Raw genomic sequence first — 57,671 nt, 5'->3', positions numbered from 1 at the left:
TTTGGCTGCTTACAGGCTGTCAGCAGCCAGCAGGGCAGGATACTTCTGCAAGAGTTGAGCTTGGGCCGCGCCCGGCTTATTTGGTTGCGCAGCTACCTGAAGGCGAGTTGAAGCAACAGTTGCAGCAATGTCAGGGACCACTGCAGCCACATGATTTTTCCATTGGTCATCGTGGTGCGCCACTGATGTTTCCGGAGCACACCGAGGCCTCCTACCGGGCCGCGGCGCAGATGGGCGCGGGGATTTTAGAATGCGATGTGACCTTTACCCGTGATCGTCAATTGGTCTGTCGCCATGCTCAATGCGACTTGCATCAGACCACCGATATTCTGTTGCGACCGGAGTTGGCAGGGCGATGTAGCCAACCTTTTCAACCAGCGGATGCGGCTAGCGGCCGGCCAGCCTCGGCTCGTTGCTGTACCAGCGATATTGATTTAGATGAGTATCTAAGCCTGTGCGGCAAAATGGATGGAGTCAATCCTGCGGCCACTTCAGTTCAGCAGTATGTCCAAGGCACACCCGACTGGCGTACGGATTTGTATGCGGGCTCTTGCCCGGCCGTGCTGTCGCATCAGCAAAGCATCGCCTTATTTCAACAGCTGGGCCGCAAAATGACACCCGAGCTCAAAACGGCTGAAGTGTCGATGCCGTTTCAGGGCCGGTTCAGTCAGCAGCAGTATGCCCAGCAACTGGTGGATGAGTACAAAGCCGCTGGCGTGCCGCCAGAACAGGTGTTTTTGCAGTCGTTCGACTGGCAGGACATTCTGTACTGGCTGCAGGCCGAGCCAGATTATGCCAAACAGGCAGTCTGGCTGGATGGTCGCTACGAGGATCCGGCGTTTGATCCCATGCAGCCAGGCAGTTGGTCGCCAAGTATGGACGAGTTGAAAGCTGCTGGCCTGAACATTATTGCTCCACCGCTTTGGGTGCTGGTTACCAGCGAAGAGGGGGCGATCCGGCCATCTGCCTACGCCAAAGCGGCGCAGCAAGCCGGGCTTAATATCATCAGCTGGACGCTAGAGCGCTCGGGTCGGTTGGACGACGGTGGCGGCTGGTACTATCAGAGCATTACCGACCTAACTACAGATGACAGCGTTGCGCTGCAGCTACTGCATGTGCTGGCTCAGGAGGTCGGAGTAATGGGTGTGTTTTCCGATTGGCCAGCTACCACCACTCTGTACGCCAACTGCATGCTGCCATAACGAACAATTAGATGGCTGGATGTCCTTTTTCTTACCCGATCCATTGCCTGTTAGCAGTGGATCCGCTATCGTATTTACCCCATAGAGTTGCAGTTAGGTTGGTCTGACAGCAGCGGGTGCAGCACATCGAGGCAAATACCATGCGGCATGAAATCTGGAAGCAATTGAAACAGGAAGCATTTGAGCTGGTTACCAAAGAACCATTGCTCGCCAGCCATGTCTATTCCAGTGTGCTGAACCATGATTGCCTTGGTTCGGCGCTGAGTTTTATTGTCGCCAATAAACTATCCGATGCGGTGGTGTCAGCTTTCACCATTCGTGAGTTGTTTGATCAGGCTTTTGTTAATTGCGATGAAATGCTGACTCATGTCGCCCATGATATCAAAGCGGTGCTCGACCGCGATCCGGCGGCGGATACCTACCTCAATGTATTGCTGCATCTGAAAGGGTTTCATGCCATCCAAACTCACCGGCTGGCGCATTGTTTATGGCGACAAAATCGTAAGGAGCTAGCCCGCTTTCTGCAAAGCCGCTGTTCGGAGGTGTTCGGGGTGGATATTCACCCGGCCTGTCGTATCGGCCATGGCCTGATGTTTGATCACGCTACCGGCATTGTGGTGGGTGAAACTGCTGAAATAGGCGATAATGTGTCGATTCTGCAGGGAGTTACCCTTGGGGGCACCGGCAATCAGCAGGGCGACCGCCATCCGAAAATTCGCTCCGGTGTGATGATTGGTGCTGGTGCTAAAATTCTTGGCAACATCGAAATCGGCGAAGGCGCCCGCATTGGTGCCGGCTCAGTAGTACTGAGCGCGATACCGGCACATACCACCGCCGTTGGTGTGCCTGCTAAAATCGTTGGCAGCAGCTGCGAGTGTCCAGCCGAGTCGATGGATCAAAACTTTTTGCAAAGCTCGGCTTCTAATGAAGCGGCTTGCAGTCAACTGAAGTAGCTGATTGTTCGATGCGACTACAGCTGTACCGAATCCCCTTCATTTAAAATAAGCAGTGGTACCTGGCTATCTAGCTGCTGCTGCATATGCAGCAAGCGCAAGAGTGGTGAATGCGAACTGTGATCGCCCATTTGCCAGCTGGCATTGCCATACCCCCAGGGGATCATTACTTTGCAGCCAAGATCATCGGCGGCAACCAGTGCATCTTCTGGCGTGGTATGCACATAGCGGTACCATTCAGTGTGCTCGTCATGATGGTAGGAGGCCACCGGTATCAAGCAGATATCGATATCACCATATCGTTGCTGAATATCGCTAAAATGCGGTGAATAGCCGGTATCACCGGCAAAAAACAGGGTATTGCCCTGATGTTCAATCAGCCAGCCGGCCCATTTTGCTTTATTGTCATCGTTGAACAGCATGCGGCTGTTAAAGTGATGTGCTGGTACCATATGCACAGTCAGTTCACCCAGTTCACTGCTGCTGTACCAGGCCTTTTCCAGCACCTGATAACCGCCTTTAGGCATGTAATCGGCCATACCCACTGGCACATAGTACCTTGCTTCGGTGCCAATTTGTCGGATGGTAGCATGGCTGAAATGATCGTAGTGCAGATGGGAATACAGCACGGCATCGCTGGCAGCTAGTTGTTCCTGAGGTAAGCCTGCCGGCACGGGGCGGCGCAAGCCAATCAGATGCGCAGCCCAGCTGACCGGCCGGTCGAACTGGCCCATCACAGGGTCAAACAGCAATTGCTGACCATCCGGGCTTTTGATAAGAAAACTAGCATGGCCAACCCAGTGCACCAGAAAGCCAGAAGTAAGCTCGGGAGGGGTTTGATCACCGATAAACTGACAATCCTGGCCATGACTTTTGCACGCTACCTCTGGGTGGGGTGGGTAGCAGTCGTCCTCACAGGTGACCGGATAATCCTGTTTACCACGATACAGGTTGCGGTACATGCCTTGCTGTTTGCCCTCTGGTACTTGTTCAATAACGTCTTGCTCAGTGATTAACTGCTGCACTGCATTGGGTGAGCTGCAGGCCTGAAGCAGCCATAAGCTGGTTAGTACTACTGCAGCCGTAGCCATGGTCATTTTCATCAAAGTTCCTTTTTGCATGGGGCTATACTCATTTTATCAGCACCGATTGCTGATTTTTAAGGTGTTAAGTCGAGCATAACAGAGTAATAAAGTAGATGACTGGCTATTTTTGTAACAACTCTTGTGCTGCTGCTTCAAGATTGAGGCAGTAAATACCGCGCATGAAACCTCAGATGGTCTTCGATAAAGCTGGCGATAAAGTAGTAGCTGTGGTCATACCCTGGTTGAATGCGTAATTTGATCGCTGAGCCACTTGCTTCACTGGCCGCTTGTAAGGCTTCTGGTTTCAGCTGTTCAGCCAGGAATTGATCGGCATCACCCTGATCCACCAGTATGGGTAAGGTGGTTTTGTGCTGGGCTAACAACACCGAGGCATCGTAGAGCTGCCAATGGCTTTCATCTTCGCCCAGATAGCCGGTGAGGGCCTTACGACCCCAAGGGCAGTTAATGGGATTGCTAATGGGGGAAAAGGCTGAGACCGAGGTATAGCTGCCTGTTTCGCGCAGCGCCATGACTAGCGCTCCATGACCACCCATCGAGTGGCCAGAAATAGCTTTATGGGTTGATAACGGCAGTTCTGCTTCCACCAAAGCTGGCAGCTCTTTGCTGATGTAATCGTACATCTGGTAGTGCGTGGCAAAAGGCGCTTCGGTGGCGTTGACATAAAACCCGGCGCCCAAGCCAAAGTCGTACGCACCCTCAGGGTCGTCTGGTACCTTATCGCCGCGCGGGCTGGTATCCGGGATCACCAGCGCAATGCCCAGTTCTGCGGCCAAGCGCTGGGCGCCTGCTTTGGCCGAGAAGTTCTCATCGGTGCAGGTCAAGCCGGAGAGCCAGTAAAGTGCCGGGACATCTTGCTGTGTCGCCAGTGGCGGTAGATACACGGAGAATTGCATCCGGCACTGCAGCGTTTTTGAGTCATGCTCAAAACGCATCTGGCGACCACCAAACAGCCGTTGGTCATTGATTTTTTCTAAGGCGGGCATGTTTGGTCCTCTTAAAAGTGGATCACGGTGCGGATCGATTTGCCTTCATGCATCAAGTCAAAGGCATCATTGATCTGCTCCAATGGCATGGTATGAGTGATAAAGGTATCCAGTTCAAACTCACCCGCCAGGTAGCGCTCAACATAATCGGGCAACTCTGAACGACCTTTGACACCACCAAAGGCAGTACCGCGCCAGACCCGACCCGTCACCAATTGGAATGGCCGGGTGGATATTTCCTGACCAGCACCAGCGACCCCGATGATCACCGATTCGCCCCAGCCCTTGTGGCAGCACTCCAGTGCTGAGCGCATCACATGCACATTACCGATGCACTCAAAGGAGAAATCCACGCCGCCATCGGTCATCTCAACAATGACCTCTTGAATAGGTTGTTCATAATCTTTTGGGTTGACTACATCGGTGGCGCCCAGTTGTTTGGCGATTTCAAACTTACTTTCGTTAATATCAATGGCAATAATACGGCTGGCACCAGCCATCACCGCACCAATAATGGCGGATAAGCCGATGCCACCGAGACCAAACACGGCTACGGTATCGCCGGCCTGTACTTTAGCGGTATTCATAACGGCGCCCATGCCGGTGGTGACGCCACAACCGAGCAAGCAGACTTTTTCCAGTGGTGCGCTCTTGTTGATTTTGGCCAGTGAAATCTCTGGCAGCACGGTGTACTCAGAAAAAGTGGAAGTGCCCATGTAGTGATAAATCGGCTTGCCATCCTTGGAGAAACGGCTGGTGCCATCTGGCATTAAACCTTTGCCCTGTGTGGCTCGAATGGCCTGACATAAATTGGTTTTGCCAGATAAACAGAATTTGCATTTGCCGCATTCCGGCGTGTACAGCGGGATGACATGATCGCCCACTTCAACCGAGGTGACTCCTTCGCCAATAGCTTCGACAATGCCACCGCCTTCGTGACCTAAAATCGCCGGGAAGATACCTTCCGGGTCATCGCCCGACAGGGTATAAGCATCGGTATGACACACACCGGTGGCAACGATACGAACCAAAACTTCGCCTTGTTGTGGTGGCATTAAATCGACTTCTTCAATCGACAGTGGTTGGCCTGGTCCCCAAGCAACCGCGGCACGGGTTTTAATGGATTGCATAACGGTGATTCCTGTAGTTGGTCGATGATTTGGTTTTTATTTTTATGATTAAGCGTAGCCCATTGTAATTATTTCTGGATTAGAGATAATCTAGTTAAACAGTAAATCAGTTTTGCATATATGCAAAAATAGGTAAAAGCAGGCATGAAAGAGTGGCAGGGGATCAGTGAGTTTGTCGCGGTAGCAGAACAGCATAGCTTTACCGAGGCAGCGAGGCAGCTGGATTGCTCGGTGGCACAGGTCAGCCGTAATGTGGCGGCGCTGGAACAGCGGCTCGGGCTTAAGCTGTTGTTCCGCTCGACTCGCTCCGTCACGCTCACCAAAGAAGGGGAGCTGTATTTACAGCATTGTCGTCACTTGGTGCATAGTTTAGGGGAGGCCAATCAGGCGGTGACTGAGTTGAGTAGCTCGCCGCGAGGGCGATTGCGCATTACCGCACCTGTGTATTACGGTGAGCATCGCATTGCGCCTTTGTTGCATCAGTTTTTACTGCAATACCCCGAATTGGAATTGCAGTTTCAGCTGAGTAATCAGCGGCTGGATTTAATTCAGGGCAGCTTTGATTTGGCGATACGGCTTGGTCAATTGGAAGATTCCAGCTTAATGGCACGACGGTTGGCCGATCGCCGCTTGTTTTTGGTAGCCGCACCCAGCTATCTGGCTGAGCATGGACGGCCACAGCAATTGGCTGATTTGAATCAGCATCAGTGTTTACCAGGTACCTTGGATCATTGGCGGTTTCAAGAGCAAGGGAAAGCGGTCACTGTTCGTCCGCGTGGCCGGGTGCAATGCAACAGTGGTTTAGCGCTACTGGATGCGGCTCAACGAGGGCTAGGGCTGGTTCAGCTACCCGATTACTACGTGCAGCAACCGTTGGCTCAGGGCGATTTAGTTGAACTGTTAACAGACTATCGACCACAGGCGGAGGGGATCTGGGCACTGTATCCGAAGAACCGTCACCTGACAGCGAAAGTGCAGCTGGTGATTGATTACATACAGCAACAGCTGTCAGATTAAGCCTTGCTGGCCATAGAGCTGACTCGAGATTTTGCTATGCGCTTAGTGGTTATCCGGGCGGTCAGGCAAAGCAGGTTGAGACTGAAAAAAGCTTTCTTGTTGCCACTGCGGTTGCTCTGCGGTGTTGGCCAGTTCCGAAATCAAATGCAGCAGCACCTTACTGAGTCTGGCACCTTCATCGTAATAGATACCGCCAAACGCTGCGGTTAAGTCGGTAATGGAGTCGCTTGGTTGATGATAATGCTGGCTCAGATAGCGTTGCCAGATGCTACTGCCGTCAATGGCTGGGTCGCTTGAGGTTTGGCCTACCATCAGAAAAAGTGCGGGGATACCTTGCTCAACAAAGCGATAGTGATCCGAGCGGGTAAACAGGGCCTGCTCCGGCAAAGGATCCGGGCCGATCACTAACCTTTCATTGGCGGCAGCTCTGGCCACCGCTGCACCTAAAGTGGAATGCCCGGCGCCAAAGGCTAAGATATCCGCCAATGGAAACAGTAGCAATGGTGTATCAATATTGATGGTCGCGATGATCTGCTCCAGCGGTACCGCAGGGTGCTGGACAAAGTACTCGGCTCCGAGTAAACCGCGCTCTTCGGCGGTGGGAAACAAAAACAGCACCGAGCGAGCGGGTGCAGGCCCGGCCGCCAGTACCCGGGCAGTTTCCAGTAAAATCGCTACACCGGCAGCGTTATCAAGGGCGCCATTGTTGATGACGGGCTGTTGTGGATAACGCAGATCGCGGCTGAGGCCTATATGATCGGTGTGAGCGGTCAGCACCAGGTATTCATGACGTAATGTCGGATCACTGCCGGGCAGGACTGCCACCACATTAGGGCTTTCGATAGCCTGATGCTGGCTTCGCTTCTGCAAAGTGGCAGAAACGCCTAGCTCAAAGCCTGCTGGCAGTTGCTGCTGTTCAACTTGTGAAAATACCTCGGCAACCGGCGTGGCGGCCTGTTGAAAAAACGGAGCAGCTGCATCGTGATGCAGGTAAGCTTCGGCCTGAAAGCCATGACTATGGAGATTACTACCGGGCTGCTGTTGGTCGGTTAACCAGCTCATCACGGGTGCCAGACTAAAGTGTTGCAAGAATAATTGATAGGGCTGCACCTTTTGCTGTTTAGGGGTATACAAATAAATAACACCGACGGCACCACGATCTTTGGCTTGCTGCAGCCGTTGCAGCCGAAGATGGGCGATTTCATCGGCTGGCAGATGCTCAGGCAGGCCGGTCAGCATCATCACCAGCTTGCCATTGACATCCAGCCCGTCATAATCATTCAAGCCAAAATGCTCCGAGACCAAGCCGTAACCAACAAAAACCACGGGAGCAGTCACAGCCGATTGCTCTGTCCATAGATCAGGCAGCATAAAATAATCATTGGGTGCTTTTAGCTCATGGTCGCCATCGGCCAGGTGCAGCACAAGACGCTGACTGTCTTGCTGGAGGCGGGATTTTCGGATAGGAACAGGTTGCCAAAAATCGGGATAGTCGGTCAGTGGCTGCAGGCCAAAAATTTGCAATTGACTGGCGACATAACGGGCAGCCACCTGATGGCCATGGCTACCGGTTTCCCTTCCTTGCAGCAGATCATCCGCCAGAAAGTGCAAATGGCCGGCGACCCGAGCTGGTTCAGCCTCAGTCTGAGTGGCCAACGCCGACAGGTGAGTGCCACTGACAACGAGGCAACTGCAAAAAATAACAAGACGAAGAAATAAATGCATGCCGTTAATAGTTAATTAAAAATTAACTATACCGTGATAAGGCGGTCACTGGCAACCTGAGTCGTTCAAAGAGAAAAAGCGCAGTACGTTAAAGGCAACTGCGCTGTGTTCACAACACGTAGCGGCATGGTTCGCAGTGTTATTCTGCTCCATTTCCCGGCCGCATTACTCGGCGGCAGACCGAGGCACTTGCTGGGTATGTGGCTGACCAATCACATCATGGAAGTAACTACTTTCCAGCCAGTAAGGTCGCTGTGGATCCGTCGCCAACTCCAGCGTAATGTTGAAGTTGATTTGGGTGAAAATAGCACCGAAATCATAGCGAATGGCACCATACTCCCGGGTTAAATCAGCAATGGAATCCGTCGGTTTGTGGTAATGCTTACTAAAGAAGCTACCCCAGATAGCGGCTGCATCTTGCTCCGGATCTTGCGATTGAAAGCCCGTCATTAAAAAGACCGCCGGAATGCCCTGACGCACTAAGGTGTAATGATCGGAGCGGGTGAAAATTGCCTGCTCTGGCATTGGGTCCGGGCTAAGCATTATGCCTTCTTTGCTGGCTGCCCGCTCTACCACGCTGCCAAGCGATGAATGATTGGCGCCAAAAGCAATCAGATCGGCAAAGGGATACAACAGTACCGGCATATCCATATTAACATTGGCAACTAATTGCTCAATCGGCCGGGTTGGGTTCTGAGCATAATAATCTGCACCCAATAAGCCTTTTTCTTCCGCGGTAACCACTAAAAACAGAATGGATCGTTTGGGTGGCTCTGCCAGCTCAGTCAGCATGCGGGCAGTTTCGAGCAAAATAGCGACGCCAGCGGCATTGTCCATCGCGCCGTTGTTGATGCGATTATCACTGCGAACATCTTGAATGATGCCAATGTGATCGGAGTGAGCAGTCAGCACCACGTATTCATCGCGTAGTACCGGATCGGAACCAGGTAGAACAGCGACCACATTCGGGCTGGTAATGCTCTCATGCGTCGATTGGCGGTTTAAGGTTGCACTGATATTCAGGTCGAAACCTTGTGGTAATTCGTTTGCTTCAAGTTGGTCGAAAATAGTAGCTAACGATGTTTCTGCATCTGCAAATAATTCGGTAGCGGCTTCATGGTGTACATAAGCACCGCCGCGTAATTGACGCTGCACACCACCAGGTTGGCCGTCTGCATCCAGCCAGCGCATGGATGGGGTATTCAGGTACAAAATACTGTTAGCATAAGGGCGAACCGCTTCTTGTTTCGGTGTGTGCACCGTAATGATACCAACTGCACCTTGCTCGGCGGCAAAACGGCTGCGTTCACGGCCGAGGTGAGCGGCTTCCTCACTGGGAATACTGTCTGGTAAGCCAGTAAGCATCACGACGATTTTCCCGTCCACATCGAGGCCAGCATAATCATTCAGGCCAAATTCTTCGGAGATCAGGCCATAACCGACAAAAATCAGCGGCGCGGTAACGGTAGATTCCGTCTCCACCGGATCCGAGCCAGTAAAAAAGGCTTTCGGGTACGCAAGACTGGTATCACCTGCTCCGGTATGCAGGGTCAGGCTGGCGCTGTTGGGCACCAACCGGCTGCTGCGTAGCGGTACCTGCTGAAAATAAGAACCATCGTCACCGGCAGGCTGCAAGCCAAGTGCTTGCAATTGAGTGGCGATATACAAAGAAGCAATCTCATGGCCTCGGCTGCCAGTATCACGGCCTTCCAACTCATCGGAAGCCAAAAATAACATATGACCTTCGATGGCGGCTGCATTGGCGGTTGGCAGCTGTGAGGCAGTATGGTTTGTTGGTAAACTGCTGCAGCCGATTAGTGTGATGGCGGCAACTGCTAATAGGGCTAAAAACTTCATTGTCGGGGCACCTGATTGTTTTTTAGGGCATAAACTGTGGCAGTTATAAAGAATATCACTGGGCTTCACCAGCGATAAACGTTCAATGAACAGACGATTACGGTTGATGGCGCGGACTACGCTGAATGCCTCTGAGCAATTGCTGATAATCGGTAATGGCTGGGAACTGATCAATCAACCGACTAACTTGCTGGCTATCCGGGTTGGCAATGGCCAATAGATGGCGAATGCCAAAATCCTGTGCAGCTTGCAAGATGGGCAGGCTGTCATCAACAAACAAGGTGCGCTCCGGGTCAAAGCCGAGTCGGTCTTGTAGCTTTTGCCACAAAGCCCAGCTTTCTTTAGTTACGCCAAACTCGTGCGTAGAGATCAGGTTTTCGATGTATTTAGCCAAATCCGTGCGCTCTATTTTTAGCGATAAACTTTCCGGGTGGGCATTGGTAACCAACACAATATCACGGCCACTTTGCTTCAGTGCCGTTAAAAAAGCCGGTACATCATCGCGCATGCGAATTTTATCCATTACTTCGCGTTTTAGCTCGGTAATGGGCAATTGCAGGCGTTTGCCCCAGTAATCTAAGCAGTACCATTCCAGTTTGCCATGCAGCAGATGGTATTCTGCCATCAACTCCGCTTTGGTATCGGCCAGAGTACGCCCTGAAATTTCGGCCCAGCGTTGTGGCAAATGCTCCTGCCAGAAGTAGTTGTCAAAGTGCAGATCCAGCAGAGTGCCATCCATATCCAGCAGCACGGTATCAATTTGATCCCAGTCGAGCATCGTTTTTTCCTGTCATTCGTTTTATGATGGTGAGCGTCGCTATTGTAGCAGAGGGAGTCTCATGGCTGAATCAAAGCTTGAAAAACAAAAACCCGATATTCTGGAGCAAGAAATTGTCGCTCAAAGCCGATTGTTTAAGATTGAGCAACTACAACTTCGCTTCAGCAATGGCGAAGAGCGTACCTACGAGCGCATGCGTGGCAGTGGCCGCGGTGCCGTGATGGTGGTGGCCTGCCCGGACCCGGAGCATTTTTATCTGGTACGTGAATATTGCGCCGGTACTCATGATTACCAACTGGGCTTTCCGAAAGGTCTGATTGATCCGGGCGAAGATGCGCTGATGGCTGCTAACCGTGAGTTGAAAGAAGAAATTGGTTTTGGCGCCCGTCGTTTTATCACTCTGAAGTCGCTTGCTCTGGCACCCGGCTATTTTAATGCTACAATGCATATAGTGTTGGCGCTTGATTTGTATGAAGAACATTTAACAGGCGACGAGCCAGAGCCGTTGGAATTAACACGTTGGCCACGACACCGTATCACCGAGTTATTGCAACAAGCTGACTTTACCGAAGCAAGAAGCGTGGCGGCCCTGTTTTTGGCTGATGCCTATTTGGCAAGGAATCCTGATGTTTTTGAGCTCACTGCTTGAACCGATTAAAACTGCAGCCCGCGAAGCGGGCGATACGTTGTGGCGGCTTTATCAGAGTGGGGATTATCAGGAAAAAACCAAAGCCGATGAAAGCCCTGTCACCACGGCCGATATAGCTGCTAATGATATTATCATGCAGCATCTTGGGCTGATCACGCCTGATATCCCGATTATCTCCGAAGAAGTGCAGTTACTGCCACTCGCTCAGCGACAACACTGGCCACGCTATTGGTTGATTGATCCGATGGATGGCACTCAAGAGTTTGTTGCCCGTAGTGGTGACTTTGCGGTGAGTATTGCTTTGGTAGAGCATGGCTGGCCAGCTCTTGGCGTGATTTATTGGCCAAAAGAGCAGGTGTTGTATTACGCCACTCGTGGTCATGGTGCTTTTAAACAACGTGGTTCAAAAATACGTCGCATTCAGGTACATCAGCATCATATCGACGCGCCACTTCGGGTTGCTGTCAGTCGACGGCAACCACGCGAACGCATCGAGCAGTTGTTACCCCCAGGTCAGCAAGTGGAATACATTGCGCTTGGCAGTTGCTCGTTAAAGAGTTGTCTGGTCGCAGAAGGGGGAGCGGATTGTTATGTTCGTCTTGGCCCTACCGGTGAATGGGATACCGGTGCGGTGCATATTATTGTGGAAGAGGCCGGTGGCAAAATTCTCGATAGCAGCTTTGCTCCGCTGAGTTACAATCAGCGTGAAAGTCTGGCCAATCCTGACTTTGTTGTTATGGGGCAAGCTGATTTGCCCTGGCCAAAACTGATCCAACCACAGTAAGTTTTCAAACTCAGCCACAAAAAGTAACTGCATAACACTGAATAAATATGCGATAAATCAGCATAGGCCGCGGCATGCCTTGATATGGCAGCATTTCTACGCGATCAAAACCTATCTTTTCCAGCTCAAAAACGGTATTATGCTCGGGTGTTTTTTAGGCAGCGGAGCTGTCAGACACATCATAAAATGAATTTTAAGTCCGCCTAGAGACTGCACCCTTATCTACAGTACCCTTAGGAGCCTACATCATGTCCGATCTGGATCTGAGCCAATATGGCATCACAGATGTCACGGAAGTCGTTTATAACCCCAGTTATGATCAGTTATTTGCCGAAGAAACCCGGGCAGATCTCGAAGGTTATGAGCAGGGAAAAGTTACTAGTCTGGGCGCTGTCGCTGTGGATACTGGTATTTTTACTGGCCGTTCACCGAAAGACAAGTACATCGTCCGCGATGACACCACGCGCGATACCTTGTGGTGGGCTGATCAGGGTAAAAATGACAACAAAGCAATCACACCAGAAGTATGGGCCGATTTAAAAGGCTTAGTGACGACGCAGTTGTCTGGCAAACGTTTGTTTGTGGTCGATACCTATTGCGGTGCCAATGCTGATACTCGCCTTGCTGTGCGCTTTATCACCGAAGTTGCCTGGCAGGCCCACTTCGTGAAAAACATGTTTATTCGGCCAACGGATGACGAGCTGAAAACTTACCAGCCTGATTTCGTCGTGATGAATGGTGCCAAATGCACCAATCCAGACTGGCAGAAGCATGGCCTGAACTCAGAGAACTTCGTCGCCTTTAACCTGACTGAGCGTATCCAGCTGATTGGTGGAACCTGGTACGGCGGCGAAATGAAGAAAGGCATGTTCTCCATGATGAACTACTACCTGCCATTGCAGGGCATTGCGTCTATGCATTGTTCTGCCAATGTTGGATCAGCAGGTGATGTAGCGGTATTCTTTGGTTTATCTGGTACCGGTAAAACCACCTTATCAACCGATCCGAAGCGTCAGTTGATAGGTGATGATGAACACGGCTGGGATGACGATGGTATCTTCAATTTTGAAGGGGGCTGTTACGCCAAAACCATCAATCTGTCGAAAGAAAACGAGCCTGATATTTTCAATGCCATTCGTCGCGATGCGTTGCTGGAGAACGTCACGGTACGACCAGATAACACCATCGACTTTGATGATGGTTCGAAAACGGAGAATACCCGGGTATCTTACCCTATTCACCACATCGACAATATCGTCAAGCCAGTGTCCAAAGCGGGCCATGCAAAAAAAGTGATTTTCTTAACGGCGGATGCTTTTGGTGTACTACCTCCGGTTGCAAAGCTCACCAAAGAACAAACCAAGTATCACTTCCTGTCTGGCTTTACCGCCAAATTAGCCGGAACTGAGCGTGGTATTACTGAGCCAACGCCAACCTTCTCCAGCTGCTTTGGTGCTGCTTTCTTATCATTGCACCCAACCAAGTATGCAGAAGTACTGGTAAAACGGATGGAAGCAGCTGGTGCTGAAGCCTATCTGGTGAACACTGGCTGGAACGGTTCTGGCAAGCGTATTTCCATTAAAGCGACCCGCGCTATCATTGATGCCATTTTAGATGGCAGCATTGAAAACGCAGAGTTTGTGCAGTTGCCGTATTTCAATATGGCGGTACCGACGCATTTACATGATGTTGAAGATGGTATTCTGGACCCACGCAACACTTATGCTGATGCAGCCGAGTGGGATGCAAAGGCAAAAGATCTGGCCAAGCGCTTTATCAACAACTTCGAGAAGTTTACTGACAACGACGAAGGCAAAGCCCTGGTCGCAGCCGGCCCTCAGTTGTAATGCATTAAATGCAATCCCGTCTAAAAAACGCAGCCACCATGGCTGCGTTTTTTTATGGTTAAAGTGATAGGGCATTAATCATAGAGCATAAAAAAGCCAGCCTGAGCGGCTGGCTTGATGCGGTTACTTAATCGCAGATCAATCGATTTGTGTTTTCAAACCACGACGGATCAACAGTGCTTCTGTAGTCGGCTCCTGGCCACGGAACTGAATGTACGACTCCATGGTAGGACGGGTGTTGCCCACTTCCAGAATATTCTTACGGTAATGATCGCCGTTTTCACGGGTCAGGCCACCTTGGCTTTGCACGTAGGCAAAGGCATCAGCTGCCAAAATCTCACTCCACATATACGCATAGTAGCCAGCCGAATAACCACCACCAATGGAGTGGTTAAAGAAGGTTGACTTATAGCGTGGCGGTACGGCAGACATATCGACACCATGCTTCGCCAATGCAGCGGCTTCAAAAGTCTCTACATCCTGAGCCGGTTGATCACCACTAAGCATATGCCATTCCATATCGAGGAAAGAAGCTGCAATGTATTCCAGCGTATCAAAGCCTTGGTTGAAGCTACGTGATTGCATGATTTTTTCCAGCAGCTCATCGGGGATAGCCTCACCGGTTTCGTAATGCTTCGCATAGTTCGCCAGTACTTCAGGGTACGCAGCCCAGTCTTCTTCAAAGGTTGAAGGGAACTCGACGAAATCGCGTGATACCGATGTACCTGCCAGCGTAGGGAAGTTCACGTTCGAGAACATACCGTGAATACCATGGCCCAATTCGTGGAAGATGGTGGTGGTATGATCATAGCTGATTAAGGTCGGCTCGCCGTCTGGTGCTTTTGGAATGTTCATCACATTCACTACCACCGGTTTTTTGTCCAGCAGGTGTGATTGGCTGACGAATGCACTCATCCAGGCTCCACCACGTTTGCCTTCACGGGCAAAGTAATCGGCATAGAAAATAGCGAGGCTGGTACCATCGTGATCAAACACCTCATAGGCTTCGACATCTTCATGGTACACCGGCAGATCTGGCCGTGGTTCAAAGCGGATACCGTACAGGCGATTCATGGTATAGAACACGCCATCATGTAGCACACGATTGAATTCAAAGTACTGTTTGACTTCACTTTCATCCAAATCGTATTTTTCCTGGCGTACCAATTCGGCGTAGTATTCCCAATCCCAAGGCTGCACATCGAAGTCGCCACCATGACGGCGGATCATCTCTTGAATATCGGCTTGCTCTTGCTCCGTGTTGGCAACAACGGCTGGGACCATGCTGCTTAGCATGTTCAATACATTTTCTGGCGTTTCAGCCATGGTATTTTCCAGCTGATAGGTGGCCCAATCCGGGTAACCTAACAAGTTGGCGCGCTCGGCACGAATTTGTGCCAGCCGGGAGACGATAGGCCGGTTATCCAACTCACCTGAAGTACCACGGAAGGCTGATGCCTCCCAAACGCGTTGGCGTAACTCGCGGTTATTCAACGAGGTTAAGATTGGCTGGCGAGTGGTATTGGTGATGCTGAGCAAATACTTGCCTTCGTGGCCAGCTGCTTGCGCAGCATTGGCTGCAGCACGGATTTGGCTGTCGGATAAACCATCCAGCTCTTCTACGTCATCTACCACGACTGCAATGGCGCTAGTGATAGCCAGCTGATTTTGCGAGAATTGCGTGGTCAGGTTGGAGTGCTCTTCATTCAGCGCACGTATTTTCACCTGCTGCTCTTCGGTCAAGGTTGCGCCAGAGCGTACAAAGCGATCGTAGTAGATATCCAGCAAACGGGCAGATTCGCTGTCTAAACCGAGCGAGTCACGCTGGTTGTAAATGGCTTCGACCCGGGCAAAAAGTTCTGGATTTAGGTTAATATTATCGGAGTGAGCAGACAATTTCGGCGATAATTCACGCTGGATCTCGCGGCGCTTTTCGTTGCTATCGGTACCGGATAAGTTAAAAAAGACCCGGGACACCCGTGTTAGCAATTCACCACTTTTTTCCATGGCGACCACGGTGTTTTCAAAGGTGGCAGGCTCAGGGTTGTTGGCAATGGCTTCAATCTCAGCCATATGCTGCTTCATGCCTTCTTCAAAGGCAGGAATAAAATGCTCATCATCAATTAAACCGAAATCAGGTGCTTCATACTGCAAGGCACTTGACTGGAAAAATGGGTTTTCAGCGACGACATCTACCATGGCTTCAACGGCGGTATCGGCAGATAAATCTTGTGGCGAGCTTGGCTGCTCAGAACAAGCGGATAGAGCAAGGGCAGCTCCTATCGCTGTTGCGATTAAGGTCTTACGCATAAAAAGTCTCCTTCGGGACGAAGTGTGGCAGTGCACGTTGTGCCGCTGCATCATTATTGTTTTCGATGGTCTACCTGCATACTGAAACCACGCGAACCGGCAGGTAATCCCACCGAGTATGCCAAAAAAAAGGGCAAAGATCTCTAGTTTGCCATTAAATGGTTACTACTCAGGTCGAGTGGTTGTATTCCGTGCTTTCCAGCGGTTCCACCCGAGGAAATGCAAAGAAGAAGCAGCTGCCGATGGGGTGTCGCTTTTGATAACCAATCTCGCCATCCATTTGCTCCACCAGTGCCCGACAGATAGCGAGACCAAGGCCCGTCCCTTGCTGTTGTTTTCTATCTGAACTATCCGCTTGCGCAAATTTCTGGAATAGCTGATTTTGAAAGTGCTCCGGCACTCCAATACCATCATCCAGCACTTCGACCCGAGCTTGCGACTGGTCCACACTCAACTGCAGTACGACTTCACTCTCTTTCGGTGCGAACTTAATGGCATTGGAGATAAGGTTGGTCAGTACTTGTTGTAAGCGAGCGGGATCAATATACACCCGGACATTCTGTGCCAGACAAACCAATTTCAAGGAAATCTGTGCCGATTGCGCCAAAGGCTGGTTCGCGGCGATGGCACTTTGCAACACATCATCCAGCCGTACTTGTTGAAACTCAAAGCTGACTTTTCCAGCTTCTAATTTCTCAATATCCAGCAAATCATTGATAAGTCGGGTGAGCGCAGCACAGTTGTTGTAGGCGGTTTGCAGCAGTTGTTTGACCTGCGGGGTAACCGCGCCCAGTACTCCACCCAGTACCAGGCCGATACTGCCATTGATGGATGTTAATGGCGTGCGCAGCTCATGACTTACGGTAGAGACAAACTCCGACTTCAAGCGATCAACCTTGTGTTGCTCGGTCATATCCCGCAGCAGAATGACGTGCTTTTTCAGTTGATTAAAATCGACCTCAGAGCGAGAAATCGAGAGCGGGAAAGCCTGATCAAAGTGATCACGGCCTTGCGTGATCACGGCTTTGTGAGCCGATGTTGTTGCCGCTAATAAAGCATCTTGCTCGGTTGGATCATATAGCAGCGAGCACCAATGCACGCCTTGCAATTGCGACATATCCAAGCCAAAAATATCGGATGCAGCTTGATTGATTTGCTCGATATGACCAGAAGCATCAGTAGTGACAATGGCATCAGCGACGTTATCCATCACGGTAGTAAGGTATTGCTGTTGTAACTTCAGTTGATGCGTAGAATTTTGCAATTGTCGGCGAGAAAACGTCAGCCAGCCGAGTAACGCTAAAAGCAAAAGCGATACCGAGTAGCCCATGACGCGGATCTCAAGCGCCCTTGTACGTAAAGGGTCGGTAGAGCGAATAGCCAACTGCCACTCCGCCCCTCGGATAGACAGCGTCAGCAGCAAGCTGTCGTCATAAAACAGCCAGGTCGGACCAAAAAAACCGGCGCTGAACTGGCCATCGTCTAACTTGGTTCGAAGGGCGGCATCAATGCCATAGCGATCAGCGATCAGCTGAAGCTCCTGCCACAAGGTGTTGGGATCAACCACAATACTGACAATACCCCAGTAATCGTCCTGAATAAAAACAGGGACGCGGTGAATAAAACCAACACCGCCTTGCATCAACTGCACAGGCCCAACCAAACGACCCTGACGATTATCAATAATAGCTTTAACTGCAGGCCACTGCTCGGGAATATCCGGATAATACAACCCAATCGCACCTTCATTGCCTTCAATGGGATGGACATAGCTCAACACATTGCCCGGTGCTATACCTATATTCCGAATGTAAAGACCTTGCTTGACAAGCTCCGGCAGTAGCAAATCAAACTCTTCTGCAGTGACATCGCCACTTTTTGCTTGAATATAGGCGGATAAACCAAAATTAAGGTGCAGCGCCCGGTTTAATTCCGTTTCCAGAAAAGAGCGAATATGGCCGGCATTCGCTACCTGTTGCTCCAACTGCTGGCCACGCGCATAGGCGATATCCTGACGAACCAATTGCTCGGTAAGCAATGTAGATAGCAGTATACAGCCCAATAACAAGGCTACTTGCCAATAAGAAAGCAGTTTCATGTTTTTCTGCATGCAGGCTCCCAAGCGGTAGTACTGAATAGCATAACGGCTTGAACTGTCGGTGCAAAGTAAAAGGCTATTTTATAATGCAAAATGGGCTAAACAGGCTAAAAACACTGTTCGCACGAAAAATGCACAGTCAGGCAATAGACTTAGCTGCCAACCCTGTCTATAATGCGCTGCTTGTGACCCAGTGTTGCAAAAGCACCCGTAGCTCAGCTGGATAGAGCGCTGCCCTCCGGAGGTAAAAGTCGGACGGAAAAACGGTGTTGAGAGTTGAAGTCAAAATTTAGAATATGCGCCCGTAGCTCAGCTGGATAGAGCGCCGCCCTCCGGAGGCGGAGGTCAGAGGTTCGAATCCTCTCGGGCGCGCCATCAAAGACTTTCAGCGCATTCCCCCTTCAAATCCCATTACTTTTCTTTTCATGAGTTGAAGTCATCTTCAAAGCACTGATGACCTTTGCCCAAATTCGCTAAAACTCGCCGAAAAATGGTCTGTGACATATACGTGGCAAATCTGTGGCAGAGTTTTCAGGTTGGGTTTTTGAGATTCGATTTTTTGACCTTTACCCTCCATTTCCGTCGTAACGCTTTGCGCTGGCTAATATTTGCTCAAACCTAAATAATCTTGTAGTGTCGTGGAGTAGATAAAGCGTTTTCAGGGAGTTAGATGAGCGCGATTTCAGGAAGCCTAGTCTTGGCTTCTATTCATGGAATGGCTTTTCGCAAACTCCCCTATTTTAGACTGTTAAAGTGCGTGCTCGGTGATTTGGGATAGTGTGCATGCGTCGCAATACCAATGCTAGACGAAAAGGGGCCTTAAAGTGCAGGAACGTTTAAGAGAAGCATTAGAAAGCATTAATCTGACTTTTGGCGAACCCGGATCAGAATCTGTTTCCGCCGAAATATGCAGATGGTATGAACAGGCAGATAGAAATGAGCCAAAGCAATTTCTCACTGAAAATTACCTAGTTATCGCAAAATCAAAGTCGGCTGAAATTCTAAGCCTTTCTATTACCGAGCGCATGCCCGGCCCACTTCTTGCCGTTGTTAAACCTGACCCAGAGTTTTTTAAAGTAGAGTTTCCAGTCGATAGCTCGGATTAATTATTCGTATAACGAGTTACTGGATCGGGAAAGATAACTCGCATGCGCTCAGTATTTCCGGTGAGTACAGAGTTAGCAAGAGGAAACATTGTATGACCGAAACTCTTGAAAAAAAGATAAATCGATTCATCGAATTTAATAAAGCCATGATCACTGCCGCAGTGTCGACAAACAACCTCGAAAACCAAGGGGTCCATGCAAAAATCCTCCTCTGCTCAATCATTGACTCCTTAGCAAAAAGCCGCTTTCCAGATAAGAAAACCAACGGGACTCGCTTCCAGCAGACTGTAAAGACCTCTGCAAACTGGTTGGATTGTGACCGGATTAGCCTGCTCCACTTAAAGCGCGCGATTGAGATCGAACAACAAAATGATGTGCAATTCGCAGATCTAAATACTTGGGCAGAGGATGTTATAAGCCGTAATTTTGCAACAAGCGAGAGCGATCTTTCAGCACGAATTGATATCGCAAAAGATCCGATGCCTGAAGATGTTTTAGCTCTGTGGCCTCATGATGAGATGAATCAGCCAATCAAGCTAGGCGGAAGCTCTTGGGATAAGCTTACGCACAAAAATCTGCTTTGGCAGTATAGAAACTCCCTAATGCATGAGTATCGCATCCCGGGGAGAGCTTTGGAGTATAACGTAAAAACGAGTATTCCGTTCTATCAGCAGATATCACAAATTGATGAAGGTTGCCTAAGTACGGGACTTATATTCACAAATAGTTGGGAGCTGCTTTATCCGACTGGTTTCTTCCAAATTGTTGCCGAGAACACGCTGGAAGGTGTTGCTGCCTATCATAAATCAGCCCAAACATGCCCGTTTGCCGCATACTCCGACGGAAGCTTCTGGATTCCCAAGTTCAACGATAAATACGAATAATAAGTGCACGAGGCACTCTGAATATGACAAAAGAAGCAACACGACCAAATTATCTGGATATTTCCAGCCACTTTCTACATGACGCGATAGATTTTGAAGTTCGATACAAGCATTGCATCAACAGTGAAGGACCTCTTTTCTATACTCCCCGATCCAGAAGGGCTAAGTGCTTTATCGATTTACGCATGGGCATCGAAGCGATTCTAAAGTCTTTTATCAGCTACCATGAACATCAAGATAGAAAAGGAAAAAGAATTATTAATTGGATAGAGAAGTTTGGTCACAAAATCGAAAAAATGATTGCGAAAGCGAAGCCACATCTGCCGCAGGATTGGATTGAACAATATGAGGTTCCCTTGCTGAAGCTTGATAATTTGCCCGTAGGACTTCGGTACAGACTTGACGCGTGGGATTTTAGGGGCAATAAAGAAGAGCTCTATTACGACACAATAGGTAGTGATGTCTGGTTAGGTGAAATTCACTCGGCCCTGATCGAACTGACCAAATTAATCAATTCATTACTTAAAAAACATGATCGAATATTAGGTGGAAACGAGTTACTGGCAGAGATGGAAGAAGTTTGGTTCGAGAAATACACTTAATAAGTTAACCAAACACGCCCTTTATCGACGAACGTTATCAAATTAAAACTCGTTTATATTAATGAAGCAGATCTACAAAATCACCTATCCTACGGGCAAGATATACATTGGAAAGGATAGCGTTGGCAGCTACCGCTACTTTGGCAGCCCAGACATGCAGGTTATCAATGATGATTTTGCCATGCTTCCCAAGTCGGTCCGTCAAGACTAGACGATTCGCAAGCAAATCCTTTGGGAGTCAGAGGATTGTTCCGAAGCGGAGTTGTCGGCAAAAGAGGTTGAATTTATCCGCCAGTTCCGCTCGAATGCTCCCGAGGTTGGATACAACCGTTGGCCGAAATTCAATAGCCAGGCTCTTGATTTAACAATCGAGGAAAGTCCGATGAAAGAACATTCAGTCCAAGTAACCCGAGTGGTTTCAGATATTACCTGCGATATTTGCGGGCAGAGCGTGGTGAACGAGGCTCAGAAAAACAACATGGCGAACCTTGATAGCTTTGCCGAGTATGCTCGCCTAGTTGCTGAATTTGGTTATGGCTCGAAGCGTGACGGTGAAAAGTTTCAGTTTGATTTCTGTGAAGGCTGCTTTGAAGATTTGCTCAGCAAAATTAATAAGCTCAAGGCGGTAAAGAAAGCTAAATAACGAACTATCCCTGCGAACTGCCCAGCTGATTGATCATTTCCCTCAGCCGCTGTTTCTTCGATATCGCTGCAATGTCGTTCGTAGGAATCAGCTCTAGGACTTCAAGTAGGAGCTGTTTAAGCTGCTCATCCCTCACCCGTTCACTCAAACACTCTACTTTTGCATAGGGCTTTAACGCAAGTACTGGTATATGTCGTACGCCACTGTCGTTCTTTATCGATGGCAATTTACCCGAGGCGACGTAACGCTGTGACCTTTCTCCCATAATAACACCATACCCTCAATAAGATTTCAGGGATATAAACCCTCCTAAAGCAACTATTCACGCGATTTAACCAGCTATAGTTGCGATCATTTAGGTACACGCCCTGACGTTCCTTGATGCTTATATGCATCTATGAAGCAAGGCCTATATCTACTTGAAGTACTGTATTCATTAATCTCTGTCGAGTGCTGATCTACATGCACCAACCCCTGCGTAACCAGAAACGATAAAGCCTTCCTAATATCGTTGCGTGCCACTCCTGTATATGTAGAAATTTTCTCATAGCTGACTGACGCTGCGTTTGAATGATTGTTTCGCAATGCAAGAATTAACAGGTAAATTTTTAACGCATTCAGCTCGACCTTCGAGCGGAGCTTGAAGTTTTGAAATACAGATAATTCGCTCATGCTTCTGCTATAAAGCCGCTTTGCAGGCAGCTTCGCCCAGCCTGAGAACTCGCCATAATTTTTGACCACGTAAACATTTCGGTTCCCGTTTTGCAGAACTAAAATCAACTCGAGACTCTTTAAAACTTGAATACCTCCAGATATTTTAGCTTTGCTGAGACCAGTGATTGCTAGTAAGGCATCATAAGTAATACTGCAGCGTCCGACCTCATCGAACTGTGTAGTAATCTCATCGTTGGCATGGTGTACAAAAATCAGATATAGCATTAAAGCTGCAATGTAATCCGATTTTTCTTCCCCTTGCCATTTCAAGCTCCGCAATTTCGTTCCTTCACCATCCTTTATCCAATCGCTCGGCATCTTGACCCATTGCTTCATGGTCTTCTGTTCCCCTTTGTCTGACTCGTTACAACTTTTAGTACTACGTAAAGTGCAAGTGCAGCCACTGCTAGCCCAAAAGTTGTAGTGATAAAAATTAGGAAGGTTACATCTAGTTCAACCAAAATTTTTAAAGCGTTAGTAATTTCATTCATCATTCGAGTCCTCTTTGCTTCTCTGAATGCTAAAATTTTAACGCTTGCTGAATATTCTTTCTAGAAACAGTATTTTTAAGTATACAAATTAAAATACTAATATTGATTATTAATCAATAGATTATATGTCATTTATTGAGTTCATATAATATGCCAACTTAGTTCATAAAGGTACTAGTTAGTTCTCGCTTTTGCCCTAAGGTAGACAGAGTAGATGAGTCTTGCTCAGTCATCACAGACGTCGTAAATCTTGAGTTGGTCCAAGCGTACAAAACGATACTTGAGAGCTAAGCACACTAGGAGGCCAGCTGTTCCTTAATTCATATCAATGTCGCTCTTCGGTTCTTTCTCTGAGTGCTTGTTTCTGCGCTAAAGCCGCAATACTTGTCGAAGGTAGCAATGCAAGAATTTCAAGCAAGATCCCCGTCAGACCATCTTTCTTACCGTTTGATGTGGTTTTTGCATAAGTTTTCAAATCTCCCACTGATATCTGTCGTACGCCACTGTCGCCCTTTATCGATGGCAATTTACTTGTGGCGTCGTAGCACTGAATGGTTCGATGCGACAAACCGGTGTAAGCGCTGGCTTGTGAAATTGTTAGGTATTTTTCATTTGTCATGATCTGTCGTATGACATGGCGTACGTAAAGGTCGTACGCCATGTCTGCCCTTTAAAATTCGTAACGGCTGAATATCCAGTCGTGTAGGTCGCGTTGGAGCAACGGAACGAATACAGTAATGCAAAGATCTTCTGGAGATAGTTCGCGCTCGTCAATGATACGCTCGATCCAATGGACCATGGCTTCGAAGTTATTCTTCTCGTTCCCATGTCCCAGTGCCAGAACTAATGAATTGTCGCTGTTAATACTGAAGCCAAGCATTAATGTATTAGCCATACGGTGAATCTTGAGCTTATATAATTCTTTACGATAAAATTTATCCATGGTGTTCACCTTATACATTTGAGAATTCAGCGTTAAGCAGGCGAGCAAAAGCAGAGCCGTCTTGACGTGTTAGGTTGGGTACATAACGCGAGTAAACGCGGAAAAGCATCTCGGTTGTGCTGTGTCCCATCTGTCTTGCTATCCATTCTGGGCTTTCTCCTGCAGCAAGCCAGAGCGTGGCGGCCGTGTGCCGCGTTTGATATGGCCGACGTTTAGGAAGCTCTAAAAAACGCAATAGTGGGTACCACACGCGCTTGGTGACGTTATTATGCGACAGCGGCGTACCTGCTGAGCTGCAAAACACGAATGGTTGATCACCCGTTACATTTTGCTGTGCTTGAAGTGCTTCCATTGTGAGGTCGTTCATATCGATAGCTCTGTATGAACTGTCGTTTTTGGTCTCTTGAATAATGCCTCGAACTAACGCCCGTTTAACAATGACCTGGCGGCGATTAAAATCGACTGCGTCCCACTGCAGTCCATCCACTTCTGCCGTGCGCATACCAGTAAAGAAGCGGACTGTGTAATAGCTTTTAAAGTCTGGGCGCACCGATTGCAAGATCAGCCGCACTTCATCAATGCTGAATGGCTCTACGTCAGAGCGCGGCACTTTCAGTGATTTAATTCCCTCATAAGGTGAGCTAAAATTGAATCGGTTGGCTGCCTCATGCAGAATCATGCGCAATGGTGTCATGATGTGGTTTATCCGCGACGATGATAATGGCTTATTGCTTCGAGTGATCACTTTGGCGAGGGATGCTCGAAACTTTAAGATGTCCGCTTTGCTGATGCAGCCAACTTCCTTTTCTCCGAAATGCGGTAATAAATGCATACGAAGCGTGGATTGCACCTTTTCTTGATGTGATGGGCGCCACTGAATTTGCATTTCGCTAAACCAAGTTTGGGAAAAACCAGAAAACAGCGGTGTTTCGAGCTGACGCCCATGCAACTGCTGTGATTTAAACTTCTCTGCACGCGGGCTGTCTGGAAAATGTCGCCCATATTCAAATGTTCCCAAGGTGATTTCAGCCTCAACGCGCTCCAAAAATGCTTTTACCTTTTTGCGATTTGCAGGCGTGTCCTTTAATTCAGTTTGTTCACGGCAGCGCTTACCGCGATAGTTGAAATCCATGAAAAGTTTGTTCGTTTCCTTTCTTGCATACACTCTACCCATGCGCCATCCCTCCTCGCGCCATTGGTAAGAAAATCCCTGCCGACGACGCCTTCACCATGTCCTTTTGAATAGTCTCCCAGACAAACAAGATCTTGCGTCCACCAAATGGGCGAATGTAGTGGACGCCCTCTAGTAGTACAGAATCCTTCAACTGCTCACGAATGGTGCGCGCGTCGTATTTGATACGTTTAGCAAGCTCGTCGGTCGTTAAATATGTCATGTCATTTAACATGGCATCCTCCTATTGTTAGTGATAGATTAGATGACAATACGTATTTCAACAGTTCAAATTGCCATCCTAAGTGACATATTAGCACGCATAATGACATTTGCAATGTCTTTTTGTCATTTAGGATAACTTTTTCTTGGGGTGGTTATGGTTAAGTGTCATTTAGCAAGAATGATGGGTGAGCGAAAACTCAAAATTATGGACGTTGCGCGCGACACCGGATTGAACAGAAACACCGTCACGCTGCTGTATAAAGAGACGGCACAGCGCATCGACTTTTCAGTGATAGAAACGCTTTGTCGGTATTTTGATTGTGAAGTTGGTGAGTTGCTTGAGCTGGTGGATGATTAAGCTCTTCAGGTAACAAAGAACAACATCAGCTGCCTTAACAATAAAAGGTATTGAAGCAAATAGTTGCTCAGCCGAGCAAAATAAACATGTAACGAATTAAAGCAGGTATCAAGTAATGACGAGCAACCAACAACGTGCCGCACTGCAACGCCAAATTTGGGCAATTGCCAATGATGTTCGCGGTTCAGTAGATGGATGGGATTTTAAACAGTATGTACTCGGCACCTTGTTCTACCGGTTTATTAGTGAGAACTTCACCGCTTACATTGAGAACGGTGACGAGAGCATCAATTACACATCGCTTGATGATTCGGTTATTACCGATGAAATCAAAGACGATGCCATTAAAACCAAAGGCTACTTCATTTACCCGAGCGAGTTGTTTGTTAACGTGGCTAAAAACGCCAACAACAGCGTAAGCCTAAACACCGAGCTTGCTCGAATTTTCGGCTCGATTGAGAACTCAGCTAACGGCTATCCTTCTGAGCAAGACATCAAAGGCTTGTTTGCCGACTTTGACACCACTAGCAATCGCTTAGGTAACACCGTTAAAGACAAAAATATGCGTTTAGCGCATGTGCTTAAAGGCGTTGCGGGCTTAGATTTTGGTAATTTTGAAGATAACCAAATTGACCTGTTTGGCGACGCTTATGAATACTTAATTTCAAACTATGCGGCCAATGCCGGTAAGTCGGGTGGCGAGTTCTTTACCCCACAGCATGTGTCTAAGCTAATAGCTCTACTGGCCATTCATGGGCAGAGCAGCATCAATAAAATATATGACCCGGCAGCAGGCTCTGGCTCTTTGCTGATGCAGGCCAGAAAGCATCTAAATGTTCACAATATTGAAGACGGTTACTTCGGGCAGGAAATCAACCACACCACCTACAACCTTGCCCGTATGAATATGTTCTTGCACAACATCAACTACGACAAGTTCAACATTCAGCTGGGCAACACCCTGACCGACCCGCGCTTTCTTGACGACAAGCCGTTTGATGCCATTGTCTCAAACCCACCTTATTCCGTGAAGTGGATTGGCAGCGACGACCCAACACTCATTAACGACGAGCGCTTTGCCCCAGCCGGTGTGCTCGCGCCTAAATCAAAAGCGGATTTTGCCTTTGTTTTGCACGCACTCAGTTACCTTTCCAGCAAAGGTCGAGCGGCTATTGTCTGCTTCCCAGGTATTTTTTATCGGGGCGGCACCGAGCAGAAAATCCGTAAGTACCTGGTCGACAACAACTACGTTGAAACTGTGATTTCCTTAGCGCCGAACTTGTTCTTTGGCACCACCATTGCTGTAAATATTTTGGTGCTCTCTAAGCATAAGCAAGACACCACCACGCAGTTTATTGACGCGAGTAACTTGTTCAAGAAAGAAACCAATAACAACCTACTGACCGATGAGCACATCGAGCAGATTATCAAAGCGTTCGAGAGAAAAGACGATGTCGAGCACTTCGCAAAATCAGTACCCTTCGAGCAAGTAGCAGAGAATGACTACAATCTTTCCGTTAGCAGCTATGTTGAAGCCAAAGACACCCGAGAAGTTATCGACATTACCGAGCTAAATGCTGAGCTGAAAACCACTGTTGCCAAGATTGACCAGTTGCGTGCGGATATCGATGCGATTGTGGCGGAGATTGAAGGTGCCTAAGATGAGCGAGCTAAGTTTTATCGAAAAGCTGCTAGGCGGGGTCACGGTTGAGTGGAAAGAACTCTCTGAAGTTTTTCATTTGAAAAATGGGTACACACCCTCGAAGTCAAAAAAGGAGTATTGGGAAAATGGCACGATTCCTTGGTTTCGAATGGATGATCTCCGCGAAAATGGAAGTATCTTAAACGATTCATTGCAGAAAGTTTCGAATCAGGCCGTAAAAAGCGGGAAGATCTTCCCAGCTAATTCAATAATTGTGTCTACGTCTGCAACAATTGGAGAACACGCATTAATTAAAGTCCCTTTTCTAGCTAACCAGAGATTTACCTGCCTTACTTTAAAGAACGAGTACGGTAGTCTGTTAGATATTAAGTTTCTTTATTATTACTGCTTTTTACTGTCTGAATGGTGCACAAAAAATACAACTCAGTCGAGTTTTGCATCTGTCGAAATGGATGGATTTAAAAAATATCCAATCCCAATCCCATGCCCTGAAAACCCAGAAAAGTCGCTGCAAATCCAAGCGGAAATAGTCCGAATCTTGGATGCATTTACCAAGCTCACCGCCGAGCTCACCGCCGAGCTTAGCGCACGCAAAAAGCAATACAACTACTATCGCGATAAATTGCTCAGCTTTGAGAACAGCGAGGTGGAGTGGAAGCCCTTGGGGGATATCATTAAGAAGTCTTATTCTGGCGGTACACCTACAGCAGGAAATCCTGAATACTACGACGGAGGGAGTATTCCTTGGTTAAGAACGCAAGAGGTGAAGTTCACAGATATCGAAAGTGTAGATGTAATGATAACACCAGCTGCACTTAAGAACTCAGCGACTAAGTGGATTCCCGAAAACTGCGTAATTGTTGCGATATCAGGAGCGACAGCTGGCCGTTCGGCTATCAACAAAATACCGCTTACGACTAATCAGCATTGTTGTTGCTTAGACGTTGACCCAGAAAAAGCTCTATATCGGTATGTTTTTCATTGGGTAAGCTGCAATTATGAAAACCTTAAAGCTTTGGGGCAGGGAGCAAGGGGGGATTTAAACTCGGGTATTATAAAGGGATTTCAGATTCCAATTCCTTTTCCTAATGACCCCGCACGTTCACTAACGGAACAAGAAAGGATAGTGTCGATACTCGATAAATTCGACGCTCTAACCAACTCCATCACCGAAGGTCTCCCCCGGGAAATCGAACTACGGCAAAAGCAGTATGAGTATTACCGTGATTTGCTACTAAGTTTTCCGAAGCTTGAACAGGTAGAGGTATGAAATGAGCAAGACGCTTCAGGAAATAGCGCAGCAGCTGCAGGCTTCGGCGAAAAAGGCCCAGCTCATATACGCGTTTAATGGAACTGGTAAGACACGTCTTTCGCGTGTATTTAAAAATTTAATTGCGTCCAACAATGAGTCTGATGCAGATGAGGGAGAAGCAAATCTCTCACGGCAGAAAATCTTGTATTACAACGCTTTCACTGAAGATCTTTTCTTTTGGGATAATGACCTTGAGAGCGATACTGAACCAAAGCTGAAAATTCAGCCTAACTCATTCACGGATTGGATCTTTAAGGAACAAGGACAAGACCAAAATATCATTGCCAACTTTCAGCGCTATTCGAATGACAAGCTAACTCCGAGATTTAACCAAGACTACAAGTTAAAAGATGAGAGCGGGAAAGAAATTTTAGTTAAGGCATTTTCAGAGGTGACTTTCTCGATGGAGCGAGGAGACGATGAGCACTCCGGGAATATGAAAATCTCTAAAGGTGAAGAAAGTAATTTCATTTGGAGTATTTTTTATACGCTTCTTGATCAAGTAATAACAATCTTGAACGTCGCAGAGCCCGATCAACGTGAAACGCGTGAATTTGATCAGCTAGAATACGTGTTTATTGATGACCCAGTCAGCTCTCTAGACGAAAATCACTTGATAGAGCTGGCTATTGATCTTGCTCAACTAATACGATCAAGCCAATCAGAGCTCAAGTTTATCGTCTCCACTCATAACCCTCTTTTTTACAATGTCTTATACAACGAGTTAAAAGCTAAGACTGGTTACATTCTTAGGCGGTTTGAAGATGGCACCTTCGAAATCGAAGATAAGAGAGGTGATTCTAATAAAAGCTTTTCGTACCACTTGTATATAAAGCGAATGATTGAGCAGGCTATCGAGAGTAATGAAGTCCAAAGGTATCATTTTACTTTACTCCGGAACTTGTATGAGAAAGCCGCAAACTTTCTTGGTTATCCACAATGGTCAGATTTATTGCCAGATAACAAGCAGTCATACTCAAGGCTGGTCATGAACTTTTACAGCCATCGAACATTGTCAAACGAAGAACTTGCTGAGCCGACGGAGCCTGAAAAACAAACGGTTAAGTTCTTGCTTAACCATTTAAAAAATACATACGGATTTTCGAAAGAGGTAGGGACTGATGTTCATTAGAGCCAAAGGAAAATACAAGGAAGGAACACTATGACCAGGTCGCTCAGTCTAAAAGGGCAAACTACAGAATTCCTGCTCTACACCGCACCTAATGGCGACATTAAAGTCGAGGTGCTGCTGAGCGATGAAACCATTTGGTTAACGCAAGATCGTATGGCGGAACTGTTCGGGGTTCAGCGCCCTGCAATTACTAAGCACTTAAAGAACATTTTTGACAGTGGTGAACTGGAAGAAAAAGTGGTTAGTTCCATTTTGGAACTAACCACTGAACATGGCGCTATTGCTGGAAAAACCCAAACTAAGAAAGTAAAGTACTACAATCTCGACGCAGTGATCTCCGTCGGCTATCGCGTCAACTCTACTCAAGCCACTCAGTTCCGAATTTGGGCCACTCAGCTGATCAAAGAGTACATCATCAAAGGCTTTGCTATGGATGATGAGCGACTGAAGAATGGTCGTTATTTTGGAAAAGACTATTTTAAAGAGCTACTCGAACGAGTCCGCTCTATCCGTGCGAGTGAACGCAGGATTTATCAGCAGATCACCGATATTTTTGCCGAATGCAGTATCGACTACGATCCAAAGTCTGAAACCACTCGCCAGTTTTATGCTCATGTGCAAGACAAATTCCACTTCGCTATAACAGGACACACTTCCGCCGAGATTATTAAGATAAAGGCGGATGCAAGCAAACCATTAATGGGGATGACGACATACAAAAACGCTCCCAAAGGCCGAGTGCTGAAGTCTGATACGGTTATCGCTAAAAACTATTTGAGTGAAGATGAGATTAAACGGTTAGAGCGCACTGTATCGTCGTTTTTCGATTACATTGAAAGCATTATTGAGAGACGTAACACCTTTACGATGGAGGCTTTTGCCGACAGCGTAGATAAATTTCTAGCGTTTAATGAATACCAAGTACTTGAGGGCTATGGCCGCGTGTCACGCAAAGCCGCGGAGAAAAAAGCCTTTGAAGAGTACGAGCAGTTTAATACGCAGCAAAAAATAGAATCTGATTTCGATCGTGAAATGAAGAAGCTGTTGCAAAAGAAGGACACAAAGGAATGAATACGTATACGCCCATTGCTGAATCGAACAATTTCATCGTACTGGATAGGTACGTGAAGCAATGGGAAGTTGCTGAAAGCTACCAAAGCGAAAGTGATTTAGAGCGCGAGCTGATTCAAGACTTGGTGAATCAAGGCTATGAATACGTGCCTGGTTTGACGAATCTCGAAGCTATGTTGGCGAATGTACGGGTGCAACTTCAGGCGTTGAATAACGTTACTTTTACCAACGGTGAATGGCTACGTTTTGTCGAGACTTACCTTAATAAGCCAAGTGACAACAGCACGGATAAAACACGGAAAATTCATGACGACTACATTCACGATTTTGTGTTTGACGATGGCCGCATTCAAAACATCTACCTTCTTGATAAAACGACCGTTTCTCGTAATAAAGTACAGGTGATTAAGCAATTTGAGCAAACGGGATCGCACGCAAATCGCTACGACGTGACGATTTTGGTCAACGGCTTGCCGCTGGTGCAGGTTGAGCTGAAAAAGCGGGGAGTGGCCATTCGTGAAGCATTCAATCAGGTGCACCGTTACAGCAAAGAGAGCTTTAACGCCGAGAGTTCGTTGTTTAAGTACTTACAGCTATTTGTGATTACCAATGGCACCGACACTCGCTACTTCGCCAACACAGTGCAACGCAACAAGAATACCTTCGATTTCACCATGAACTGGGCAAAGTCAGACAACGGCCTGATTAAAGACCTCAAAGACTTCACCGCGACATTCTTTCAGAAAGACACCTTATTGAAGGTATTACTGCACTATTCGGTATTTGATGTGAGCAATACCTTGCTGGTGATGCGGCCCTACCAAATTGCCGCCACCGAACGCATTTTGTGGAAAATTAAGAGCTCCTACCAAGCCAAAACTTGGAGTAACACCGAGAGTGGCGGCTACATTTGGCATACCACCGGCTCGGGTAAAACTTTAACTAGCTTTAAAGCAGCACGGCTAGCAACCGATCTTGAATTTATCGATAAAGTGTTCTTTGTAGTGGACAGAAAAGATCTCGACTACCAAACCATGAAGGAGTACCAACGCTTCTCGCCCGAGAGTGTTAATGGCTCGGACAGCACTGCTGGCTTAAAGCGAAATCTGTCTATGGATGACAACAAGATTGTTGTCACTACTATCCAGAAGCTTAATAACCTGATGAAGACAGAACGCGACTTGCCGATTTATCGTAAGCAGGTGGTGTTTATTTTTGATGAATGTCACCGCAGCCAGTTTGGTGAAGCGCAGAAAAACCTGCAGAAGAAGTTTAAGCGCTATTATCAGTTTGGTTTCACCGGAACGCCGATATTCCCCCAGAACGCATTAGGTGCTGAAACCACCGCTAGCGTATTTGGTCGTGAGCTGCATTCATATGTAATCACCGACGCGATTCGCGACGAAAAAGTGCTGAAGTTCAAAGTGGACTACAACGATGTACGTCCGCAATTCCGTGAGATTGAGACAGAACAGGATGAGAAGAAACTCAGCGCCGCAGAAAACAAACAAGCGCTGCTACACCCTGAACGTATTCGTGAGATTACCCAATACATACTGACACACTTCCGTCAAAAAACGCACCGCATGAAGGCTGGCGGGCGTGGTTTTAACGCCATGTTCGCGGTCAGCAGTGTCGATGCGGCAAAGGCCTATTACGAAGCGTTCAAACAATTACAGCAAGATGCCGACCGGCCACTGCGCGTTGCAACTATTTTCTCGTTTGCAGCGAATCAGGAACAGGACTCCATAGGCGAAATACCCGATGAGAGTTTTGAAGTGTCGGCTATGAACAGCAGCGCAAAAGAGTTCTTAAACGCTGCCATTGCTGATTACAACGTTATGTTCAAATCTAACCACGGTGTGGACAGTAATGGTTTCCAAAACTACTACCGTGATTTAGCGAAGCGGGTTAAGAACCAAGACATTGACCTGTTGATAGTGGTCGGTATGTTCCTTACCGGGTTTGATGCACCAACTTTGAATACCTTGTTTGTTGACAAGAATTTGCGTTACCACGGACTTATTCAAGCCTATTCGCGCACCAATCGCATATATGATGCCACCAAGACTTTCGGCAACATTGTGACCTTCCGTGATCTCGAAAAAGCGACGGTCGATGCTATTACCTTGTTTGGGGATAAGAACACCAAAAACGTGGTACTCGAGAAAAGCTACACAGAATATATGGAAGGCTTTACCGACGTTGTTACGGGTCAAGCAAGGCGCGGTTTTATGGAAGTTGTGAGCGAGTTAGAGCAGCGTTTTCCAAATCCCGATGAGATTGAGTTAGAAAAGGACAAAAAGGACTTTGCTAAGTTATTTGGTGAGTTTTTGCGCGTTGAAAACATCCTGCAAAATTACGATGAATTCGCCAGCCTCAAAGCGCTGCAAAAAATCGATACCAGTGACGCTGAAGCTGTTGAAGCATTCAAAATTGAACATCACTTAAGCGACGACGATATTGCAACGTTGCAAACCATACGGATACCACCCGAGCGTAAAGTTCAGGACTATCGCTCTACCTATAACGATATTCGCGATTGGATCCGTCGCGAAAAAGCTGCTGAGGACCAAGCGCAGTCAACGATTGACTGGGACGATGTTGAATTTGAAGTTGACCTTCTGAAGTCACAAGAGATTAATCTTGATTACATTCTTGAACTCATCTTCGAGCAAAACAAGAAGAACAAAAGCAAAGGTGAGCTCATCGATGAAGTCCGTCGTATGATTCGCGCCAGCCTGGGCAATCGCGCCAAAGAAAGCTTAGTAGTCGACTTCATTAATCAAACCGACTTAGACGAGATGCCCGATAAAGCAGGCATTATCGATGAGTTCTTTAAATTCGCCCAAGCCGAGCAAGAGCGTGAAGCAGAAGAGTTGATTCGCTCAGAAAACTTGAATGAAGACGCCGCCAGGCGCTACATACGTGCATCGCTGCGCCGTGAGTACGCCACCGAAAATGGCACCGAGCTCAACTCAACACTGCCGAAACTAAGCCCGCTGAACCCGGAATACAGAACTAAGAAGCAGTCGGTGTTTCAGAAGATTTCGGCGTTTGTTGAGAAGTTTAAAGGGGTTGGTGGATCTCTATAGCTCCACTAGCTCCGCTGCGCTTGCCTATAAAGCATGGTGTTCGAGTTCTCGCCGAACACCAACGATCTAACTAACGATTTTGGTACCGAAATAACACTATGTAATCCATGGGACTTCGGTTTCCATCAATGTACAGACGAGTTAGATTTTAAGTTACTATAGGAAAGGCCAGTCATTATCAGTCAAAAATAACGTTCAGCGTCTCGTAGTGACACGAAAAGAAAGGCCATATCATTTTTTTACCGTGTTTGAACCTGACACAGTTTATTGTCCATTGCTCAGGAAAATAACCAATAACCATCATAATCGGATGCGGGCACTGCGCGTCGGCGGAACAGGCTACTTTCAATAATGTTCTTTCATCTCGCAGGCTAAGTTCAGGAGAGCTGAGCGGGTGTGAATGCCAATCGCCCAAGTAGGATGTCCTGCCGCCATTAAGTTCAAATAAACGTGCCATTTCAGCATGCTGGAATACCTGATCAGGCTCAAAGCTATATCGGCGTCTTTTAGCCTTCGGTCCAGCATGGATAAGGTCTGTTATAACAACATCACCGTTATCTCCAACGTAACCAAAAAAAGATCCTCCCGTTTCGAGAGGTGAAAATTTTTCGATTTCTCTGAGCAAGTTATCAACGCACAACTGACTTATCCATACATTAGCCATCCTAGTATCTAAATCCCTTCCAACGCGGTGCTATTGGCTCTTTATCCGCCCACTGTTCAACGACGTATACATCATGTTCAAGGATCCCATAAGTTTCTCCCTGAAGAATTGAAATTGCCATCCTCGCAGCCATTATTGAAATAGTGTCGAGATCAAACCCCGTCCCTGTAAAAGTGGGGTGGAAACAACCTTTGGGCTGAACAAAAGCCGACGGCTCCGTCGAGATCTCAGGTATTTTTCGGTTGCCATACTCGTCATTAAACTTCAACCAAACATCGTCTGCATAGCTTGCTGGAGAGCGACCTACAATTCCACCCCATGCCCCGTTTGTAGCGCTGCACCAGACAAAGTCTGTTTCATGTGACTTACAGAGGTGCGATAAATACTGATTAACATTTAGCATAGCTGTGCAATCTATAACTAAATCAGATTTTCGAATGATTTCGTCGTTTAAAAACTTAGTCATGAGGACCTTGCTACCATCTTCCAAGGTAATTGACGGAGTACCTCCAATTTCAAGCTTAAAAGCTTGAATTGAGAGTCCCGTATACCCTTGGTGGAGCATCTGACCAACGGCTTGCACCTTGGACATACCGACAAAAGGCAATCCAAATATCCACCGTTGTAAATTGCCAACTTGAAGGTGATCTCGGTCAACTAAATAGAAGTTTTTAACGCCAGCCCTAGCAAGCTGAAATGCAACTTGAGAACCCAGTGCGCCCAAGCCGATAATCGCAACAGTTGCTTCAGCTAGACCAACAAGTCTGGGGGTTCTTGCCAACAATTGATTTGGATGAAGGTGGTCAGATCGTATTATTGAAATAGTACCGTACGGCTTTCCTTTTCTTTTCCAAGAGCGGCGAATGAGAAAAAGCCAATTGGCTTCAAATTGTCCTCGCGCTGCCTCTTCTTTGAAACAAACCCCGATTATATCAACACTTACCTTTCCAATTTTTAAGTAAGTAGGTTCGTTCATACAGGGGAATTCGGCAACAAGTTGCGAAAATATCCCTTCAGGATCAACTGCACTTAATGGCTTTGACAATTTTACCCATCTAATAGGACACCTGAAGCTGAAACGCTTCGAGTAGCCAGTTTCATCCTTAAAGACTAACTTCCCTTCTTCATCGAATACTTGAGATAGGCAACCACGAATCGCTTCACGAGTCCCATCCTTAATAGGGCTGAGCTGAATGTAACCACGACCTTTGCTTGCTGAGGGCTCACAATCAGAAGTCTCCACTATTATAGAGTTCTCTTCGGCTAACAATTGACCACTTGGCTGGTAACCTTCCAGTTCATTTTCAAAGCTTGAGATTTCATCTGGATTCTTGTGAATCCTATAGATTCTTGTTACTTGATCCTTAATCAACCCAGCAAGCGTATCGTGAGCTATATCCCAAGAGTTATTTTTATCCGCGAAAATGCACAGAGACTTGCCAAACGGCTCTAAGTGCCTTCCGGGAGGAAACTCCTTACAACGTATTTCTGGCGGAAAATAAGGGTATTCCGGTGGGAAAGAGCATTCAAGCTGCAACTCAGCATCGTCAATACAATATTTGACGTCGATAACAAGTATGCCTCTTGCTTTGGCATCCTCGTCAATATCAAACTTAGTACCAAGAGCTGCAAGACGATCTAATTCGCCTTGCAGCATCTCAGGCTGATCTAGAAACCAAGCCATAACTTAACCCACTGGCCGTGTCGGAGGTTTGGGAGGTGTTCCTGGTCTCCCTGGCGGATTGTCAGGCCGGTTACCCGGATTATCTGGTCTTCCAGGTGGTTGGTCAGGTCGGTTACCCGGATTATCAGGCTTACTCATACTATAGATCCTCATTAGTTTAGTTAGTTTGCAATCATCACCTACAGCGATGAACAGAAAATAAATATTTGCATTCAGTTACTTTATTTCCGGTATACCGGAAACTCTTTCATGTTTTCATTGTTCTGTGCTATTGTCAATAAATATTTTCCGGTATACCGAACGGCAGGGTCAGGAGCATAGTATGTCAAGTCAGTTGGGGATAAAGATCAATAGACTGAGAAAAGAAAAAGGCTTCACGTTGGAGTCTTTAGCAAAGGCGGCCAACGTAAGTAAAAGTTACCTATGGGAGCTAGAAAACCGCGAGGTAAAGAATCCCTCTGCACAGAGACTAGCCATCATTGCAGCTCAACTTGGCGTCACCGCCGACTATTTTCTTGATGACGATACAAGTCAACCCGAAGAAAAACACTTGGATGATGCTTTTTTTAGAAATTACAAAAATCTAGGTGCTCAAGAAAAAGATCAGCTGCGTAAAATTTTGGAAACTTTCAAGAAAAGCTAACTTTCGTCTCTTGGCGCCCAACACTCTAAGTATTTAGGAAGGAGCAGAAGGGTCATAGTATTATCATACTGCTCCGAGAAAATTTTCAGTTCAGTTAAAGCTACATTCCTATCCGCATGCTGGAACCATTTTCGAGCATCAACACTTACCCCAAACCTCTCTTCATTTAGTTCGGATGACGCTAAAGTCCCTTCAGGTATCTCAATCACATTTCCTCTGGTTCTGAAGAACGCTCCACTTTCTTTTGCTGCTTTACTAGAACTCGCCCATTCCATGAATCCATCTTTAGAAACGATTAATAGTGCTTTCTCATTGGTGAAGCTAAGCCACTTTAAAACGGCTGCCGTCATCGACACTTGGTAACGATCTGCACAATGGCTGAATAGCTCGAAATTAATATCTCCACTGACCTGAATTCGAAAATCATCAATCGGCATTAATAGATGAGATGCAAACTTATCAGCTTCTGCCTCTAAGTCTCTTGCTCCTTCCCAATTGAGCATATCCTCTTTACTACATAGAAATTCTCGCTGCCTATCTCGATGAAGCATATAGTGGCCAAGTTCATGAGCTTTAGTAAAACGAATACGTCCCTGTGACGACAAGGAGCCATTATATCCAATCATCCATTTTGAGCCTGTGTCGTCCGACGTTAAGACTCCCTCAAACCCCGCTATGTTAATTGGCGCTAGTTCTGTTATTGGATCACCCCAGTTAAATAGCTCTGCTGCCCCTTTAGCCATCGAATCAACATCAACGGGGAATCTCTTCACACCATGTATTTCTTGTACGAGCTTAGATGCTTTATGAAATAAATTTGCTGCCCTTGGGGGAGCCAGCTCTCTTGGCTTCATCAATGACTTTTCTCCTAAATCGACACTCATCCGTGTATCTGCACTTTAATCGTCCTTTCAGACTAACAAAATTGTCCTCAACAATGTTAGTTACCAGGTTGAAAGCTCTGTACGTTTCTATCATGCACTGAGCTAATTCGGACTAAATCTGATACTTATCACCTACTTTTCGAATAAAGACCTCAGGAATCATAATCGCCAGCAAGTGACAAACATACTTGAACCCATTGCTAGATTTGCGCGGTTTGGAGTCTTTTTCAGAAGGATCTCTAGGGTAAAGAAAATGCACGTAAACACGGCCCAAGGGAAACTTTCTGGTTTTCACAGGGTTATTTGACATGCTTATCGTCAAGCATTTATCTGCCTGCTTCCATGTCTTCAAAGCATCTGTCGCATACTCCTCGGGTGGGTCGAGCCTAATTTTCCAGTCCTCTGGTATGGTTAACTGTGACGCAACCGTCATAAATCTCTCAAAAGTCGCAATATCATTAAATATAATATAGCTATGACTGTTCATTGCGTTCGTGACTACAAACCTGACTAGCCAGACCAGCGCCTCTTTTGAGTTCCTGTATAACTGACGCGCACTCTCTATTATTAAGTCCGCCTTGGCCTGCTCCAATGTTGAGGGAGGAGGGATGGGCGCCAATTTATTTTTTGACGCGCTAGGAAAAAGACGAGGGCTGCCTTTCGTCGTCGAGAGACCCGCCAGTTCTCGAGCGATCTCATACCACAAGAATAACTGTGCGGCGTCAACACCCAGCTGAACAGTCACTTGTGTAAGGGTTTTGCCTCGCTCTAAAGACTTTAGTGCGCTTAAACATTCTTGATAGGTCGCTTTTCTTGGACGCAATTGAAGTTCTATCCTACCAGTTGCTCGTTCCTGGCCAAGCTTACTTGCGGCTTTTTTTCCGCAAAGCAGCTCAATGAGCACCGCTTGCATTTCTTCGCTTTCAGGATACTCAGTGGCACAACGCCGTGTGATGATGTGCTTTGAAACATTGGCTAAGCTTTCCCAATAGTCGCGATGCATGCTTTTTTGGTTTTTCGTCAAATGTTCGAAAAGTACAGTATCCGTAAAATGCATGTAGTTATGAAAGGTTATTTCCGGACTTAGGTGACCTGCAAATGTGGCAATTTGATAGATGACATCTCTACCGACTAGTGTTTGGAAGTATTTTCGAATCACAGCAATTTGTGCTTTCTCATATGGTATTGCATCAGCAAGTAGACTTGAGCAAAGCACGGCCTGAAACACGGAAATCGCCTTGTGTCGAAGATGATAGGTATACACAGCTTCACCACAAATACGAGTCAACGGCTTACTAAACTCTCTATGAAAATCAGCAAGCGTATATGGCAAGTTTGTATTCGCGCATGAAGGGAAAAGTAAATAGTTTCGCTTTGCCCCAACTTCATGTGCGCGCCGCACGAAATAGCGTTTAAAAAAGCTGAACTCTGTCGGTAGCAGCATAATCGACAAAGGGATTTTTCTTCTTGCAGAGTATGTTTTGTTAGTACCGTATTGATTCTCTCTGATGAAAATATAATGCTCAGCTGACGGCTCTACATCCTTGATGCGTAGCTTAGTGACTTCAGAAGGCCTGAGCCCGCAGCGAGCCATTAGGATTAAGCACTGAACTAGTCCCTCTCCTATTAAGTTTTGATGATCTGGGTTTGAGCTGACTTCATTGCATAACGTTACAAAGTTCGTTTCACTAATCACGTAATTTCGCACATTCTGAACCGATTTAAATTGCCCTCGACTCGAATCAGGCAGTTCCAGACCAAAAACCTTATGGTTGAATGCGAAAAACTGATTAAGAATGCTGGCTTTTTCGGCCGCAGATACGTTTTTCTCAGACGTTTTCATCAACAGATTGAACAACCTCGTCATTTGGCTCGAATGTAACTTATCAACGGCCAAATCATTTGTTTCCGTCAACCAGGGACCTGCGATATGAGAAAGATAGGTGTTTGCTGAGGAGATTGCCCAACCTTGATTACGAACTCCATGGATCATAAACTCCAGCAGCAGCATTTCTGCAAGTGAATGCTCACATTCATTCAATGACAACAGTTCATCAATTACTCTGCGCCTCTGAATCAATTGCCCTTTGCTATCTTTAACACGAAGTGCACGGCGCAATCGAGAAAGAAAGCTTTTACTACTGATACTAGGTTTGCCTTTGATGTGAGTGTTGACCGTTTGAGTACTCTCAAGAGTGTCCGTTCTCCCCGATCTAGTTTCTGAAGACGTCGCCCCCCACAAGCTTTGTAATGATGATGCGCTTATACTGACTGAGCTAGTCTCTCCTGTCATGAAACGCGCTAAGTACGCAGGCAAGGCGATTTGTGCGCTGTCCATTACAAACATTGAGGCAGCTTTACAGAATTGCTTCATACTTGAGAAAGGTTGATGCATCGTCTTCTTAGTGACCCGTTCGTTAATGATTTTGAGCAGCGCTTTCTCTGTAATTGAGCCGAACTGCTTCTTTTTCGGTTCTTTCACTAATGCGTGAATGGCCGCTAACGTGTGGGGATCTGGAAACCACCTCAGAAAGCTTTTATTCCCTTCTTCTGTCGTTGGCTCGCTATTAAACTCAACGTAGCAACCGATTTGGCATACTTGCAGTTCAACACTATCCGTTGCAACTCGCCTCACTAGTTCTACCAGGTATTGAGGTTTTGCTAAGCCGCCACGTGCGCTCCCTAAAATAACTAATCTCGCTACTTTTTCTGAAAGTAACAAAAAGCCGGTGAGGTCTGCTAAATCAGTGATACTGGTCTCAAAGAGCTTGGAGAATGTCGCGGCTATGTCGAATGCTTTTTTACTCCATGGTGAGGTCTCCCGGTAATTAGTTGTCATAACGTCACCTCCAGTGCATTTACATCCAACTTTTGGAGTTGTTGCTCAATAGCATTAGAAACTTTACGCAGCTCAAGGGTCTCAAGGGTGCTGAATCGGGAAAATGACTCATCCAGTAGGTTTTCATGTGCCATAAATGCGTCGACTGCACTAACATCAACATGTGATTGGCTCGCTAAATGTTGACGAATCCAGTGTCGATGCCAATTTGATGAACCAGGTATAGGTGAGCTGCAGTGATCCCTCACCGTGCTAGCACTATAAAATGTAAGGCCTCTTGTGTTACGTAACCGAAATAAAGGGGCTTCACCAGACAAGCTCTGTTTAAGCTTTTCTGCTTCACCGGGGTGACTGTATTTAACTATGCCGCTGAAATCTTTCAAGAACGAGAGGTAGTAGCGTATTTGTAATTCGCTAAGTGTGTTTAGAGGAACTAATCGACTTGCCTCTTCACGCGCCTTTTTATCCTGAACCCATACCACTTCGCGATTGAGATCAAAATTTCTGAGAGAACCAAAAGGGTCGCGCGTTGGTCGGTGTCCAGTGTTCACCATAAGCAAAGAGACAGTAAAGTGCGTATAGTCATTGTATAGCTGCCAAAGTGTGGTTGGTAAGCTTGCTCGAGATGCATCGATCGATTCCCGAATGTTCACAAACGAAACTTTTAGATCGTCGTTAGACAAGCCTCTATTGCTACCCATCATCTTCGCTGCGTCAGGACTGGTTAATAGTACTTCAAGGCTGAAAGGCGCCTTGCCAGCGCTTTCCAGAAGCCTATTAATAAATGTGTAGTGCTTACGAGCTAAATCACCAGAACTCATTGACAAGTACGAGCTTCCCGCGTGATCTTTCAGAGGAGTGTTAGAAATCCAACCTACTTCTGCTTGAGAAATATTCAAGTCCTTTGCTTCCTTGGCGAGGTATCGTTGAATACGTCCTAAGGTTAAACGGGCGTTGTTCTTTTTGTTTATCTCAGAAACAAGATTCTTTAGCTTTGTTTTGTAGTCTTCAAATTTGCGGTCTCTGGCGTTTTGAACGGATCTTAGAATTGATGAAGATAAAAAAACATACGGCGAGGAATTTGCGGGTCTCTCGACTTGCTTCGAATTGCTAGATTCAGGCACCTTTGGGTGAGAAATAGAAGAAGTAAGTACACCAAATTCGCCTGCTACGAATTCGTCCACTGCAGTCGACACATCCAGCAACGCCATTATAGAGCGCCCAGTAAAAAGTGAAGCTAGAAGCAAATGAGCTTGCTCATTATCCTTAGCGTCGTAGCAATATTGAATTAAGGTATCGACGTCGTAGTTGGTCAAATTCTCATATGCACATATGAGCTCCTTTTCGCGCTTCAGCTTGTGCTTAGAGATTAACGCTAAATGCTTTTCATCTAAGAGCTCAGACATTTGGCACCTCCGCATTCAAAATGCGTCGCACCGAAGCTCTACTTTCACCTGAAAATGCTATGGTCCTTGCTAGAACTGTTCGAGGTAACCTTCCGCCAAAAAGCCGAATTTGCACTCCTTTGGGGGCATGCGCAAAAAACAGTGCGACATTTCGTATGTATGACTGTTTAGAGGATAAGATTACGATGGCTTGAAGCGCATACATCCAAGCCCGACCTTCGATATCCGATAGACCGGCTGAATATGTCTTTCTCCTTTCATTACGCTGATCGCAGATTAAAGGCATCCAACCTTCAAAGAAAAGGTTTTCATCAGGTTTTAATATCGAGCTTAATGTAGTTATCCGAGCCAATAAAGCTAGTCTAGGCTCACTTGACTGAAGCTTTCTATTAAAGTGAAAAATAAACTGGGTAAATTGAAATGCCGGCAATGCCCGCGGGTGACAGGTTAATTGAGGGGGTAATTTTTTAACTTTTAAATCTTTCATACAAAACCATCCAACAACAATAAAGTAAATAAAATCTTTTTTGCTGTTGTGAGGCTCTGCTGAGTTACCTGTAATTATATACAGCTGTTTTCGTAACGGTCAAGCTAAATAGTGAGAAATTATTTTTCTGCTTTAACGATCAGCTTCACATTCGCACTTTGAGACAATAAGAGAAGCTGTTCTTCTTCAGTCAATTGCTCTGCCGCTGCTTTACCAATCCATGCCCAGTGCTCGAGAAGTTCCTGCGCTGATTTAGGCAGTTTTTCAAACGCAATTTCAGCTTGTTCTATCAAGTAGTCATCTAAATCAATCTGGGATTTTGAATCTGCGTCTGTGCCCATTGTTATTTTCCTCGACATTATTTCATCACTAAAAATAATTAGCATGACAAGAGAGTAACGACTAAGCTCGATTTCGTCAAGGAAGGATGCTGGTTAAGTTAGTGAATAATAACAAATTTTCTTGATTTGTCAACTTGAGGAGTTTGTCATATTAATTTATAAAGACATGGCCTAACACTCAGTCACTTCATTATTTGGAGCTCATCTTTAGCAACGAATAATTCAATAATCCTGTGATTTGAGAGCCTGCGATGTAAATAAAATCCACTAAAAAGGAAAGGTTATGATTGAGAGTATAGACATTCAGATAACGTTAGATAAATTGAACGAAAGGCTAAGTGTTTTCGCCAGCTCAATAGTTTATTCAGTTAGAGAACGGTGCGTTATTGGACCTTACGATAATTGCCAAAGTATTTTGATGCTATTATCGGAACGGCAAGCAGTTGAGCAAACTGGACTTTCAGCTGACAAGGTACAGAAAGAAATTAATGAGTTCCTCTTAGAATTTCGCCCTCTCGACTCTGCATATTGTATGTCAACCGTTCAGCCTGATATTGCTGGTCGAGTGGTTCAAATAGTTTTTTACGCAAGAAGTGCCGAGCGGGTCGAGCCTGTATCTTCCGGTTTAATGGTATTCGCTCTAAATCTCATGCAGCTGGCTTGTTCATCAGAGGACATGCCGCCAGAGATTATTAACCGTTGGATTCTAAATGCTAGTAAGGCAGTATTAGATTCTCCAGGGGACAAGCTAGCCCGGTAAATTTGTTCGAGTTAACATGCGGTCTCCTCGCGCGCGTGGGGAGCAAGATAAAAAAAATTAAAAATTAAACAATTTCGTAGGGGTGAAAGGTGGTCACTTTTGTCACTATTTTATGAAAAGTTTTGTGACATGAAAGTGCTTACTAGGTGTTAAGTGGCGAAAGTTGAAATGTGGCTATGAATCACACTGCTTTCTGCAACAGAGCCCGTTACTCTGTTACGGCGGGGGAGAGCTCAATGTCCCCTCTTGACGATGTTCAAAAACCCTCTTCGGTGTAGTTGTCAGGAGTTAAGATGGATGCATCCAAGCTAGGGCTTCAATCTAATCGGGCTGGTTAATTTTTCTCAGTATGGTGCGCATGCGGCTGGGACTTCTTATCAGTTGCCTGTTTTACCTTGTCCCGGTTTATATTGGAAAAAGGGGGCTGCTGTTTTGCTGTTGATGCCACGACGGTTTCATAGCAAGGTGATGATCAGTAGCAAGATCGCAACGGCGAACTGCAATGGGGGTGACCAAGAGCGGTCTTGTTCTATCTGCTGCTTGATTGAAGTTTCGGCCTGCGGGATGTTGATGCCGGCTACATTTCAAAATGTGAGGCACCGTAAGGTGTCGGATTGTAGTGGTACGGCTGAATGATCAGCCAAGGCGGTCTTCGAGATCGTGAGAATTTTTTCCCTATCGCTAATAGCGATGAAAAGCTGCGAATTTGTTGTATTTATACGTATTATGTTTAAAATATAATAAATTTATCAACTTTTTTGTGGTTAACCACTATGTGTTTTGATAGTGTTTGTTACAGCCGATGTTTGGTGCCGCAGCCTTCATGGCTGTTTCGCGTCTAATGCTATATCAATAGCTTAAGAATAATTGAGGATTATAACTACATTATGGAAAGACTTAGTATGGGTTCGATTGAGAGTTTATTGTATGAAATATTTAAAGATGCATATCTAGAAGGCCGAAAAGCTGGTTTGGAGGGGCTGTACACTGAACCTCAGTTAGTATTTGATTGTTATGTAGTCGATGAAAAATTTTTAACAAAGATGTCAGTACTTTCTTGTGTACCCGAACAATCTCAAGGTACAGATTCTAGCGGTAAAGTAAAAACCATTTAGGCAAAACAGCTGTTTGACACTTTGGTGGTTCCAAAGTGAGAGCAGCCAACACGGCTTAAAGGGCTTGTAGCTCCGTCCCGAAGGGAGTTGCTTGGTACCTTCCGGCTCCGCTACCTTGGCTAGCTAAGGTGGTCTAGTGTCGCCAGCTTGCCTTGTATTGAAAGTACCCAGCAACTCTGAAACTCGCATCTTGAGGTTGTTTGGGTATAGTCTCAATTAAGGGATCCATACGAACTCAAAGATCATAATATTGGCTCTTTTCCAATTTTATCGGTTATTACTAAGCCGTACTCTTACTTGATTTGGCAAGCATTTGGCTGTCAAATCTCTTGCTGATAACGACTAAAAGTTCTAAAATACTTTAGAACTATATGAAGTGAGTGGAGAGTGCTATTGAATGTTCCGTCTCTGGAGCAGAAACTAACTGCCGAACTGAGCTGTAAGGATTTTTCCAGAATCCTCATCGATCAGCCGTATGAATACAAATCAATTTTCCTTCACCGCATCCAGCCCGATCAGAATAATGCTCGTTTCTTCCCCGCTGTGATAGTACCTGACCAGCTTGCTTATCAGATTGCCACTAGAAGACTGTCAAAATCCCAGTTAATAGAGCGGTTGGATTGCCAAGATAAGGTCGTGATAGGCAAGTCCTGTATTCTGAACTGCTTTCACAAGAGCAGCTTCGAGTGGAAAAAAGCTAATATCAACATCACTTCGATCATTGAGTTAGCAGCAAACATATCAGTCTCTGAGTTGATTCAGGTTCCGACCATTTACCCACTCGACAGCAATAGTTACCAGCTGTTGACTGGGCATCGTCGTTTTTTCGCGATGATCTACGCCAACGGTATCGACGGTGCAGCACACTTTAAAGTCTACAGCCAAAAACCATCATTACCTCGTACTAAACAATTTCAAGAAAATGCCAGCCGTGAAGATTTACCCCAATATGGTAAACTGCTGGCTTTTCAGGAGGCAATAATCGAGCTTGAAACATTAAGTGCAATGCGACAACGAACTGAGGGTAAAGGATTAACAGTTCGGGAAATGGCTAGTTTATTAGGAATATCGATGGGAGCATTTGACAATTACAGCGTGCTAACGCGTTATCCGGCCGTGTTAAAGGCTTATCAAAACGGCAATTCGGTGCCTTTCACTACGATAAAGAAGATAGTGCTTACTGAAGAGCGCCGCATTCGTAAGAAAACCGGCCAGACACTCCTTAATGTGGAACACAAAAGAACCATCAATAAGAGAATTCACGACACTCTAAACAATATTAAATCACCGGTGACTGTTGAGAAGAAAAAACGTTACCGTTTAGGGACTCTCGAATCACCAGAACTGATGAAGTTTATCCTTACAGAAAACCTGCTGGCACTTGATAGTGGTATTGACTGGAACGACTTAGACTGGGAACATCCAAAAGCTGTGAATGAAGCATTTGAGCATGTGGTCAATTATATAAAAGAGCAAAAGATACGGTAGCACCATCACTGATGGCGGCGTTTTTCAAGCTAGTTGCCACCATCAGCCGGTTTAAGCGGCCTGTTTTTCTACCTGTTTAATCTGCTCTTTTTCCGGGTTTAGCGTTGTCGGTCCCACTGGTGTGGAGTTTCGCACATCACGTTTTCCCCACCTGCCTGGGTTGGCTGCTTTCGCCACCTCAAGACGTTCTTGGCGTTTTTCCAGTATGGCCTTATCTTGCCCCGTATGACGCTGATGGGGTGTCACAAACCGTAACTTACTATGCTTGTGCTCGTAGTTATACCAGCGTGTAAATATAAGAACCCACTGTCTTGCTTCCTCCTGGGTAAGCGTAACACCAACCACACCTGCGGTGTGATTGGTTTTGAGGATCAGTAAGGCAAGAGCTTTTGCAGTTGCTCCTTGTCAGTAACTTTAGGCAGCTCAGTCAGTAACCGGCACAGATAATCGTAGGGCTCCAGCCCTGAATCGTACCGGTAAATTCGGAGGCGGATTTGTTTGAGTACATAGAGGTTGATTACAACAAAACCAGAAGGCATAGTGCTCTTGGCTATCTTAGCCCTGAAAACTACGAATTGAAAAACAGTGCTTAGCAAAGTGTCCACTGTTGCTGGTACAGATCATACTGACTCCGGTTATTGAGCTACCCATGGACTGGTAGCTCAATCGATCATGATTAAATTGAAAAGGTACTAGATATGTCTTGTCCTCCGTTTCCGTTTTTATCGGTATTGCCACTAGCCACCAGTACAGTCGCAAGCCTATTCAAAATTCAATTGTTTAGCGATACTCTGCAGCGATTGATTTTGGCTCGCGGAAACTTCTCGCTAGGGTCTTTTCAACATGCTAATTTTGCTGATTTAGCGTTGGACTTGCCAACGTCTATTGAGGGATCAGTAGTGAAAAGGCAAGCTGAATACTTAGCTGGGCGCTATCTGGCACGCCTTTCAATGCAGCAAAGTGGGTTGTTTAATCCTGTCCCGCCACAGCTTGGCATTGGTATGCTTCGGGCTCCGGCCTGGCCCGAGATTGTGACGGGCTCTATTACTCATCACCAATACAGTGCTTGTGCTGTTGTGCTGACGCAACCTCTGGCAATTGACAATTTTGTCGGTATTGATACTGAACTTTGGCTTACCTCTCAGCAAGCTAGAGAGATCGCCAAATCTATTCATAATACAGACGAGCTGCATGTACTAGTGAGCGCGGGCTTTACCAGCGAACAGGCGACTACTCTGCTGTTTTCAGCTAAAGAGGCTTTATTTAAAGCAATATGTCCTTTTATTGGTGAATATTTTGGTTTTGATGCCGCTCAGCTGGAGGCATGTTATATGTTTGAATGTAATACCATGATTACAGGCCGAAGCGGATGGCTACAGTTGCAACTAACTGCCAACTGGGTAGCTACCAGAGCACCACAACAAAAATATCGCTGCTGGTTCAACTGTCGTCAATTTGATGTGCTGACACTGGTATGCAGTAATGCAGTAGATACTCAATGGCTAGATATTATCAGTGAAGATTATCGATACAGTGATTCACGCTTCTATAACCATCCTCCTCTGGCAGGCTAGTTGTCACTACTTAAAATTTAACCAGTTGGGGCGTTAAGGCTTGATTGTGCCACGCTATAGTAAAGAACGTAAGCAAATGATCTTGAGTAAGTTATTGCCTCCATCGAATATGACCGTTGCTGAAGTATCCAGAAATGAAGGGGTTGGGCTGCAAACTTTGTATAATTGGCGCGATAAAGCCAAACAACAAGGTCGTCCTGTGCCCGGATATAAATCAAAACCAGAGCAATGGTCAGCAGAAGCTAAGCTTACCACAGTGATTGAAACTGCGAGTTTAAATGAAGCTGAACTGAGCGAATATTGCCGTGAAAAAGGCCTGTATGTTGAACAAGTAAAAGCCTGGAATGCCGATTCGCTCAGAGGCATTATCGAGATTAATATTCGTCTTGTATCATCCGGCAATGGGTTTGTAACCCCTTGATTTTAAGTTCATAGTCAAATTATTCAAACTGAATTCGCCAAGAATTAAACGCCATTTTCTCTCCGAGTTGCCTGATTGGCGAAAACGTATGGTGTATACCATACAGTCAAAGCAACATTCATTGTTCAGTACAGTACTGAGATCCGGTGGCGTGATCCCTAAGAACCATTCAAGTGAAACCGTATAACCAGCTTTTAAGTGCTTTGGATAATGAAGCAAAAAGCAGGCACCAAGCATGTTTAAAACCCTCTACCGGACCTTTTTGATACACAGATGAATTGGCCTGTCTGTGCGGTGTCACCTGGTGATGTATTAAACCTAATGAATGGCGATGCGTGATATATCCGCACTATATTGCTGTGATTGGTATGGGGCAGCAGCCAGAAACATCAACAAAGCATGTGATCCCAGCTGCCGTGGTAAAGCGAGGTCGAGAAAGTTACGACGCTTCTGGCGCAGTGATGTGTGATTCAACAAATGAGATCAGATCGTTGACTGAGGTGAAGTCATTAATGGTTTTATCGGCTGTGCCAAATTCAATCCCTAAGTGTTCGGTGACTCGGGTAAGTAAAATGAGCTTGTTCAATGAATCAATATTGAGTTTATCTTTTAGCTCAAAGTTATTTTGGATCTCGTCTCCACGTAGTGATGAGCGATTCATTTCTTCAATAAAGCCAATCACTAATGTTCTGGCTGAAGATGTTGCTGCGTTACTCATGTTATTTCATGCTCCTTGTATCTTTTGTTAGTCTAGGTGTAGCAATGTTAGTCTTCATCAACCAACCAATAGCGTTTTTTCTCAAACGGGTAGTTGGGTAAAGTGTGTTTTTCAAAAGCGTTGAAAGGGTAGTAGTTTTGCCAGTTAATGTGCGCGCCTTGGTCAACAATGGTTGCAAGAAGGGACCACAGGTCGGTGGCAGTAAACCGCCCGCTGTCACAGACACATACTGATTCGGTGGTGTTGTCTGAAGGACGATTGCGATAAATGATGGGTGCTTCACTTGCAAGGTGGACCTCTTGCTCAATGGCCACTTCACCCATCTGAGAAAAGCAGTCAGTTTGTGTGTGGCTCAAATGACGCTGATGTGTGTGTAGCTCTTTTTCCAGCGTATTGAGCCATTTTTGCAAAGGCACGCCTGCCAATAACAGTTGCACATATTGACCGATCCCTTCGCCAAGAAATGATGCCATCTTCATGCCCCAATGCTTTAATTGCTCATACAATGCCAGTTCAAATGCAAACAACTGAGCCACATGTTGTGCAAAGGGGGCCGTAGAGGCAATTATCAATGTGAGTGCTTCAGAGTCCAGCCAGCGTTGATGGGTATCTGTAAAATGTTGGCAGCGCATGTCTGTGGTGAGTGCCGCTAACTGGCTGGGATTAACGAACTCTGTGGGGTTGCATATATAATGGGCTGGTTTATCAAATGTCATTCTGCGCTGTTCGCTAGGCGCTGAAATCTTGGTCAGGGCTTGTTCACGCCACTGCGCTATGCTCATATCTCGGTTGATCACCACTGTATTTCTGATTGGTAAATGTGCACGGCTGGTATTGATGTTATAGGCAAGGGCACACAGTGGTAAAGGCCGTTCGTCGTTTGCGATACACTCAATATATTCGACGAGCTGAGCCTTCGTTTTGGCTGATAGGCACAGCACATCTTGTGCTGGTTCAACGAAGCTGTTGTCGTTGGATAGCGTTGTATCGGTTGTTGGAAGATCGCTGAGCACCGCAAATACGTTGGTGCCTCCCACACCTAAACAGTTTAACCCGGCGTAACGTCGTTGTTGTTCGGGTTCCCACGCTTCATAGTCTAGTGCCATCTTAAAAGGGGATTGCGGCAGTTTCAATTTAGGGTTGGGCGCGCGAAAATTAATGGTGGGCACAAGCCGACGGTGTTTTATCATCAGCGCAAGTTTAATGAGGCTGGCCAGTCCTGCTGCCTGCTCTAAATGACCAATATTCGGTTTGACGCTACCGATATGACAAAATTGCTTTTTATCGGTATCCAGTGAAAATGCCTTCTCGAGCGAGCGGATCTCCAGCGGATCACCTATTTTGGTCGCGGTGCCATGGCATTCAATATAACTGAGCTGATCCGCACTGATCCCCGCCAATGCGATAGCTTTAACTATGGCCTTGGCTTGGCCAGGCACACTGGATGCCGTAAACCCAAACTTCCCAGCCCCATCATTATTGACGGCGGTTGATTTAAGTAGCGCATAAATATGATCGCCATCGGCCAGTGCGTCTTGATAACGCTTGAGCACCACGGCGCCAGAGCCACTGCCGAAAATGGTGCCATCGGCGTCGTCTGAAAAGGTCCTACAGCGGCCTGTTGGTGAGTAGATCATACTTTCAGCGGCATTATAACCCCTATCTTGTGGCAATCTGATACAACTAGCCGCGGCGATCCCGATATCGATTTCTCCGCTCAGCAACGCACTTCTTGCTAAGTGGACAGCAACCATGGAGCTTGAGCAGGCGGTTTGAACGGAGAGACTGGGGCCTTGTAAATTTAATTTGTAGGACACCCGTGTAGCAAGAAAATCTTTATCGTTGAGTAACTGTAACAAACTGCCCGTATCACTATTGCCATTAAAGTGCTTTGTTGCCTCTTGGTATAAATAGCTACGTGTGATCCCGCCACCGGTTGCATAGACACCGGTTTCACTCTGTTGGGCTGTTTGCAAAGCGCCGGCATCTTCTAAAGCGTGATAGACAATTTCTAGCAAGGTCCGCTGTTGTGGATCCATGAGCTTTGCTTCTGCTGTAGGGACTCCAAAAAAGCGCGCATCAAACTTGTCGACATCGGCAAGGGGTGTGTATGCTTTGACGTAACTGGGTTGCTCAAATTCGCTGTCACTGACTCCAGCATGACGTAATTGCGCATCGGATAATCTTGCTATGGACTCCCGCCCTTGCGCTAAGTTTTGCCAAAACTGGGTCGGAGAACTTGCTTCGGGAAATCGGCAAGCGAGCCCGACAATTGCTATATCATCTGTAGCCATCATGTATTTCTACTTCTACGTTTATGTGTCTGAGTCACGCTAGATATGAACAGCTGACATAACATAGCGAGCACCAAAATGGTGGCGTATATCGCCAATGTGTCGCTATGATCTTGTATGTCAGTGTCTAGCTCGATTACCGTGTTTGATTCTTTATGGCTTTGAGCTCTTCACTGAGGGCGTCATGTGGCTGCTTTGATTGGCCTGACAAGCTCAGCGTATAGGCCGCAGCGAGGTCATCGAAGGTAACGACGCTGGTGATGGCGACCAATTCTTCGAATGGGTCAACTTCATAGCGCGCTTCTAGATTGCTGATCAGCTCAGCCAAATCCAGAGACGTTAATGACAATTCAGAGAATGCCGTGGCACTTTGCAGATCTGTGATCGGGAGCGACTTTTCAGACAGGACTGTGGCCACCTCTTGGATAATACTATCCAATATCGCATTTTTAATCTGTTGTGCGTCTAACATGTAAAACCTCCATCGATGACAATGTTTTGCCCGGTAATAAAATGCCCCTCTGTTGCTAAAAACAGCACCAACTTGGCAATCTCACTCTGTGTACCTAAGCGTCCTAACGGCGTACGGCGCTCAATTTTAACTAAAATGTCGTCTGACAGATCTTTCACCATATCACTGGCAAAGTAGCCCGGAGAGACGGAGTTTACACGGATCCCTTTGCGGCCAAGCTCCTTCGCTAAGCTTCTTGTCATGCCGTCCATTGCCGCTTTTGTGGCACTGTAAATAGAAACGCCTGGTAAACCCCTTACGCCCATAATGGAAGAGATATTAATTATAAACCCGTCGCGGTTTTGCAAGAGCTTCTTAGAAACCAGTTTTGACAGATAGATCTGTGCTTTGAGGTTCACGTCCAGCGCGCGGTCAATGTCAGACGTACGCATTGTGCTGAGCACGCCATCTGCACCAATGGCGGCATTGTTGACCAGGCCTACAATATTGCCGAGTCGCTGCTGGGCTTCTTTGAGAAATTCGATCAGAGCCTGATAGTCACTGCCATCAACCGACTTCCAAAAAAAGCGCGGATCATCTGCAAGTGCGGTTACGTGCTCTGTACTGCCTCTTGAAAATGTCGCAACGGCATATCCTTGTTCCAAAAATTGGGATGCGATTTCGAATCCCAACCCTCGGCTTCCACCGCTGATCACAATTGTACCCTTTTTATTTTCCACTGGTTATTGTTCCTTGTATCTTGTTGATTTTTTTAAACCTTTCGCTATGGTATTGCCCATTTACAAATTCGAAGTGCCTTGGAATTTTGTAGGGGGCTAAGGTTCGCTTACAGATATCTAAAATGTGTTTTTTTGCCTGCAGTGGATCGACACCGTCATCAGTGTAAATTGTCGCCGCGACAATTTTTCCGGTGATCGGGCTCTTTTTCCCCCATACCGATGAATTCTTTACAAATGGAATTTGCAATAAGAGGGCTTCAATCTCTGCCGGAAACACTTTTTCACCCGCCACATTTATTACTGTGCTCTGGCGCCCCAAAATGCGAATGTACTCCCCTCGTTGTTCCACCAAATCCCCCGTACACAGCCAACCGTCATTCAATGTCGGGTGATCTTGGTTGAGGTAACCAAGCATGGCTGTTGGCGATTTGACCCACAGCACGCCATCCTGCACTTTATAGTCGGTTTTTTTAATTTTTAACCACAGCGAGTTGCCTGCCTTCGACTCTGTGGGTAACACGCCCAGCTCACTCATTCCATATGTTTGTTTTAGCGTGACGTGCGGCAATGCCTGTTGCAGCAAGTCGAGTGTTGCTTGTGGCATGACTTCTGAACCATATGCAATCACAGTCAGTGAACTCAGATCTGCGCGTTGATAACTGCGGTTGATCAACACCATGTTAAGGAAAGTCGGCGTAGTGGGTAATACATTGATACGGTGCTTTTCAATGGCCTGGCAGACATCCTCGGGGGTGCGTTTCGTCATGCTGACCAAGGTACAACCCGTCATTAGACACTGCATTAGGACATCCAAACCACCAATGTGATCAAAAAACAAAAAACCTGCGATGGTGGAGGTGGCCTGCTCTTTATAAACTTGATAACGCTGCAAAAGCTTGTCCAGGCTGAGTAAAATGGCTTTGGGTGTACCTGTGCTGCCTGAGCTGTATAAAATCAGTCCGGACGCTCCCTGTGTGACCAGTTGCTTTAATAGTGCATGCTTGGTGGGTGACAAGGTGGCTAGCGTGGTACAGCATATGGTGTCGTCGCGTGTGTCACACAGTACATCTGGATGTACTGCGTTAATGATTGTTTCTACTTGTGCAGCATCGCTATTGAATAAGGGAACGATTGTACACTGCTTGATATAGGCACCAAGTATCAATCCTAATGTCGTTGCGTTAAATACTCCATTGATGACAACGATACTGTGCTCTGTGATCGACTCATTGGTCAGCCAGTTGCGAGCACTTTGGGCAATGGCATCAAAGGTAATGCACTGATCTTTTTCAACAACCGCGGGGAGATCACCGAACTGTTGTACGCGATCCAGGATCCATGTTCTATCCACCAGGTTAGCTTCCTTTTTTAGTTGCTCACATATCGTCATATAGCTTGCTGCTACTGACATAAACAGGTGCTATTATGCCGATCGCCATGCGTGACAACACACCCTGGATAGAACGGCGGCAAGCCGACAAGGTGATAGGGGATCAGCATTCAGTGACCTCAAAACACAGGCTATACTTATGGAATAATAAGCGCAGACATACAGCCCAGTTTAAAGGGATATTAAATTATTATTTGTCCAGGCACTCAGGGTGTGGTCATTTTCTGATGTATGACGAACAACACACCTACGGCATATCTTCAGCCGCTTAATTGAATGATAAAAACATTATAAACATTAATAAATAACATGTAAAGCATGTATTGAGTCATGGGGTGAGAAGGGTAGGTTGGGCCATGTTCGCTGAATTTTGTCTGTAGATCTGCCTAGCTAACGGCGTGCACAACACAAGCATGTAAAGTGTGATTGTGTTGTGCACGCCTTGGCAATGCCAAGTTATGTCGCTTTATTCAACTTAAGCAATAGCGAATGACCCTCTACATCATAACGAGCAACCGTGTCATCAGATGCAATATCGCGCTTTTCAAAGCTCAATGCCAATGTCTCCGATGAGATGGTATCTGCATGTGCAGCGATAGCCGCATCGAGCGCTTGATCACATGCGTATTCGACATAAATGCGGTCTTCGATCTTAAAATCAAGCTGCTTACGTGTTTTCTGAACTCGGTTTACGATTTCACGGGCCAGCCCTTCAGCCAATAACTCCTCGTTCAGTTTACAGTCCAGTTTAATGGAAATATAACTATCAGAAATGACTTCTGAGCCTTCTTTCGGTTCACGGAAGGTGAGGATCTCTTCTTTGTCGAAGCGCATGCCCTCAAGCTCAATACTGCCGTCTTTTTCTAGCTGGCGTAATTGCTCGCCCGTGAGTGCTTCAATCAGTGCTTTATATTGCTTAAATGATTTACCCAACTTCTTGCCCAGCAAAGGTGAATTTGGCTTGGCGTAGAAATTGATAAAGCTGTCTTCGTCTTCACGGTAGACAACAGATTTTACATTCAGCTCAGATTGCAAGTAAGACTCTAGCTTCTTGATCTCTTGAAGTAGGCTTGTATCGCGGTGGATCACTGTCAGGCTCATCAGTGGGATTTTGGTCTTGATCCGTTCTTTATTACGTTTTTGACGACCTAGCAGCACGACGTTTTGCAATAGCGCGAGTGCATCTTCAAGCTCAGGTTGAATGAGTGCTTCATCAACGCTTGGATACGTACACAAGTGCACTGACTCAGGTTGTTCCCCATCCTCTTGTAAGGCAAGCATCTCTTGATAGATATGCTCAGATAAGAATGGCGCAAACGGTGCCATGGCCAGGCTCAACTCATAGATACAGGTGTACAGTGTCTGATAGGCACACACCTTGTCTTTAGTCAGTGTCTCAGCCCAAAAGCGCGAGCGGTTAAGGCGAATATACCAGTTGGTCAATTGCTCAATAAACTCAAACAACACCGGAATAACGTTATAAAGCTGATAGTTTTCGATCTCCGTGGTGACCTTTAACTTCAACGTTTGCAGTTTTGACAGTATCCAATGATCCAACGGATTGGTGATCGTGTGCGCTGTATTTGAAGGTTTCCAACCATCAATTTCTATATAGGTTTTGAGGAATTTAAAGGCATTCCACCAAGGCAGCATGGCACGACGAACAGTCAGTTTCACCCCTTCATTTGAAAAGTGTTGTGGCTCGCCTTTAACCAAACCTGAGTTGATTAAATATAAGCGTAATGCATCGGCACCAAACTCTTCCATGATGTCATCTGGCTGGGTGTAATTGCGCAAGCGCTTCGACATTTTTTTGCCATCTTCTGCCATCACGATGCCATTGACAATGACGTTCTTAAACGCTGGTTTGTCGTGCAAAGCCTGACTGAGTACCAACAGGGTATAGAACCAACCGCGTGTTTGGTCCAATCCCTCGGCAATGAATTCAGCCGGAAAGCTAGACTCGAAAAGCGACTGGTTTTCGAACGGGTAGTGGAGCTGAGCATACGGCATTGCGCCAGATTCAAACCAACAATCTAGTACTTCTTCAATACGTTGGTAGGTGCCTTCTTCATCTGCCACAGTGAAAGAAATATCATCGACGTAGTCGCGGTGTAAGTCATCGACACGGATCCCTGAATAGTGCTCCAATTCTTCTATAGAGCCAATACATAAGTACTTGCCGGTAACGTCGTTGCGCCACAGCGGAATGGGTGTTCCCCAGTATCTGTTTCGCGAGACTGCCCAGTCAATGGCGCCTGCCAACCAGTTCCCCATCCGGCCTTCTTTAATATACTCAGGTACCCAGTTGATCTGTTGGTTCAATGCCACGAGTTTGTCACGCATTTGCTCTACTTTGACATACCATGATGGGATAGAACGATAAATGATCGGCGTGTCAGAGCGCGGGCAGAACGGGTAGCTGTGTACAATGGTGGTGTGGCTGTACAGGTGACCTGTTTCTTTTAAGTGGCGAATGATGTTCTTATCCGCCTCTTTCACGTGCATGCGGCTAAAGTCAGTCACTTCTTCGGTAAACTCGCCAACCATATTCAGAGGACACACAACGGCCTGAATATTTGCCTCTTTCATGACGCGGTTATCGTCCTCACCAAATGCAGGCGCGATATGCACGATACCTGTACCGCTGTCCATGGTGACATAATCGTCAGCTAGAACAACAAATGCGCCTGCATTCTTTAACTCTTTGAAATAATCAAAGAGCGGCTCATAGCGTTTACCAACCAAGTCGGCGCCTTTATATTCTTGCACTACGGTTAAGTTTTTCCCTTTACCTATGGCTTCAAGGCGCGCTTTGGCAATGATAAAGTGGATCTGTTTATCTTCATCTAAAACTTTTATGTAGTCGGCGTCGGCTTTGACACACAGCCCCAGGTTGGAAGGCAATGTCCAGGGCGTGGTGGTCCACGCTGCGATATAGCAGTCTTCGTCTGCTAATTTGAACAACACTTCCAGTGCTGGGTCTTGTACGTCTTTGTAGTTAGAGCCTGCCTCGAAGTTGGATAAAACGGTGCCCAGAGTGGTAGAGAACGGTACCACCTTGACGCCTTGGGTGATCAGGTCTTTGTCCCAAAGTTGCTTGAATACCCACCATACAGATTCCATGTACCAAGGTTCCATGGTTCTGTAATCATTATCAAAATCGACCCAGCGGCCAATCCGTGTAACGGTAGAGCGCCACTCTTTCGTATAGCGTTGAACGATACCTCGACACTCATCATTGTATGCCTTGATCCCTAAGGTCTCAACGGCCTTTTTGGCTGACATACCCAAGGTTTTATCGGTTTCATGCTCAATCGGCAGGCCATGACAATCCCAGCCAAAACGGCGTTGGACATAATAACCTTTCATCGTAAAGTAGCGAGGGATAATATCTTTAATGGTGGATGCCAGCAGATGCCCATGGTGTGGTGTACCAGTTGCAAATGGAGGTCCATCGTAAAATGCATAGGGTGGATTGTTGGCTGTTTGACGAAGAGACTTCTGGAAAATGTCCTGTTTTTCCCAAAAATCAAGTACTTTTCGTTCCGCATCAACAAAGGAAAATGTATTCTGATCTGTATCGAGAGTATTGCCGTTCATTCTACCAGAGTAACCTTTAATTAGAGTTCATTATGCTGTAGCGATAAGCTGATATTTCATCATACCATAAATTCAACAATGTAAAAGGCTTACGGTACTTGTGGGGGGATTTTCCAAGTGAATTGCTGGCTCGGCGTGTGTTTTCGCTGGCGTCGGGCACCGTTGGGTGTTCACCCACAGTAAAACCCTTGTATATATCGCGCTAAATATGTTATTAATCTAACAGTTTAATTTGTATTTATTATGTGTTTAGACTACCTTGCGCTGTTATGGCAGGTTTAGCCGTGCGCGCCACTGGTGATATCGTCATTGTTTCTTTA

At 46.4% G+C, this 57,671-nt stretch carries 49 protein-coding genes, 1 tRNA gene and 5 pseudogenes (1 of these 55 running past the window's edge); 26 read left to right on the top strand and 29 right to left on the bottom strand.

What is annotated here, in order from left to right:
• Together Q3O60_RS05380 and cysE are read left to right on the top strand one after the other, a co-directional pair.
• On the top strand, positions 1-1,202 hold the 3' portion of the coding sequence (locus Q3O60_RS05380; protein ID WP_305892876.1) for a glycerophosphodiester phosphodiesterase family protein. 46 nt of this gene lie to the left of the window's left edge; only the last 1,202 of its 1,248 coding nucleotides appear in the window; its start codon lies beyond the left edge, outside the window; the stop codon is at positions 1,200-1,202.
• 140 nt (positions 1,203-1,342) lie between these two features.
• Positions 1,343-2,155 (top strand): serine O-acetyltransferase, encoded by an 813-nt coding sequence (gene cysE / locus Q3O60_RS05375; protein WP_305892875.1) that lies wholly within the window; start codon positions 1,343-1,345, stop codon positions 2,153-2,155.
• Positions 2,156-2,172: 17 nt separating this feature from the next.
• On the opposite strand, the gene Q3O60_RS05370 is transcribed toward cysE, so the two are convergent.
• From Q3O60_RS05370 to Q3O60_RS05360, 3 genes are all read right to left on the bottom strand, one after another.
• Complete coding sequence (locus Q3O60_RS05370) at positions 2,173-3,252, bottom strand: MBL fold metallo-hydrolase (RefSeq protein WP_305892999.1); 1,080 nt, start codon at positions 3,250-3,252, stop codon at positions 2,173-2,175.
• Positions 3,253-3,392: 140 nt separating this feature from the next.
• A complete protein-coding gene (gene fghA / locus Q3O60_RS05365; protein ID WP_305892874.1) occupies positions 3,393-4,244 on the bottom strand; it encodes an S-formylglutathione hydrolase in 852 nt (283 codons plus the stop codon).
• A gap of 11 nt (positions 4,245-4,255) precedes the next feature.
• Positions 4,256-5,374, bottom strand: a complete 1,119-nt coding sequence (locus tag Q3O60_RS05360; RefSeq protein ID WP_305892873.1) for an S-(hydroxymethyl)glutathione dehydrogenase/class III alcohol dehydrogenase — start codon at positions 5,372-5,374, stop codon at positions 4,256-4,258.
• Between the two features lie 144 nt (positions 5,375-5,518).
• Here Q3O60_RS05360 and Q3O60_RS05355 point away from each other — a divergent pair, with 144 nt between their 5' ends.
• Positions 5,519-6,391 (top strand): LysR family transcriptional regulator, encoded by an 873-nt coding sequence (locus tag Q3O60_RS05355; protein ID WP_305892872.1) that lies wholly within the window; start codon positions 5,519-5,521, stop codon positions 6,389-6,391.
• Positions 6,392-6,433: 42 nt separating this feature from the next.
• On the opposite strand, the gene Q3O60_RS05350 is transcribed toward Q3O60_RS05355, so the two are convergent.
• From Q3O60_RS05350 to yrfG, 3 genes are all read right to left on the bottom strand, one after another.
• Complete coding sequence (locus tag Q3O60_RS05350) at positions 6,434-8,116, bottom strand: M28 family peptidase (RefSeq protein WP_305892871.1); 1,683 nt, start codon at positions 8,114-8,116, stop codon at positions 6,434-6,436.
• Between the two features lie 165 nt (positions 8,117-8,281).
• A complete protein-coding gene (locus Q3O60_RS05345) occupies positions 8,282-9,973 on the bottom strand; it encodes a M28 family metallopeptidase (protein WP_305892870.1) in 1,692 nt (563 codons plus the stop codon).
• A 97-nt stretch (positions 9,974-10,070) separates the two neighbouring features.
• Positions 10,071-10,751, bottom strand: coding sequence for a GMP/IMP nucleotidase (yrfG, locus tag Q3O60_RS05340; protein ID WP_305892869.1), 681 nt, complete (start codon positions 10,749-10,751; stop codon positions 10,071-10,073).
• A 61-nt stretch (positions 10,752-10,812) separates the two neighbouring features.
• On the opposite strand from yrfG, the gene nudE reads away from it, so the two are divergent.
• From nudE to pckA, 3 genes are all read left to right on the top strand, one after another.
• Complete coding sequence (nudE, locus tag Q3O60_RS05335; protein ID WP_305892868.1) at positions 10,813-11,400, top strand: ADP compounds hydrolase NudE; 588 nt, start codon at positions 10,813-10,815, stop codon at positions 11,398-11,400.
• Positions 11,378-12,184: a 3'(2'),5'-bisphosphate nucleotidase CysQ gene (gene cysQ / locus Q3O60_RS05330; RefSeq protein WP_305892867.1), complete on the top strand. Its 807-nt coding sequence runs from the start codon at positions 11,378-11,380 to the stop codon at positions 12,182-12,184. Before nudE ends, cysQ begins: the two co-directional genes overlap by 23 nt.
• A gap of 248 nt (positions 12,185-12,432) precedes the next feature.
• Positions 12,433-14,031: a phosphoenolpyruvate carboxykinase (ATP) gene (gene pckA, locus Q3O60_RS05325; RefSeq protein WP_305892866.1), complete on the top strand. Its 1,599-nt coding sequence runs from the start codon at positions 12,433-12,435 to the stop codon at positions 14,029-14,031.
• Positions 14,032-14,169: 138 nt separating this feature from the next.
• Here pckA and Q3O60_RS05320 read toward each other — a convergent pair whose 3' ends face one another.
• Positions 14,170-16,341 carry a M3 family metallopeptidase gene (locus tag Q3O60_RS05320; protein WP_305892865.1) on the bottom strand — a complete coding sequence of 724 codons (2,172 nt, stop codon included), beginning with the start codon at positions 16,339-16,341 and terminating at the stop codon, positions 14,170-14,172.
• 169 nt (positions 16,342-16,510) lie between these two features.
• Positions 16,511-18,439, bottom strand: a complete 1,929-nt coding sequence (locus Q3O60_RS05315; protein ID WP_305892864.1) for an ATP-binding protein — start codon at positions 18,437-18,439, stop codon at positions 16,511-16,513.
• Between the two features lie 298 nt (positions 18,440-18,737).
• On the opposite strand from Q3O60_RS05315, the gene Q3O60_RS05310 reads away from it, so the two are divergent.
• From Q3O60_RS05310 to Q3O60_RS17685, 5 genes are all read left to right on the top strand, one after another.
• Positions 18,738-18,814: transfer RNA gene (locus Q3O60_RS05310), tRNA-Arg, on the top strand.
• 449 nt (positions 18,815-19,263) lie between these two features.
• Positions 19,264-19,545 carry a hypothetical protein gene (locus Q3O60_RS05305; protein ID WP_305892863.1) on the top strand — a complete coding sequence of 94 codons (282 nt, stop codon included), beginning with the start codon at positions 19,264-19,266 and terminating at the stop codon, positions 19,543-19,545.
• Between the two features lie 92 nt (positions 19,546-19,637).
• The gene (locus tag Q3O60_RS05300) at positions 19,638-20,429 is read left to right on the top strand and encodes a hypothetical protein (RefSeq protein ID WP_305892862.1); all 792 of its coding nucleotides are present in this window, start codon (positions 19,638-19,640) and stop codon (positions 20,427-20,429) included.
• A gap of 23 nt (positions 20,430-20,452) precedes the next feature.
• Positions 20,453-21,031, top strand: coding sequence for a hypothetical protein (locus Q3O60_RS05295; protein WP_305892861.1), 579 nt, complete (start codon positions 20,453-20,455; stop codon positions 21,029-21,031).
• 262 nt (positions 21,032-21,293) lie between these two features.
• On the top strand, positions 21,294-21,674 hold the full coding sequence (locus Q3O60_RS17685; RefSeq protein WP_369812635.1) for a hypothetical protein: 381 nt from the start codon (positions 21,294-21,296) through the stop codon (positions 21,672-21,674).
• 351 nt (positions 21,675-22,025) lie between these two features.
• Here Q3O60_RS17685 and Q3O60_RS05285 read toward each other — a convergent pair whose 3' ends face one another.
• From Q3O60_RS05285 to Q3O60_RS05260, 6 genes are all read right to left on the bottom strand, one after another.
• On the bottom strand, positions 22,026-22,724 hold the full coding sequence (locus tag Q3O60_RS05285) for a helix-turn-helix domain-containing protein (RefSeq protein WP_305892860.1): 699 nt from the start codon (positions 22,722-22,724) through the stop codon (positions 22,026-22,028).
• On the bottom strand, positions 22,721-22,882 hold the full coding sequence (locus Q3O60_RS05280; RefSeq protein WP_305892859.1) for a hypothetical protein: 162 nt from the start codon (positions 22,880-22,882) through the stop codon (positions 22,721-22,723). Before Q3O60_RS05280 ends, Q3O60_RS05285 begins: the two co-directional genes overlap by 4 nt.
• Positions 22,883-23,204: 322 nt before the next feature.
• A complete protein-coding gene (locus Q3O60_RS05275) occupies positions 23,205-23,498 on the bottom strand; it encodes a hypothetical protein (protein ID WP_305892858.1) in 294 nt (97 codons plus the stop codon).
• A 51-nt stretch (positions 23,499-23,549) separates the two neighbouring features.
• Positions 23,550-23,822, bottom strand: coding sequence for a hypothetical protein (locus Q3O60_RS05270; RefSeq protein ID WP_305892857.1), 273 nt, complete (start codon positions 23,820-23,822; stop codon positions 23,550-23,552).
• Between the two features lie 10 nt (positions 23,823-23,832).
• Positions 23,833-24,996 (bottom strand): Arm DNA-binding domain-containing protein, encoded by a 1,164-nt coding sequence (locus tag Q3O60_RS05265; protein WP_305892856.1) that lies wholly within the window; start codon positions 24,994-24,996, stop codon positions 23,833-23,835.
• Positions 24,989-25,228 carry a hypothetical protein gene (locus Q3O60_RS05260; protein ID WP_290563759.1) on the bottom strand — a complete coding sequence of 80 codons (240 nt, stop codon included), beginning with the start codon at positions 25,226-25,228 and terminating at the stop codon, positions 24,989-24,991. Before Q3O60_RS05260 ends, Q3O60_RS05265 begins: the two co-directional genes overlap by 8 nt.
• A 144-nt stretch (positions 25,229-25,372) precedes the next feature.
• Between Q3O60_RS05260 and Q3O60_RS05255 the strand changes: the two genes are divergently transcribed.
• The 7 genes and pseudogenes from Q3O60_RS05255 to Q3O60_RS05230 all read left to right on the top strand — a co-directional run bounded on the left by Q3O60_RS05255 (position 25,373) and on the right by Q3O60_RS05230 (position 33,849).
• The gene (locus Q3O60_RS05255) at positions 25,373-25,576 is read left to right on the top strand and encodes a helix-turn-helix domain-containing protein (protein WP_290563758.1); all 204 of its coding nucleotides are present in this window, start codon (positions 25,373-25,375) and stop codon (positions 25,574-25,576) included.
• A 115-nt stretch (positions 25,577-25,691) separates the two neighbouring features.
• Positions 25,692-27,236, top strand: coding sequence for a type I restriction-modification system subunit M (locus Q3O60_RS05250; protein WP_305892855.1), 1,545 nt, complete (start codon positions 25,692-25,694; stop codon positions 27,234-27,236).
• A 1-nt stretch (position 27,237) separates the two neighbouring features.
• Complete coding sequence (locus Q3O60_RS05245) at positions 27,238-28,509, top strand: restriction endonuclease subunit S (protein ID WP_305892854.1); 1,272 nt, start codon at positions 27,238-27,240, stop codon at positions 28,507-28,509.
• A 1-nt stretch (position 28,510) separates the two neighbouring features.
• Complete coding sequence (locus tag Q3O60_RS05240) at positions 28,511-29,683, top strand: ATP-binding protein (RefSeq protein WP_305892853.1); 1,173 nt, start codon at positions 28,511-28,513, stop codon at positions 29,681-29,683.
• Positions 29,684-29,890: 207 nt separating this feature from the next.
• Positions 29,891-29,965, top strand: a pseudogene (locus Q3O60_RS17750) (cell filamentation protein Fic); the annotation flags it as partial.
• On the top strand, positions 29,963-30,754 hold the full coding sequence (locus Q3O60_RS05235; RefSeq protein WP_369812639.1) for a virulence RhuM family protein: 792 nt from the start codon (positions 29,963-29,965) through the stop codon (positions 30,752-30,754). The pseudogene Q3O60_RS17750 and the gene Q3O60_RS05235, both read left to right, overlap by 3 nt.
• Positions 30,751-33,849 carry an HsdR family type I site-specific deoxyribonuclease gene (locus Q3O60_RS05230; protein WP_305892851.1) on the top strand — a complete coding sequence of 1,033 codons (3,099 nt, stop codon included), beginning with the start codon at positions 30,751-30,753 and terminating at the stop codon, positions 33,847-33,849. Before Q3O60_RS05235 ends, Q3O60_RS05230 begins: the two co-directional genes overlap by 4 nt.
• A gap of 178 nt (positions 33,850-34,027) precedes the next feature.
• Here Q3O60_RS05230 and Q3O60_RS05225 read toward each other — a convergent pair whose 3' ends face one another.
• Positions 34,028-34,513, bottom strand: coding sequence for a Mov34/MPN/PAD-1 family protein (locus Q3O60_RS05225; protein ID WP_305892850.1), 486 nt, complete (start codon positions 34,511-34,513; stop codon positions 34,028-34,030).
• A 1-nt stretch (position 34,514) separates the two neighbouring features.
• Positions 34,515-36,197, bottom strand: coding sequence for a HesA/MoeB/ThiF family protein (locus Q3O60_RS05220; RefSeq protein WP_305892849.1), 1,683 nt, complete (start codon positions 36,195-36,197; stop codon positions 34,515-34,517).
• A 35-nt stretch (positions 36,198-36,232) separates the two neighbouring features.
• On the opposite strand from Q3O60_RS05220, the gene Q3O60_RS05215 reads away from it, so the two are divergent.
• Both Q3O60_RS05215 and Q3O60_RS05210 read left to right on the top strand, forming a co-directional pair.
• Positions 36,233-36,358: a hypothetical protein gene (locus tag Q3O60_RS05215; protein ID WP_305892848.1), complete on the top strand. Its 126-nt coding sequence runs from the start codon at positions 36,233-36,235 to the stop codon at positions 36,356-36,358.
• A gap of 161 nt (positions 36,359-36,519) precedes the next feature.
• The gene (locus Q3O60_RS05210) at positions 36,520-36,840 is read left to right on the top strand and encodes a helix-turn-helix domain-containing protein (RefSeq protein WP_305892847.1); all 321 of its coding nucleotides are present in this window, start codon (positions 36,520-36,522) and stop codon (positions 36,838-36,840) included.
• Here the strand turns inward: Q3O60_RS05210 and Q3O60_RS05205 are convergent.
• The 5 genes from Q3O60_RS05205 to Q3O60_RS05185 form a co-directional block, all read right to left on the bottom strand.
• Positions 36,837-37,724, bottom strand: coding sequence for an ImmA/IrrE family metallo-endopeptidase (locus tag Q3O60_RS05205; protein WP_305892846.1), 888 nt, complete (start codon positions 37,722-37,724; stop codon positions 36,837-36,839). The two genes, Q3O60_RS05210 and Q3O60_RS05205, sit on opposite strands and share 4 nt — an antisense overlap.
• A gap of 112 nt (positions 37,725-37,836) precedes the next feature.
• A complete protein-coding gene (locus Q3O60_RS05200) occupies positions 37,837-40,563 on the bottom strand; it encodes a hypothetical protein (protein WP_305892845.1) in 2,727 nt (908 codons plus the stop codon).
• A complete protein-coding gene (locus Q3O60_RS05195) occupies positions 40,560-41,969 on the bottom strand; it encodes a hypothetical protein (protein ID WP_305892844.1) in 1,410 nt (469 codons plus the stop codon). Before Q3O60_RS05195 ends, Q3O60_RS05200 begins: the two co-directional genes overlap by 4 nt.
• A complete protein-coding gene (locus Q3O60_RS05190; protein WP_305892843.1) occupies positions 41,962-42,456 on the bottom strand; it encodes a hypothetical protein in 495 nt (164 codons plus the stop codon). Before Q3O60_RS05190 ends, Q3O60_RS05195 begins: the two co-directional genes overlap by 8 nt.
• 119 nt (positions 42,457-42,575) lie before the next feature.
• The gene (locus tag Q3O60_RS05185; RefSeq protein WP_305892842.1) at positions 42,576-42,797 is read right to left on the bottom strand and encodes a hypothetical protein; all 222 of its coding nucleotides are present in this window, start codon (positions 42,795-42,797) and stop codon (positions 42,576-42,578) included.
• 283 nt (positions 42,798-43,080) lie between these two features.
• Here Q3O60_RS05185 and Q3O60_RS05180 point away from each other — a divergent pair, with 283 nt between their 5' ends.
• The 3 genes from Q3O60_RS05180 to Q3O60_RS05170 all read left to right on the top strand — a co-directional run bounded on the left by Q3O60_RS05180 (position 43,081) and on the right by Q3O60_RS05170 (position 46,160).
• Positions 43,081-43,557 carry a hypothetical protein gene (locus Q3O60_RS05180; RefSeq protein WP_305892841.1) on the top strand — a complete coding sequence of 159 codons (477 nt, stop codon included), beginning with the start codon at positions 43,081-43,083 and terminating at the stop codon, positions 43,555-43,557.
• A 902-nt stretch (positions 43,558-44,459) separates the two neighbouring features.
• Positions 44,460-44,672 carry a hypothetical protein gene (locus Q3O60_RS05175; protein WP_305892840.1) on the top strand — a complete coding sequence of 71 codons (213 nt, stop codon included), beginning with the start codon at positions 44,460-44,462 and terminating at the stop codon, positions 44,670-44,672.
• 393 nt (positions 44,673-45,065) lie between these two features.
• Positions 45,066-46,160 (top strand): hypothetical protein, encoded by a 1,095-nt coding sequence (locus Q3O60_RS05170; RefSeq protein ID WP_369812634.1) that lies wholly within the window; start codon positions 45,066-45,068, stop codon positions 46,158-46,160.
• A 51-nt stretch (positions 46,161-46,211) separates the two neighbouring features.
• Here Q3O60_RS05170 and Q3O60_RS05165 read toward each other — a convergent pair.
• Positions 46,212-46,475: pseudogene (locus tag Q3O60_RS05165) on the bottom strand (IS3 family transposase); the annotation flags it as partial.
• Positions 46,476-46,531: 56 nt separating this feature from the next.
• Positions 46,532-46,627, bottom strand: a pseudogene (locus tag Q3O60_RS05160) (transposase domain-containing protein); the annotation flags it as partial.
• 27 nt (positions 46,628-46,654) lie between these two features.
• On the opposite strand from Q3O60_RS05160, the pseudogene Q3O60_RS05155 reads away from it, so the two are divergent.
• The 3 genes and pseudogenes from Q3O60_RS05155 to Q3O60_RS05145 form a co-directional block, all read left to right on the top strand.
• Positions 46,655-46,753: pseudogene (locus Q3O60_RS05155) on the top strand (IS3 family transposase); the annotation flags it as partial.
• Between the two features lie 105 nt (positions 46,754-46,858).
• Positions 46,859-47,734: a 4'-phosphopantetheinyl transferase family protein gene (locus tag Q3O60_RS05150; protein WP_305892838.1), complete on the top strand. Its 876-nt coding sequence runs from the start codon at positions 46,859-46,861 to the stop codon at positions 47,732-47,734.
• Between the two features lie 46 nt (positions 47,735-47,780).
• Positions 47,781-48,098: pseudogene (locus Q3O60_RS05145) on the top strand (transposase); the annotation flags it as partial.
• A gap of 496 nt (positions 48,099-48,594) precedes the next feature.
• On the opposite strand, the gene Q3O60_RS05140 reads toward Q3O60_RS05145, so the two are convergent.
• The 6 genes from Q3O60_RS05140 to ileS form a co-directional block, all read right to left on the bottom strand.
• A complete protein-coding gene (locus Q3O60_RS05140; RefSeq protein ID WP_305892837.1) occupies positions 48,595-48,873 on the bottom strand; it encodes an acyl carrier protein in 279 nt (92 codons plus the stop codon).
• A 47-nt stretch (positions 48,874-48,920) separates the two neighbouring features.
• On the bottom strand, positions 48,921-51,170 hold the full coding sequence (locus tag Q3O60_RS05135) for a beta-ketoacyl synthase N-terminal-like domain-containing protein (RefSeq protein ID WP_305892836.1): 2,250 nt from the start codon (positions 51,168-51,170) through the stop codon (positions 48,921-48,923).
• 133 nt (positions 51,171-51,303) lie between these two features.
• Positions 51,304-51,639 (bottom strand): phosphopantetheine-binding protein, encoded by a 336-nt coding sequence (locus Q3O60_RS05130; protein ID WP_305892835.1) that lies wholly within the window; start codon positions 51,637-51,639, stop codon positions 51,304-51,306.
• Entirely contained in the window at positions 51,633-52,358 is a 726-nt protein-coding gene (locus tag Q3O60_RS05125; RefSeq protein ID WP_305892834.1) for an SDR family NAD(P)-dependent oxidoreductase, read from the bottom strand. Before Q3O60_RS05125 ends, Q3O60_RS05130 begins: the two co-directional genes overlap by 7 nt.
• A complete protein-coding gene (locus Q3O60_RS05120) occupies positions 52,348-53,769 on the bottom strand; it encodes an ANL family adenylate-forming protein (RefSeq protein WP_305892833.1) in 1,422 nt (473 codons plus the stop codon). The genes Q3O60_RS05125 and Q3O60_RS05120 overlap by 11 nt, the downstream gene beginning before the upstream one ends.
• Before the next feature lie 435 nt (positions 53,770-54,204).
• Entirely contained in the window at positions 54,205-57,351 is a 3,147-nt protein-coding gene (ileS, locus tag Q3O60_RS05115; protein WP_305892832.1) for an isoleucine--tRNA ligase, read from the bottom strand.
• Between the last annotated feature and the right edge of the window lie 320 nt (positions 57,352-57,671).

Origin of the sequence: Alkalimonas collagenimarina (assembly GCF_030717845.1) — a bacterium.
Classification (GTDB): Bacteria; Pseudomonadota; Gammaproteobacteria; order Enterobacterales; family Alteromonadaceae; genus Alkalimonas; species Alkalimonas collagenimarina.
This window is presented reverse-complemented; position numbering and strand designations above follow the sequence as displayed.

Bases quoted from the DNA above. Each gene is read 5' to 3' on its own strand.
- Q3O60_RS05370 (WP_305892999.1), bottom strand. From the start codon at position 3,252: ATGACCATGGCTACGGCTGCAGTAGTACTAACCAGCTTATGGCTGCTT.
- Q3O60_RS05260 (WP_290563759.1), bottom strand. From the start codon at position 25,228: ATGTTAAATGACATGACATATTTAACGACCGACGAGCTTGCTAAACGT.
- Q3O60_RS05255 (WP_290563758.1), top strand. From the start codon at position 25,373: ATGGTTAAGTGTCATTTAGCAAGAATGATGGGTGAGCGAAAACTCAAA.
- Q3O60_RS05185 (WP_305892842.1), bottom strand. From the start codon at position 42,797: ATGGGCACAGACGCAGATTCAAAATCCCAGATTGATTTAGATGACTAC.
- Q3O60_RS05270 (WP_305892857.1), bottom strand. From the start codon at position 23,822: ATGGATAAATTTTATCGTAAAGAATTATATAAGCTCAAGATTCACCGT.
- Q3O60_RS05225 (WP_305892850.1), bottom strand. From the start codon at position 34,513: ATGGCTAATGTATGGATAAGTCAGTTGTGCGTTGATAACTTGCTCAGA.
- Q3O60_RS05180 (WP_305892841.1), top strand. From the start codon at position 43,081: ATGATTGAGAGTATAGACATTCAGATAACGTTAGATAAATTGAACGAA.
- Q3O60_RS05175 (WP_305892840.1), top strand. From the start codon at position 44,460: ATGGGTTCGATTGAGAGTTTATTGTATGAAATATTTAAAGATGCATAT.
- Q3O60_RS05355 (WP_305892872.1), top strand. From the start codon at position 5,519: ATGAAAGAGTGGCAGGGGATCAGTGAGTTTGTCGCGGTAGCAGAACAG.
- Q3O60_RS05295 (WP_305892861.1), top strand. From the start codon at position 20,453: ATGACAAAAGAAGCAACACGACCAAATTATCTGGATATTTCCAGCCAC.
- Q3O60_RS05220 (WP_305892849.1), bottom strand. From the start codon at position 36,197: ATGGCTTGGTTTCTAGATCAGCCTGAGATGCTGCAAGGCGAATTAGAT.
- Q3O60_RS05345 (WP_305892870.1), bottom strand. From the start codon at position 9,973: ATGAAGTTTTTAGCCCTATTAGCAGTTGCCGCCATCACACTAATCGGC.
- Q3O60_RS05300 (WP_305892862.1), top strand. From the start codon at position 19,638: ATGACCGAAACTCTTGAAAAAAAGATAAATCGATTCATCGAATTTAAT.
- Q3O60_RS05350 (WP_305892871.1), bottom strand. From the start codon at position 8,116: ATGCATTTATTTCTTCGTCTTGTTATTTTTTGCAGTTGCCTCGTTGTC.
- Q3O60_RS05135 (WP_305892836.1), bottom strand. From the start codon at position 51,170: ATGATGGCTACAGATGATATAGCAATTGTCGGGCTCGCTTGCCGATTT.
- Q3O60_RS05140 (WP_305892837.1), bottom strand. From the start codon at position 48,873: ATGAGTAACGCAGCAACATCTTCAGCCAGAACATTAGTGATTGGCTTT.
- Q3O60_RS05245 (WP_305892854.1), top strand. From the start codon at position 27,238: ATGAGCGAGCTAAGTTTTATCGAAAAGCTGCTAGGCGGGGTCACGGTT.
- Q3O60_RS05205 (WP_305892846.1), bottom strand. From the start codon at position 37,724: ATGAGTGTCGATTTAGGAGAAAAGTCATTGATGAAGCCAAGAGAGCTG.
- Q3O60_RS05265 (WP_305892856.1), bottom strand. From the start codon at position 24,996: ATGGGTAGAGTGTATGCAAGAAAGGAAACGAACAAACTTTTCATGGAT.
- Q3O60_RS05250 (WP_305892855.1), top strand. From the start codon at position 25,692: ATGACGAGCAACCAACAACGTGCCGCACTGCAACGCCAAATTTGGGCA.
- Q3O60_RS05150 (WP_305892838.1), top strand. From the start codon at position 46,859: ATGTCTTGTCCTCCGTTTCCGTTTTTATCGGTATTGCCACTAGCCACC.
- Q3O60_RS05240 (WP_305892853.1), top strand. From the start codon at position 28,511: ATGAGCAAGACGCTTCAGGAAATAGCGCAGCAGCTGCAGGCTTCGGCG.
- Q3O60_RS05275 (WP_305892858.1), bottom strand. From the start codon at position 23,498: ATGACAAATGAAAAATACCTAACAATTTCACAAGCCAGCGCTTACACC.
- yrfG (WP_305892869.1), bottom strand. From the start codon at position 10,751: ATGCTCGACTGGGATCAAATTGATACCGTGCTGCTGGATATGGATGGC.
- Q3O60_RS05230 (WP_305892851.1), top strand. From the start codon at position 30,751: ATGAATACGTATACGCCCATTGCTGAATCGAACAATTTCATCGTACTG.
- cysQ (WP_305892867.1), top strand. From the start codon at position 11,378: ATGTTTTTGAGCTCACTGCTTGAACCGATTAAAACTGCAGCCCGCGAA.
- Q3O60_RS05315 (WP_305892864.1), bottom strand. From the start codon at position 18,439: ATGAAACTGCTTTCTTATTGGCAAGTAGCCTTGTTATTGGGCTGTATA.
- Q3O60_RS05285 (WP_305892860.1), bottom strand. From the start codon at position 22,724: ATGAAGCAATGGGTCAAGATGCCGAGCGATTGGATAAAGGATGGTGAA.
- Q3O60_RS05360 (WP_305892873.1), bottom strand. From the start codon at position 5,374: ATGCAATCCATTAAAACCCGTGCCGCGGTTGCTTGGGGACCAGGCCAA.
- fghA (WP_305892874.1), bottom strand. From the start codon at position 4,244: ATGCCCGCCTTAGAAAAAATCAATGACCAACGGCTGTTTGGTGGTCGC.
- nudE (WP_305892868.1), top strand. From the start codon at position 10,813: ATGGCTGAATCAAAGCTTGAAAAACAAAAACCCGATATTCTGGAGCAA.
- Q3O60_RS05200 (WP_305892845.1), bottom strand. From the start codon at position 40,563: ATGACAACTAATTACCGGGAGACCTCACCATGGAGTAAAAAAGCATTC.
- pckA (WP_305892866.1), top strand. From the start codon at position 12,433: ATGTCCGATCTGGATCTGAGCCAATATGGCATCACAGATGTCACGGAA.
- cysE (WP_305892875.1), top strand. From the start codon at position 1,343: ATGCGGCATGAAATCTGGAAGCAATTGAAACAGGAAGCATTTGAGCTG.
- Q3O60_RS05210 (WP_305892847.1), top strand. From the start codon at position 36,520: ATGTCAAGTCAGTTGGGGATAAAGATCAATAGACTGAGAAAAGAAAAA.
- Q3O60_RS05130 (WP_305892835.1), bottom strand. From the start codon at position 51,639: ATGTTAGACGCACAACAGATTAAAAATGCGATATTGGATAGTATTATC.
- Q3O60_RS05195 (WP_305892844.1), bottom strand. From the start codon at position 41,969: ATGTCTGAGCTCTTAGATGAAAAGCATTTAGCGTTAATCTCTAAGCAC.
- Q3O60_RS05320 (WP_305892865.1), bottom strand. From the start codon at position 16,341: ATGCGTAAGACCTTAATCGCAACAGCGATAGGAGCTGCCCTTGCTCTA.
- Q3O60_RS05280 (WP_305892859.1), bottom strand. From the start codon at position 22,882: ATGATGAATGAAATTACTAACGCTTTAAAAATTTTGGTTGAACTAGAT.
- ileS (WP_305892832.1), bottom strand. From the start codon at position 57,351: ATGAACGGCAATACTCTCGATACAGATCAGAATACATTTTCCTTTGTT.
- Q3O60_RS05190 (WP_305892843.1), bottom strand. From the start codon at position 42,456: ATGAAAGATTTAAAAGTTAAAAAATTACCCCCTCAATTAACCTGTCAC.
- Q3O60_RS05120 (WP_305892833.1), bottom strand. From the start codon at position 53,769: ATGTCAGTAGCAGCAAGCTATATGACGATATGTGAGCAACTAAAAAAG.